We start from the raw sequence: 50327 nt of genomic DNA, 5'->3' as shown, positions 1-50327 counted from the left end.
AAGGATGGACAAGTGTTTTTAGCTAAATGCTCCCTTCCCTTGCCGATTCGCTGGTCTAGGCAGATACCTACGGGTTGCACTCCGTCTACCATCACCGTCAAATTGACCCCTAGCGGTCGCTGGTACGTCTCCTTGTTGGTAGACGACCCGACTATCAAGCCACTCCCCAAGACCGATAAGCAAATCGGATTGGATTTTGGGGTGACGAGCTTGATTGCTACCAGTGATGGGGACAAGATTGCTAACCCCAAACACTTTAAACGACTTTACAAGAAGTTGAAGCGCTACCAAAAGGCGCTGTCCCGGAAGCAGAAGGGGAGTAACAATAGAGAGAAGGCGCGGTTGAAGGTGGCTAAAGTCCACGCCCAGATAACCGATGCTAGGACAGATTTCTTGCACAAGCTGACGACTCAACTGGTACGCGAAAACCAAACGATTGTGGTTGAGGACTTAGCGATTAAAAATCTGGTCAAAAACCACAAGTTGGCTAATGCAATTAGCGATGCCTCTTGGGGGGAATTGACCAGACAGCTTACCTATAAATGCCAGTGGTACGGTCGAGAACTGGTAAAGATTGACCGCTACTTCCCTAGCTCTAAAAGGTGTGGGAACTGTGGGCATATAGCGGACAAGATGGCGTTGAATGTCAGGGAGTGGGAATGTCCTGAATGTGGGACTCAACATGACCGCGACTTAAACGCATCGAAAAATATTTTGGCGGCAGGGCTTGCCGTGTCAGTCTGTGGAGCGACTGTAAGACCCGAACAGAGTAAATCTGTGAAGGCTGGTGCTATGAAGCAGAAACCTGAATCGTGAGGTTTAGGAATTCCCGCGCCTTTAGGTCGGGGAGGATGTCAACGCCCAATTATCGGGAACAAAGCCTTGCCGCATTGTATCTAAAAAGAGATTCTACGCAATCTCGCGCTCGGCTCTGCCCGGGCTAAGAACAAGAAATTCTTGTTCGTCTCACCTTACCCGCGTTACAACTAAATACAGCAGGACAACTTTTCGCCGCACAAGAGGCATCGGGGGTGGGTCTGAAGGAGTCTCGAGTCAGCCCGATATTCTTATAATTGGAGATGAAAGTATGGTTTCAACACTACTAGACCGTATTGGGGAATGGAATCCCCAATTGTTTCGAGAACTCAAAGGACGCTTGAAGCCAAGAAACCTCGGCCTTGCGGCTGGGATTTCTCTCCTCGGTCAGTTGCTTGTCTTTTTGTTCTACCAAGCGCAGTTGCCCGCTTTGTATGAGGAAACCCATCGACTCTGCATTGGCAATCCTCCCCCAGATTGGAAAGGTTATGTAGGCGGAGCGAATCCCCCTAATAATTTCTGCCTTCGGGATGCCGCAAAAGTTATTCTTCCGGACAGTCTCAATTGGCAACTGTGGTGGCTCGATCTCTTTACGGGTTTGAGTATTATTGCGATTTTTGCCCTCCTCGTTGGCGGCGTTTATTTATTAATCGCCGATCTTTCTAATGAAGAACGCCGGGGAACCTTTGGCTTTATTCGCCTCAGCCCGCGATCGACTTTTAGCGTTTTATCCGGTAAAATTCTCGGCGTACCCGCCCTGTTATACGTCTTTGTCGGGCTGATGTTGCCCCTGAACTTCTACGCCGCGATCGCAGCAAAAGTTTCCTTGCCCCTCGTTTTCGGCTTCTATGGTATCCTCGCCGCCGCCTGCATCTTTTTCTATAGCGCCTCTCTTCTCTACGGATTAGTCAGCGCCGGACTCGGCAGCTTTCAAGCGTGGTTGGGCAGCGGTTTGGTTTTAGGCTTCCTCTGGGCGATGACCCTGTTTTTCCTCAGTCAGGGGAATTCGCCCTCTTACACCCCCCTCGATTGGGTTCTGCCCTTTTCGCCCACGAACGCTTTAAACTACGTGGTGAGTACGGCTCCCCATTCTCTCGATAAAATCGGTTACGGCAATGTTAAGAATTTTGCGCAACTGACGTGGTTTGACTGGCGAATCTTCGATCGCGCCGCTACCGCTTATTCCTTCATGTTCGCTAATTTCGCCCTCTGGACGTATTGGGCGTGGCAAGGGCTGCAACGCCGCTACCCTAACCCCAACGCCACAGTATTCAGTAAAAGCAATAGCTATTGGCTTTCCGGCAGTCTCATCGTAGCAACGATGGGATTTGCCCTACAGCAACGCGAATGGGGAGAATACGAACGTCATCTGTTCGATAACTTCGGCGTTCTCTTAATTTTCGTTCTCGTCCTTTGCCTGGGTTTAATGGCAGCTTTAAGTCCCCAACGTCCCACTTTGTACGATTGGGCGCGCTACCGCCACCAAAACCCGCAATACCGACGCAGTTTGCTGAAGGATTTGGTTTGGGGGGAAAAGAGTCCGGCTACAGTCGCGATCGCGCTTAACCTCGCCCTCATGTCTATTCTCTTGTTTTTGGGTATTCTCCTCTTACCCTTCAAAGAATTCCGCCTCCCCGCCCTTTTTGGGGTTCTCCTCACTGCTAGCATGGTGCTAATTTACGCCACAATTGCCCAAAAAGTGCTGATGATGAAAGCACAAAAACGGGGTATTTGGGCAACAGCAGTTGTCGGTAGCGCGATCGTCCTGCCCCTTATCTGTTCGCTCTTCCTGCGTCTCGAGCCAACGCGCAGTTTTTGGTTGTTATCTGCCTTCCCCACCTGGGCCGCCGAACAAGCTACCGCAACAACTATTTTCCTGACGCTGTTAGGTCAGTGGACTGCCATAACTTTAGCTAATCTCCAGATGTCAAAACAACTGCGGCACGCTGGGGAATCGCAAACTAAAGTCTTACTACAAGACAAGACTTCTAACTACGTTCTGAACTAAATATAGATCCAACTCGATTGGTTAGATGGGCGAGGAATGAGCGATAATTCATTTCTCGCCCGTTTTATGAGATGATAAATCGGTGCATTTAATATCATGTAGCGACACTATGTTTTCTTTGCGAAGACTCTTCCGAAAACTCTCCAGAGCGGGAAAAGACGAGCGCTTTCTCGAACTTTTAGAAGGAGTAGAAGTTCTGATTGCAAAGTTTCTATCGCTGGTTATGATTGTTATCACCTTATTGGCGGTGTACGATCTATGCTTATTTCTAGCTCAAACCCTATTCTACGAACTTTTATATGAGCCTCAAGGAATCACAAAAAATAGCTTATTTGAAGCATTTGGCTTACTATTAAATGTTTTGATCGCACTAGAAATTTTAGCAAATATTGCTGTTTATTTGAAAGAACACGCTGTTCAATACGAACTTGTTGTTATTACTTCGCTTATTGCCGTCGCTCGAAAAATTATCATTTTCGATCTTGAAAAAAAGCAAGCAATCGATCTGATTGCGCTTTCTGTCGCAGTTTTAGCCCTATCTACAAGCTACTTTTTAATCCGCTACACTAATCAAAACTCAAAGGGGCATGAATAAATTATAAATGATGAATTATGAAGGCTGAGTGGTGAATGATGAATTCTGCACCTAATAACTCATCCCAATTTCTGTCAATTATCGATTAAGATTGTGGCTCTTCCGTCTGGCTCGTGTAAAATGTTCCCCTATTGCCTCGATGTGTAAACCGGTACATCCTTTAAACAGAGCGCTCTCTCGCCTTTCCAGATTCCAGGGGCAAGCCTTAAGTCGTTTCACAATCCATTATCCATTGTCCATTATTCGTTAAACCCTATATATTTATCTTGATGTTAATGAATCAGAGGGAACACCATGTCCAAAACCTATACCGTTGAAATTAATCATCAAGGTAGCACTCATACCCTCCAAGTTCCAGAAGACCGCAAAATTCTTGATGTTGCCCTCGAACAAGGCATAGAACTACCGAGTTCTTGCACCGCAGGCGTTTGTACAACTTGCGCCGCCCAAGTCCTCGAAGGAGGAAAAGTCGAACAAAGCGATGCAATGGGCGTATCGCCAGAACTACAAGCCGAAGGATACGTGCTATTGTGCGTTGCCTACCCACGCTCTGACCTCAAGATTGTTGCGGGTAAAGAAGAAGAAATTTACCAACGTCAGTTTGGGCAACCCACTTAATCCGCTTCATACAAATAACCCAGTTTTTAGAAAAACTGGGTAGAGAACGATAAGTTTTCAGGTGTTAGTAGGGACGTTGGACGAACGTCCCTACCGCTTTCTATTGAGGATTTGTTGTCGTCAACCCAGAGGTTACTGCGGGCGTTTCCGTTGTCCCTTGAGCCGTTTCTGACTGACTCGCTCCGGAATCTGAAGGAGCCGCATTAGCGTCAACCGCCTCCGAGCCACTGGTATTGCTCGATGAGTTGGTATCGCTCGTGCTAGAAGGCTCAGTGTTGGTTGGGCTGGTGCTGCCTTCAGGAGCGGTCGGGGTGGTGCTGCCTTCAGGAGCGGTCGGCGCGATTGTATTGACACCGGTCGAGGAACCACTGCTAGTGCCGCCGGTCGAGGAACCACTGCTAGTGCCGCCGGTCGAGGAACCACCGCTAGTGCCGCCGGTTGAAGAACCACCACTCGTACCCGTGCCACCGGTTGAAGAACCACCACTCGTACCCGTACCACCGGTTGAAGAACCACCACTCGTACCCGTACCACCGGTTGAGGAACCACCGCTCGTACCCGTGTTGTTCGAGGTGCTGTTATCATCACCCTCGTCCTCGCTCTCGGTGTTATTGGCATTGACCGCCGCCAATTCATTCTCAGACAATTGGCGCAAGCCGACCAAACCCGGGAAGATGCGGCAATTCGGGCCTAACTGAGCGAAACCAGCCTGCTCGCGGCGACCCAGTGCCAAACCGCGACCGCGATTTACCACATAGTAGCGTTGATTGCCTCGGTTTACGACTCGCACGCGATCGCTGCGCTTGCCAGAAGATAAAATCCGATATTGAACTCGCGACACTCGCGAATTTCCCGACAGCGCGAATAAATCCGTATTCGCCGAACCCGCATAAGCTAAGAAGCGGATAGATTCGCTCGAACCGCCGCTGCTGCCACCGCTACCGCTGCCGCCACCGCTGCTGCCGAAGCTGCCACCGAAGCTGCCGCTGAAGGAACCACTACCGGAAAAACTACCCTGAGAGCCGGATTGCTGCTGGGAAGAAGAATTCACAACAACAGCGTTACCAACTGTTATAACCGTGCCGCCCAAATTCAACGTGCTGCCCGGAACTAAACTCGAACTGCAAACGCCGCACGCGCCCGAACTACTCGAACTACCAGAACCCTGAGTCGATTGCGGATTGAAATTGGTGAAACTCGTGTCACGGTTAACTTGAGTTCCCAAACCTGCTGTTGCATAGAAATCAACCGGTCCGGAACTTTGACCGTCTACCTTCAAGCTGCTGCTCTCAAACTTAAACTTTGTATCGCGGCGAGCCGTCCCGCTGAATGCTAAAGAACCGGTATTGTAGAGCGAAAGGATACCGTTGCTTTCTCCCTCAATATTATATTTAAACGAGCTACTGGAAGCCCCAGAACCTTGTTGAACGCTGAGGCGATCGATGCCACCCAGTGCTATATCTACATAACCTACATCGGACTTAAACTCAAACTTCTGGTCGCTGCTACCGCTGCCGACACTTTGAATCTCAACCTTTTTATTCGCTTCGCCCGTAAAACGCAGAGCATTAGAAGAGAGTGTCAGATTGCCCGGAGCATTATCCCCTTCAAACTTAAACTTGATGCGCCGTCCCAAGTCAAAAATGGGCAGCGTCGGCACCGAACTGTCGCCAGAACGGAAAGCCAGCGTCGGCGGCAAATTAATCAACCCATTATCGAGTCCCGCCTTGAAGTTACCGACTTGCAGGTCGCCACGCGACGCTTGGAAGCTCGAACCCGAAGCTAGCGTTGCATTAACTGCCGGGAGGAACACCAAAGGAGCAGCACCGACCGTCTTGGGGGAAATCAAGCTACCTGCGAGATTAACCTGAGAACTGAAGTTGTTGAGCGTGAAGTTGAGCAATGTTTCACGTCCGGTAAAGACAATGGGAAGACCGTTGGAAGTAAAGGCCGTTCCTGCTAGAGTTCCCTGCAAAACCCCCGTATCTCCGGAGTCTGGCTTACCGTTATTATTGGCATCCTTGAAACTTGCTGCACCGGGGGTAAAGACTGAAGTTGTTGTCGTACCTCTGTTGGTCTGAATTTGTAGGGTTTGAATGCCGATATCGAACAGACGTACATTTCCCGCAGCGTCTGTCGTCGGAACGAAAAAGGCAGCCGTCCCTGTTGCTTGACCGCTGGTGACTTGAATTCCGGTCGCCTGAGTTGAGCTACTCGAGCTACCGCTTGAAGTGCTAGTCGAAGTCGTATTGGCAGTTTGAGCGCTAGCAAAGGGAGCGAGAACCGCTACCATGCTTCCGGCTAAACCAAGAACGAGAATAGATTGAGTAGATTTAGCAATCATTATGAGTTACTCCCTTCACGAGTGACAAAATGTCGATCTTACTTACTTTACAGGCAGAGCGCTGGCACTTGATTTTTCTCTCGAAGAATTTTTTTAGTTAACTCTGCCTCTGTACCCAGGGTTCGGAAAAAGAATTTTTTTCCGGAATGAATTTGGCATCATTTGTAGGAAAAAGGTAGAGATCGTGCAAAGTCAACTTTTATCGAGCAGAAAAAACGCCTCTATTGGTTTATTTCTGTTCTCAGACAATTGTGGTTTTGATTAGGTTCCCTAAAGTTCAAAAAAAATTTTTATTTCACCCGTCTTTTTTATACCGCTAAAAACAAGTTTATTTCACCCGTAAATCCACGGTTAATGCGATCTTGCGACGAGGAGCAGCACTCGAGTTTTTCTTTATCATTTCAATACACTTCCGAGTATTGCTTTACAATTTCTATACATTAGACTTCAGTATTTTTAACTTTTGATGTAGCTCAACGGCACTTCCTCAACTTTAGGTAACTTTTCTAAAGCTAAGCGAGTGGCTTGACTCTCGCCCGATAAGCGCTTCAACAGTTGCGGTCTGGGGTCATGGAGCAAATAAATCATTTCATCGCCCGCTTGCCATTCCTCTGCCGCTTTCACCACTTGCAGGGAGTTTTTGCGGCGCACGAGCAGCGGTATCAGTTCGCCTGAGTCGATTAAATCTTTGATATGAGCCGCTTGTAGCTCTAAGCCTTCTTCTTTTAGGGCAGTCTGACCCAGCTTAAACTGTCCGTTACCGAGGTACTCATTCCAAGTTTTGACGGGCAGTTGAGCGATGAAAGCCGGATTGACCTTAGCTTTATTCGTTTTATTCGCGGTGGCGCTGTCTCGGTCGTTTTCAGGGAAAATAGCTAGCACGCGGGGGGGGTGGAATTCTTCAACGGCACGCTGAGCGAGGACTAAGTTAACCTCGGCGTTATTGGTGAGGGCGAGGAAGGTTCCAATTGAGTAAATTCCGGCTTCTTCCAAAACTTTGGGGTCTAACCCGCTACTTTGAACGACGCGCAGATTTTCCGCTCTTGCCTTTTGACAGGCTTCTGCATCAGTATCGATCATAACGACGGATTCGCCTTCTTCTTGGAATAAGCGTCCGATTAAGCGTCCTAGGGGCGTACAGCCGATAATCGCTGCCCCTGTAACTTCAGAAGAGGTAATCTTTAGCCAGTGAGCGACCCAACGCGCGGAAAGTCCTTGGACGAATACGGTCATCATAATCGTCAGGAAGACGAGGGCTTTAATGGCTTCGCCGCCGTTTATCCCTTTTTGGGTAAGAAGAATGGCAAATAGCGAGGCGACGGAGGCGGAGACGATACCTTTAGGTCCAACCCAAGCGAGAAAGAGTTTTTGCCGCCAATTCATGCCGCTATTCCAGGTACAGATGAAGACGCTTAAAGGACGTACCAAAAGCATTAAGCAGGCGACGGTGAGTAGACTGCCCCAACCGAGGGCAATAATACTGGCGATGGAAAGGTCGGCGGCTAGGAGGACGAAGAGGACGGAAACGCAGAGGACAGTGAGTTGTCCTTTGAAGCGCCGCAACATTCGTTCTTCGGGGACGGAGGAGGCGTTGAGCACTAGACCGGAGACGACGGTAGCCATAAGTCCGGATTCGCTGCGGATGGTTTGCGCTAAACCGAAGAGTCCCCAAAGTCCGGCAAGAACGACGAGGCTTTTAAGTTCTTCGGATAAAAAGTTGGCGCGTTTAAGCAGAAATCCGAGCAGCCAGCCGCCGGTTGCCCCAATTGCTGCGCCCAGACCGAGGCGCAGGGTTAAACCGCTGATGATTTCGAGCGGGACGGCATCGCTGTTAAGGATGGTATCGAGGACGACGACGGCTAAGATTGCGCCTACGGGGTCGATGAGTACGCCTTCGCCTTCGAGGAGGGCGGCAACTTGCCGGTCTACTTCGACTTGTTTGAGGAGGGGACTGATGACGGTGGGGCCGGTGACGACGACGAGGGAGGCGTAAAGGAAGGCGATGGGCCAGGGAAATTCGCTAAGCCAGTGGGCTGCCATCCCGCCGCCGAGGAGGGCGATGGTGGGGCCGATGGTGACGAGGTTACGAAGGCTGCCGGAGACGCGCCCGAGGTCGCGTAAGTCGAGGTTGAGACCGCCTTCAAAGAGGACGATCGCGACGGCGAGGGCGACCATAACTTCGAGGCCGACTCCGAGTTGGTGGGGGTGGAGGAGGCTGAGACCGTCGGAACCGAGGAGGATGCCGAAGAGGAGGAGGAAGACGATGCTGGGAACTTTGAGGAGTTCGGCGAGGACTTGCGCGCCGATGCCTGCAAGGGTGGCGAGGACGATTTGCAGGGTCAGTTCAAAGGAGCCTTCCATAAGGGTTTGGCGATCGCGCGATGGTTCGGGTTAATAACTTTGCTAGGCTTGAGTAGGGTAGGCATGGCATGGCTATGCCCCTACAGGAATTAGGATTAAGGCATTAGGCGGTATTTTAACTTATAAGGTTGAAGGAAGTCTCGCGCGGCTCGCAAGCGATGGCTCGGAAGCCTCGTGTTGAGTAGCAATTCAAGCAATTGACTTGACAAAATATTGTCATTGTGTATCCGTGCCTGGATTGAGAAGATCGGGCAGATTTCCTTACAATGGAAGAAGCTTTTTCTGTTTGCGATCGCTTCATGGATATCCCTCGCCTTCATCCCGATACCATCGACGAAATTAAGCAGCGCGTCGATATTGTGGACGTGGTGCAAGAGTATGTCCCTTTGCGGAAGCGCGGTAAGGATTTTGTCGGGCTGTGTCCTTTCCATCAAGAGAAAAGTCCGAGCTTTTCGGTTACGCCGAGCAAGCAGGTGTATTATTGTTTCGGTTGCAATGCGGGCGGCAATGCGATTAACTTTTTGATGGAGATTGGTAAAAGTTCGTTCGCTGACGTGCTGCTGGATTTGGCGCGCCGCTATCAAATCCCGATTCGCACGGTGGAACGCGAGCAACACGAGGAGTTACAGCGACAGTTATCGCTACGCGAACAACTCTACGAGATTTTAGCGATCGCGGCTAATTTTTTCCAGCACGCGCTGCGACAACCCCAGGGCGCAACCGCCCTAACTTACCTCAAAGAAACGCGACAATTGAGCGAGGCGACGATTCAGCAGTTTGGGCTGGGGTACGCTCCGGCGGGATGGGAAACGCTATATCGTTATTTAGTGGAAACAAAACGCTTGTCGGTGGCGCTTGTCGAACAGGCGGGATTGATTAAAAAGCGTTCCAACGGCGAGGGATATATTGATTATTTTCGCGATCGCGTGACGGTTCCCATTAGCGACATACAAGGGAGAATTATCGGGTTTGGCAGTCGCGTTCTGGGGGATGAGTTGCCGAAATATCTCAACTCGCCAGAAACGGAACTGTTCGATAAAGGGAAGATTTTGTATGCCCTCGATAAAGCCAAAGGTGCGATCGCGAAACAGGATAGCGCCATCGTCGTGGAAGGATATTTCGATGCGATTGCGCTGCATGGTTGCGGGATTGAAAACGCTGTTGCTTCCCTGGGAACGGCTTTTAACCAAGAGCGCGTCAAACAACTATTGCGCTACACTGACTCCAAACAAGTTATTTTTAACTTTGATGCTGATGCGGCGGGGATGAAAGCTACTCAACGCGCGATCGCGGAAATCGAATCCCTTATTTATTCCGGACAAATTCAACTGCGCGTGTTGAACCTTCCCGATGGCAAAGATGCCGACGAATTCCTCAACTCGAGTCCCGAAGCACCGGACATTTATCGCCAACAACTCCAGAATGCGCCCTTATGGATCGATTGGCAAATTGTCCAACTCGTCAGCGGGGAAGACTTAACTCAAAGCGATCGCTTCGAGAAAATCGTTCCGAGTATGGTAAAACTCCTGCAACAAATCCCCGATAACGCCCGACGCACCCATTACCTGCACCGTTGTGGCGAAATATTAAGTCAAGGAGACTCTCGCTTAACCGCCCGTTACGAACAGGATTTAAACATTGCCTTACGAAAACTGCGTAAAAAAGGCGACAAAGAGAAACCTCCCACCGCCAACATTCAACAACTCAAAGCCGAACGCGATCTGCTCGAGCGGGCAGAATCCTTACTGCTTTGCATCTATATCCACTGTCCGCAATATCGAGACACCATCGCCCAAACCTTAGACGACAAAGACTTAATCTTCAGCGTGCCGCACTATCGCTTTTTGTGGCGCAAACTGCTGGAAATGCGGGAAGCGGAAGGCAGTCGCGATCTGCTTTCCCAACTGCACGCGATCGGCATTCAGTATCCTCAAGAAATGGCCAAAGTATCGCACCTGTTACAACTCGACGAAACCGCCCGCGAAGACATCGCCCGCGAACCGCTAATCGTAAGTACCGCGATCGCCGGACTCGAGCGCGTCACCTACGAAAAGTACCGTCGCTACTGCATCGAACGCTGGCAGCAACTCGACCCCAGCAAAGATGCCGAAGCAATGCAATCTTACTACCAACAGTTACAAGCTGCCGAAAACACAATCCAAGCTTTAGATCGAGAACGTCATGTTTCCCTGTTCGATCTTTATGGGGCCACTGTTCGCTACAATTGAACTTATCCGAAATAAATGGTCGGACTCTAGATTAACTTTTCGTAATATCTCTAAAGGAATATTCAATCCAATTAGTTCGATTGATAAGTTTCTTTCTTAAGGGCGATCTGAGTTGACATTTATTTCTGATATTGATGTAAGAAGAACACAAGATTTTGGAAAAAACCATGAAAGCTATTCAGAACATCTTTCAATCGTTGAACATTCGCCCAGTACGCGCATTGTTAGCCGCCTTCGCTTGTGCGATGTTATTCTTCGCTAATGTTTTGCCCGCAACGGCTGCGACAAGCGCCCCGCAACAAGGTGAAGCCAAACTACTAGACGTTCAAGGTGAAACGGAAGATACAGCTAAGAGCGCACCGCCGGACTTGAAAGAAGTTCAAAAGAAATCCGAAGAAGGACTGAATGAAGTTCAAGGAGCCGCCGGTAAGGACGAAATGATCTCACCTGAAGACGCAAACGCGACCTCTTTTGAAGACAAAGTAAAAGAAGGCTACAAGAATATTTTTGGTAATTAATCTAGACGAAACTCAACTTTTATTACCTTTTTAAATCGAGCGGGGAAGTCAAGTTGGCAGCCCCTCTTGTTTTTCTTCTTTTTTGTGAAATTGAGTAGGAACGTTCGCTCGAACGTCCTACTTTTTTGCCTCGGAAAAACAGTTCAGAAAAATTATTAAATAATTTCCCCCTCTACCGTGGGAATTGGTGCTTTACTCCTCGCTTCGTAAAAGCGATTCGCGGCGAACCCCAAAGCGTAAAACATCACTGCATTACTAGAAGCACCAACGACTGCCCCCACGCCGGGAATTAGTTCGACTAAGCCCAACCCCGCCTTAAAAGCATCCGATCCCAACGCCAGCGCAAAAATTGCTGCTACCTCGCCTCGCCGTTTGGGTTCCCTCAAATCTAAACCGTAAGCTGCGGCAATTTCATAAACCATTTCGGCTTGCATGACCGTGTTAGCGGCTAATTCTATCCCAAATAGGGTGGCTGCGATCGGCGGAATTATATTCGTCGCAAAACCCACACCCGCTGCAAACATCGCTTTATCGACAATCAGGCGATGGGCGATTTGACTGGGGGTTTCGGTTGGGTATTTCTCTTGAAACTGCTTAACTTTAACCTGCACCTTATCGAGTTCGACTCCGCCGAGTAGCGCCTTCAGCCACTTCGCCCCCAATTTATCAGTCGTAAACTTGACAGCGGGATTATTAGCAGCACCTTCTAGCGTATTGCCTACCGATTGCGTTGTTTGTTCGAGCAATTGTTGCGCCGCCCCGGAAGCAGAATCGATCGCGCCGCCCGCTAAATTTCCCACTCCCTTCGCCACCTGCACCGCGCGATCTAACGCTTCTGCTGCTGCTGCAAAAGGATCGGATTGGTTAGAGTTTGCTCCGTCGCTCATTATCTTTCCTCACAATTGAGTCATTTAAAACCTCGGTATACTGAAGTTTAGACTAAATCGAAAGATTCGCACTCTTTCTTTCTAAATAGTCCGTATTTATGAAAGCTCGGAATTACAGCTTTCGCGAAAAGATGCGGTTCGCGATCCGCTTCGTGGATTCCTTCGGGGGTGAGCTCTACAGAGACTTCATCATTGCTCCTATCGGGCTGGAAAATTTAGCGGCTAAAACCTCTCAGAACCCTATTAGTTTGGTTGCTCTGCTATCTACGGACTGAAACCCTGAAATAGAAAATTTAAATGCAATTTTTAATGCTACCCGGGAGGCATTAGGAGTAAAAATTAAAGCGTATTAACTTCTCATTTTATTCCGATTTTTTTTCATCCGGCATCGTAGAACTTGTTGATTTAGATGCACTATGGAGTGATTTTTGCCGTCCGTCCTTTTCCTCAAAAGATTGCAAAAAGATTGCTCGCGATTCTCGATCGCGTAACTTCGGACAAGATGCAGAATCAATTACGATATATTTAGTAACCTTTATAGATTGAAAAGGAAGCGAGAATGTCAGAAAATCTGGAGAGACAAATCTATCAAAGTTGGAACGAGGTCGTCAAGCGGTATGCAGCAGACAATAAATCCTTAGTTCGTACCTCCTCATCGGTCAAACCGGCTGACTTACAAACAGCTTGGTCTGTCTGCATCCTGTCGCTCCGCGAACGATTTGCAGCCCACTACGGAACCACTCACATTGAAGCGCGCTTTGCCGTACCGGAGGATTATGCGTTGTTTATGCAAGCGATCGGAGGCGGGTGGCATTGGCCCTACGGTTTAGAACGGTGGTTGTTCGATGCCGAAGGCGTTGCCAAGACGACGGTTGCAGACTTCGAGCTACTGGTTTTGGGAGCGCTGGAAGAAGAAGAACCCGTTCTCGATTCGGGATTTTGGTTGGGGATTGGCAGGTATTCAGATAAGCACGAATATTTACTTTGTTGCGATCGCGCTCATCGTTATTATGGGACAGTCTTCGACGGACACGACAGCCATCCTTGGCTCAACGGCGTTGAATTTGGAGGGTGCTACCGTCTGGCAGCTTCTTTTTTAGAATGGTTGGAAATATTAGCAAAACGGGCATAAACTCAGAGTATTAAAGAAAGTGAGAAGTCAGCATAGTTCAAGTGACAGAATATCTTTATGTTGTCCGGGATGATGAAATTCTACATGGAAAACCCATCGTCCGAGGAACTCGTAAAATTATTGGAATTATCAGGAAGTTTAGAACTTGTATCTTTGGCGATCGACATTTTTTGATTGTGGAATTAAACTGGATTGTTGCGCGCTCACCATTGTAATCATTCGGCTCCCTCGTCGCTCAGCCAGCAAACAAGCCCCCATGCGGTAAAATAGCGAATTGACTTGCTATTCCTCAAACCATGCCCGCAGCTACTCCCCTCGCCTTTCCCCTAACCGCCGTCGTCGGACAAGAAGCCATCAAACTCGCACTGCTCTTGGCGGCGACAGATCCGGAATTAGGAGGCGTTGCGATTTATGGGCGCAGAGGAACGGCGAAATCCGTTCTCGCTCGCGGCGTTCACGCTCTCATCCCCCCCATCGAACGGGTGGAAGGTTCTCCCTACAACTACTCCCCCGAAGAATATCTCGCCGCCGGTTTCGCTGAAAACTTAGAAGCAATTCCCACTGAAATTATCCCCGCCCCCTTCGTGCAAGTTCCCCTCGGCGTTACCGAAGACCGCCTTCTGGGTTCGATTGATGTGGAAGAATCGATTAAACGGGGCGAACCCGTCTTTCAACCCGGACTGCTCGCCCAAGCGCATCGCGGCGTGCTATATATCGATGAATTGAACCTCCTCGACGACGAAATCGCCAACCAACTCCTCAGCGTACTCACCGAAGGACGCAACATTGTCGAACGGGAAGGGTTGAGCGTCGAGCATCCTTGCAAACCGATCTTTATTGCAACTTATAATCCTGAAGAAGGGCCATTGCGCGAACATTTGCTCGATCGCATCGCCATTGCCCTTTCTGCCGACGGCGTGTTATCCCTAGATCAGCGCGTGTCTGTCGTTGACCAAGCGATTGAATACGCGCGATCGCCCCAAACCTTCATCGAACAGTACGGCGAAGATCTCGACAATCTCAAAACCGATATTATCCTGGCGCGGGAGTATTTAAAAGAAGTCGAACTGACGCAGGATCAAATGCTGTATTTAGTGCAGGAAGCGGTGCGCGGTGCGGTGCAGGGACATCGCGCTGAATTGTTTGCCGCGCGGGTGGCGAAAGTTGCAGCAGCTTTGGAAGGGCGCGATCGCGTTTCCCCCGATGACCTGCGCCGTGCGGTAGAATTAGTTATCGTGCCGCGTTCTACCCTCATCCCGCCGCCAGAAGACGAAGAAGCGCCGCCCCCGCCGCCTCCACCGCCCCAAGAACAGCAATCGGAACAAGAACCCGACGAACCGGAGGAAGAGGATAAAGAGGACGAAGAACAGGAACAGCAGGAACCGCCCGCAATTCCCGAAGAGTTCGTGTTCGACGCAGAAGGGGTGATTTTAGACCCTAGCGTGCTGTATTTCGCGCAAATGGCGCAACGACAGGGCAAAACGGGCGCGCGCAGCATGATTTTCTCCGACGATCGCGGCCGCTATATTAAACCCATGCTGCCTAAAGGTAAAGTGCGTCGCGTCGCTGTCGATGCAACTTTGCGCGCCGCTGCACCCTACCAAAAAGCACGGCGGGCGCGCCATCCGGGGCGTAAGGTGGTGGTAGAACAGGGCGACTTGCGGGCGAAACGCTTAGCGCGCAAAGCGGGGGCGTTAATCGTGTTTGTGGTGGATGCGTCGGGTTCGATGGCGTTGAACCGGATGCAATCGGCGAAGGGTGCGGTGATGCGCTTGCTGACGGAGGCGTATGAAAATCGAGATCAGGTGGCGTTGATACCGTTTCGGGGCGAACGAGCGGATGTTTTGCTGCCACCGACGCGATCGATTACGCTGGCGAAGGGACGCTTGGAGAAGTTACCCTGCGGCGGCGGTTCGCCCTTAGCGCACGGATTGACGCAAGCGGTTCATGTCGGGATGAATGCAAAGATGTCCGGGGATATCGGGCAGGTGGTTATCGTTGCGATTACCGACGGACGGGGTAATATACCCTTGGCGCGATCGCTCGGCGAACCGATTCCGGAAGGGGAAAAGCCGGATATTAAGGCGGAATTGCTGGAAATTGCCGGACGGATTCGGGTAACGGGCTGTCAGTTATTGGTGATTGACACGGAGAATAAGTTCGTTTCGACGGGGTTTGCTAAGGAGTTGGCGCAGAAGGCAGGCGGGAAGTATTATCATTTGCCGAAGGCGACGGACAGGGCTATTGCTGCGATGACGAAGGACGCGATTTCGGGGATGAGGTAGGGGTAAAAGGGGGGTGCGATCGCTAACGGCTAAGTTGAGCGGCATCAAATGACTTCGGCATCACCACAGTCTCTCTCAACCGTCCGCTCCAGCGCTTTATGATGCCGCGTTGCCGCAAGTCGCTCTGGAGTTTATACCCAATCTGACCTGGCAGAATCACTATAATTCAGACTAAACTTAGTTCATGAACTTAGTCTTTAAAATTATGGAAACTGTCAATATTCATCAGGCAGAGACAGACCTCTCTCGGCTGCTATCCCGTGTGGAGCTTGGAGAAGAAATTATCATTTCAAACCGAGGCATTCCAGTTGCTAAGCTTGTTCCGTTTCGGATATCTTTAGATCGTCGGTCTAGCTTAGGTCAGGATCGGGGAAAATTGGTTGTGCCAGACGATTTTAATGCTCCTCTGCCAGAAGATATTTTAATTGCATTTGAGGGTGGCGTAGAGTGAAGCTTTTATTAGATACTCAATGTTGGTTATGGTGGTTTTCTCAACCCGAAAAATTGAATGGGAACATCATCGAACAAATTGCAGATGAAACTAATGAACTATGGTTGTCAGTTGCCAGTATTTAGGAGATGGGAATTAAGGTTTCAATAGGTAAATTGCCATTACCAGAGCAGATAGATTGATTATGTTTCTACTCGTATGGCTCAACTAGGAGCTAGATCTTTGGAAATAACGACTGCTCATGCTTTGCGGGTAGCAGCACTGCCTTTACATCATCGCGATCCTTTTGACAGAATGTTGATTGCACAAGCTCAGATAGAAGACATGACACTTGTGAGTGCAGATGCAACATTTAACCAATATGAAGTCTCTTTACTCTGGGCAGCTAGTTCCTAGTTTTGAGCGAACTTCAAGATTGGTATAAGAAACCAACTCAAAGCAGTATTTCTAGAGTCACGAACCCAACGTATCGCCGCGTTCAAGAACATCAACAAACTTTATTGGACGCATGGTATGGGTATTTTGGCGATTCGAGCCTCGGAAAGAGTCAAGAACGTCAATTTCACAGAAGATACGATTAGCGTCGAATTGATGGACGGACGAACCATTACCTTTCCGCTCGTTTGGTATCCGAGACTGTTAAATGCTACGCCCGAACAGCGCAACCAATGGGAAATTTGCGGTGGGGGTTACGGTCTTCATGGGGAAGCAATTGATGAAGATATTAGCACCGAAGGAATGTTGCGCGGCGCACCTGCACCTAACAGAAACAGGTAAAGCGTGCGCTAGATAGGCGGGCGGGAAGTATTATCATTTACCGAAGGCGACGGACAGTGTGCTGCGATGACGAAGGATGCGATTTCGGGGATGAGGTAAAAGGTGCGCTCTGTTAAAACTGCTTTAGGGATGTATCTCTCGATAGCATCGACAGCTTAAACTTGATAGACTATTAGCAGTTAATATAGAGGTCTAGCTATTATGCACGGAAACGCATCAATTATTAGTATTTCCCCCGACATTATGGGCGGTACTCCAGTTTTTATAGAGACTAGAGTTCCCATCCAAACCCTAATCGATTATTTAAAAGCAGGAGATTCAATTAATGATTTTTTAGAGGGCTTTCCCACTGTAACGAAGGAACAAGTCATTATTTTATTAGAAGAAGCTAGCCAGCAGCTTATACTTTGGCGGCATAAATGAAACTTTTATTAGATGAATGTATTGACCGCAGGTTAGCAAGAGAGTTAGTTGGTCATGAAGTCAAAACTACTCCTCAGATGGGATGGGCAGGTATAAAGAATGGTAAGCTTCTTACTTTGGCAGCGGCAGAGTTCAATTTTTTTATTACGGTCGAATCGTAACTTGTCCTTCGAGCAGAATTTGATAAAATTCAAAATTGCAGTAATTGTCTTGCAAACCCCGTCTAACCCCAGTGTTAGGTGGCTGGCAATAGCCTACCACGCTACTGTTTGCAGATTTTCCACCTCTTGAAAATGGGCATCGCGTGTCACTAACGTCAAACCATACTGTAATGCTAACGCGGCAATCCACACATCATTTTCAGGCAATGGGCGACCTTTTAGCCTCAACCTATTCTTAACATCACCATATTGACGTGCTGTTTCTGCATCACACTCAATAATTGTGCTGTTTGTGACCAGTTCCTCAATTCGTTCTAAGTTCTCTTGCAACCGCCCTGACTTCCTAGCACCGTAATGTAATTCCCCTAGTGCAATACTAGGAATAAACACTTCATTCGCTCGAGCAAGATTGTGCATAACTGATGTGTCAATGGCAAACAGCGCAATGATGATATTGGTATCTAGTAAATACCTACCACTCATTCAGGTCAATCCTTTCGCAGTCTTGCTCAATCGCTTCTTGCATCATTTGCAGATCCTCACGTGGAATTGCCCCTGCGAATTGTAAGAGTTGTTGACCGGGAACGCCTTGAATTTGACCGCTAAACAAAGTACGTGCAAATTTGAGAACCTGCCGTTGCAATGGCTGCGGCATGGCTCTTAATTGCTCAATCACTTGGTCAATGATAGATGTGCTCATTGTGTCCTCCTTTATCCATTATTTTATAATTGCTGGCAAGGCTCTGCAAAATTTTGATAACAATGATAACAAACTGACAGAATTCTAAATGCCTCTTTTAGCTCAGAGATCGCGATCGCCGACACAAGTCTCGTTGGCGGAGGTGCGAAAACGATAGAGAATTTGAGGGGAAGGAGTACAGGTTGATAAAATTTCGCTATCCTAAAGGAGGAGATTGTAAACGAGGATTAGTCACCGATGCTAAATATTTCTCTCCCCGAACAGATTCAAGCCTTCATTGAAGAACAAACTTCGGTTGCAGGTCTCAATTCAGTCAGTGAATATATTTATCAATTAATTTTGCGAGAAAAAGAGCGAATTGCTCGACAAGAGCAGATTGAATCTTTGCTCCTTGAAGGTCTCGACAGTGGCGAACCTATTGAAGCGAATGACGAATGGTGGGAGCGGAAGCGAATTGAACTGCTCGAACAACTTTAAGGGCTGCTGATATGACCCAAAGAATTGTTCTGAGACCGCGTGCGAGTCAGGATTTGGACGAACATTTTTATTATCTCTCACAGCACAACCGTCAAGCTGCATTACTCTTTTTCGATTCAACTCGTTCAACCTTGGCACAGATTGTGAGAACTCCGGGTATTGGCAGCCTTTATCCTGTTAAAAACTTACGCTTGCAAGGACTGCGAAGATGGGCAGTAAAAGGGTTTAAGAATTATCTGATTTTTTACTTCGCTCGCGAGAAGGAGATTGAAGTGGCACGAATTTTGTATGCTCGTCAAGATATAAAGAGTATTTTTGGGAAAGAAGAGTAAAGGGGGCGATCGCGGCGATGACGAAGGACGCGATTTCTGGGATAAGGTGAGGGAGAATGGAGGGGATGTACGCCGCTATAAAGAACTTATTTAAGGCAGTGCATTCATAATACGCTCGATATAGTTATTCGTCTCCTCAGCCGCTTGACCAGATAAGCCATGATTTAATTTGATATAACTTAAAATAAACTTAACTGCGTCAATATATTCATCAAAATAAATATTAAACGATGAACAATACTGCTTAACTTCATTCACATTCATAAACAAAGAATCAGCGGGGTCGGTGTTTCCACAAACAAGGCAATAAGATAATATTGTTATGTAGGATTTAATATCTAAAATAAAATTTTCGGTTCTAAACAAACTAGCTATATCTGGAAATCTTTGACTGAGGGCTTGAGTTAATTTCTGAGCTAGTATTTCCTGTTTTTCAGTTAGTAATTGTGCAGCTTCCAAACTCGCCTTTGCCTTCTGAACATATGAAGATACTCTTTGAATGTCATTATTCTTTAGCAAATCTTGAACGATACGACGAGATATGCGGAAGTTCGTTTGTTGCAGTCGATCGAGAGCGACTGAAAGCTCGATAAAACCCTGACGTGCAGCATCATCCAAAATTCCAATAGTACCAATAACGGCAATTTTTCGCTCGCGCGCTATCCGTCTTCCTAATCGTTCGTCAATAATTAGTAAGTCTGCGGGTAAGGTTTGGGCAAGCGTGATAGCAGCTTGTTCTCCTGGATCGAGGAGACTCAGAGTTGCATCAACTCCCGATACAGGCTGAACGATGAGCCAAGGAGGAGGATTAGTAATCCATTGCTGAAGTACAGGTGGGGCCAAAGGAGCCAGCATTTCATCTCGAACCACATCGGGAATGATGATTTGCTGAAACAATTGAGGTAATAGGTCAATCCGGTCAATTAACAACAGGTAGTTGATAGGTGAAGTATCAGAAACGACAATCATCAGGTATTACTGGGATGCTTTACGCGGAGTTGGCGGAGAGTTTCGCGATCGCTCTCTAAATCAGCCTTATCGTAATGTAAATCAGCACCGTGTTGCTTCAAAAAAGCATCCACTCCCCAACGAGAGGGTAAACCGAGAATGTGTCCAACCTCAGCACTGGTAATTTTTTCGGTTTGGTAAGCTTGCACTACCAGAGCTTCTAGAACCTCACGATCGAGCCGATCTCGATTGAAATGTTGAATCAATTCATCAGGGAGATTGAGTGTGATTTGCATGGGCTATACTCCTTGTTCAGAGCTTTCACTAAGGCTGAAGAATTCCATCAAAACTGCATCCCGCCTTAAAGCGATCGTAGGGAGTTAGTTTCGTATCTACAGTTTACTCTAGCAGACAGCTTGGAATACAAGTCAGATTCTGAAATAGTGGTTATCGTGGCGCTTACCGACAGGCGGGAAGTATTATTATTTGCCCAAAGCGACGGATAGGGCGATCCGCAAAGCGGATCCTTTCGGGCGCGCAGCGATGACGAAGGACGCGATTTTGGGGATGAGGTGAGGGAGAATGGAGGGGGCGCACTCTCTAGATAAACTTCCGCTTGAGCAGCTATCTATCTTTGTACACTTTGTGCTCAATCTGCCATCTGCTACAGTTACATAAAAACTACTCACTTTTCGAGTTATTAACTGTCAAAATTTTATCTCTAAGGGACTCCATAACATCTGTTCGTTCTTGCTCCAATTCCATGAATTTATGATTAACACTACCCCATGTTTTATTGTTATTTGGAGAATCAGAACTTGAACAGCCAGTGAGCAAAGTAAGACAAAGTATGAAAATTGAAAGAATGCAAACAACAAAGTAATTCATTGACAAAAGATTTCAGTTGCGTTAATCAAGATCGATAATAAATTCAGCTTTACTTATATCAGAAACCAGATCGTCGACTTCAGTCCAACTATTTTGCAAATCACCAATAATGCTCTGGATATCGCTTAAAGAACGAAGGTTATCCATTGCTCCTTTAGCAGTTTTTCGTAGCCTAGCAACGTTTGCAGCTTCTCTGTAAACTCCAGCATTGACTTCTAAAACATGAAGTAATAAATCAACTTTCCTACTATTCAAGCTTAATTTTGCAAAAAGTTGCTCCTGTGCGCTATGGAATTTATCCCATATGATTGTTTGCGCTCTAAGAGAATTAATAATTGACTCATTACCTTTGAGGCTTACTTCTAGATTTTTTTCTTCAATGTCATCTACGGCACTAAGTAATTTTTCTTGAATTAGTTTATTTGAATTTTGGAATCCAGATATTTTCAACTCTAGCTCCTGCTTTGTTCTTAATGTTTCGCCGCTCAAGCCTTGCAAGTCACGAAAATACCCTTGTCTATACTCAATCAATTCTTCATCCCAGCTTGCAATTTTTTCATAGGTTGAAGCAATTTTGTCAAGTCCATCAGCAACGTCTCCAATTACATCATCGATACGAGATGAGTTTTTGACAATATCGCGAAGTTTGTGAAAATCATTTAAGGCATTGACAATCTCTCGATAAGCATCTGCTGCTTTGTGCTGAGATATGTCTTGTGCTGAATGAATAACTTGTTCTTTTATTTCAGTAAACTTCTCTTCTCCTACAAGTTTCTTATATCTGTCACCAGAGGCATTTGCTGGCTCAACATGACTTATGAACATCATAAATACAATGAGCCAAATGCAAATCTGCTTAAGCAAAAACTTTTTCATAGTTGTTCGTTCATCAGAATATTCAAAGTTTATTCAATATTGAATCCTTGCAAAACACTCTAAAACGGCTTACATATTAATAACCAAAGGCAGCATAGCTATTTATTAGAGGTCAATTTTATCCCTAATGTCCCAATTTAGGTAGAGAGGTAAGGTGGACAGTTTGCCCAACGATTCTAACTTATCTTACCTCCCCCCTACACAGATCGCCTAGTCAGAGATCGCTCATGTAAGTTTTTCTCTGCGAGGATAAATTTGGCAATTGTTGGGGATGAGGTGAGGGGGAAAAGGGAAGGGCGCGCTCTTTAACATTCCTGTTGAGTCGCCATAGTCAAACTTTCGCAATCTTGCTCAGATCGCGGTTTATGCAACTCTGGTGCATTGCAGAATTCTGCCGCGTTTACGGTTCGGCTTCGGGTCAGGAGATTGCGATTTGTGTGATGTCCTCGTATGTGGCGTAATATCCAAATTTGCCATACATACTGAACGACCAAAGAGCGATTTGTTGCGGATCGTCAGACATATCGCGCGGGATTGTATGCGGAAGAATAATGCCCATCGCGTGTGTGCCAAGCATGAAATAGACATCTTGCGGAGCGGTTTCGATACCATCGGCAGCGGTTTCAACCTTATTGATGCGAATATCTGTGTCCGTAATTTCGGCAAAGGCTCGATACCCCAATTGACCCGTCCAACTACGCACGAAGAGGAATGCAGAGTCGTAAATGTATATGTCCCATTTGATATCCATTGAATTGGCTTTGTAAATGATACCTTCGAGGGGATCGCCGTTGTGCGGAAAGCACAGATTACATTCCACCGTTGTTGAGTTCTCGATTTGGGCATCAATATATTCGCTGCCGTCGGATTGTCGCTGGGTATTGAATGATTCGGCAAGCTTGATGTCGTTTGTTGCTGCGACGACTTGACCAGTGAAACCACGCACATCCAAAATGCGGATTGGAAAGGGGTTTTCCTCGCCGGGATCGTACCACTTAAACTTAATGTTTTTCATCTGCAATATTCTTCTTACAAGAGCGTCAGAGTATCCGGCTTAGTCTCTTCGATAGGCTTAAGAGTTAATTTTGCGTTGTTTAGTGAGTTGGCTGGCGATGGGATAGAGTGTCTGTCCCAGGTATGTTCGAGGCATTGGCTGGGTCGTACCATATTTCACCGGCCAGTGTTTGCCAGGTAGGTGCATGGTTTTGAACGCCCAGTCGAACAGGATAGTGTGGGCGGAGTAGTTGGTATCAATGGCGGGGCGTTCGGAACTGTGGTGCCAGTGGTGGAATTGAGGGGTGACGATGATGTATTTGAGGAAGCCGAAGGGCAGGTCGAGATTGCAGTGAATAAAGACAGCTTGGAGAGCGGCAACGGTAATGTAAAGGCCCAATGCTTGTTCGCCGATGCCGAGCAAATAGAGCGGCAGCATGACGGTGGCGCGTTCTGAAAAGACTTGGATAAAATGGCCGCGCGATCCGGCAAGCCAATCTAGGTCTTCGACGGAGTGGTGAACCGCATGAATGGGCCAGAGGAGTTTAACTTCGTGGTACAAACGGTGTTCCCAGTAGAGAACGAAGTCAGCGCAGAGAATGGCGAGGAGAAATTGGAAAAAGACTGGGGTTGATTGGATTGAGGCTTGGAGGTTAGGGCTGACTGCCCAGTGGAAGCGGCTGGCGCTATGGTTCGCGTAGATGACGATCGCGGAAATTGCCAGATGATTGAAGCAGAAGTAGGCAAGGTCTAGGCCCCATCCTTTGCGAAGGATGACTTGGTTTTTGTATTTGGGGAATAGTTTTTCTAGGCTCATAAAGATGAAAACGGAACCCAGAAATGCGAGGATGAGCCAGTCGAGTCCAAGGGATAGACGGTGAGCTTCTGTACTTGTTAAGGGAACATTGTAGCCGCCGATCGCAAAGGCGATCGCAGTTAAGAACAAGCCAATCGTACCGAGCGAACGATATTTCTTGAGGACAAATGTCAGAACCCCAAAAAACAAGGAGAAATACATACCGTATTTCAGGAGACCTTGAAGAAAGGCCGCATCGTAAACTTGGCGCAGTTCAGCGGTGGTGAGATAAGCGGGGTAGAGGTAAGCCAAGACGGAAAGCAGGCTCAAGGCACCGAGGAAAACGGAACAGTAACCGCTGATTTTACCTTCGCCGAGACGGAATTGCCGCTCCCGATCCAGTTCAACTTGGCGAGTCTGGTATTCATAATCCTGGGGCATAATGAATTAATTCCACTAAATAGCAAGTTTCAATGAATTGTGAAAAAGCATCGTACTTTATTCAAGGCGGGAAGATTAAATAATTTAAACCCTACAAAAGCTCGAATAAACGTTAAACTATTCCGCAAGTTTTTCCGAGCTAGTCACTATTCTGTTCTGCACCCAGATCGACCCGCTATAGATTGACTAAAACTGCATAAAGACGTGCCGTAACCTGACTTTTTTAACTCAATATCTGTATCTAAGTTAAAGGGGAGAATTGTTAACCCACTCTATGTTAACCTCTCCCACCCCGACCGTCCAATCAGTATTAGCCGACCGATAATTTTCTCTGATGACGAAAAACTCGATTTCGGGGATGCGGTGAGGGGAAAAGGAGAGGGCGCGATGCGATCGCTAACGTCCTCAATCACCTGATGAAAGGAAGTGTAAGACAGACTTCGCCGTAACCGCGTGCCGAATACCTTCCTGCTCGAAACTATCCGTAAGAGTAATATCATGTGGAAAGATGCGCGACTCGCTAGCCACTTCCTAACCATCTATCAACAACTTAAGGGTCTTATTCCAGCAGAAACCATGAATCGTATTTCTATTGTCGGGACGACGGGATCGGGGAAAACGACTTTAGCGCGCGCGATCGCCGATCGCCTGCAAATTCCGCACGTTGAATTAGATGCTTTGCAATGGGAACCGAATTGGGTTGCAGCGTCCGATGAAGTTTTTCGCGATCGCATCGCCCATTCCCTGCAAGGAAATCGCTGGGTTGTCGATGGCAACTATAGCCGAGTTCAAGACCTCGTTTGGGGCAAAGCCGATACGGTTATCTGGTTAGATTATCCTTTGCCGACGATTATGCGGCAATTGTTTAAGCGAACCGTATATCGCAGTTTAACGAATCAAGAACTCTGGAATGGCAATCGAGAAACATGGCGAATGTCTTTTTTCAGTCGAGATTCAATTTTGTTATGGGCATTGCGAACTTATCGGAAAAGGCGCAGAACTTATCCCTTACTGTTCCAAAAATCAGAGTACAAACACCTGCAAATTATTCATTTGCGATCGCCCGCCCAAACGCAAAATTGGTTGCAAAGACTTTCTAGCTAAAGCAAATTCGCCGACTCGTATAATCGCCGCAAAATTGCCATAATTTTATCGCCATATTGTAAATCCGCCGACCAGCGCCCAGAAAGCTGCCCGACTAAGGGCGCAATTCCGCGCGTCACAAATCGGAAGCGGGGATCCACCACTTCCTGCACGAGGGGTTCTAAACTTGCGTAGGCTTTGAGGTGCTGAATCTGCGCTCTCACGCCGATTCTGGCGCTAGGGAAACTCGCGCTTTCCGTACCGCCACCGACTGCACCGAGGTTGCCAAAGTTATTTTGCTCGGCTTTGAGGGTGCTACCGAAGCGTAAATAAGCAGTTTCTAAACACATTTGACAGAAGGCAATATCGTAGTTAACGCCTTCGGCGGTCGCTTCTTCGCGATAGAGTTTGGCAATTTCGGGGAAGGTTGCGAAGGCGTTTTCGTTATTATTTTTGAGAAACATCTGAAGCTGAACTTCCGAGGTTTGCCCGGGACTGATGATGCGATCGATAACGCCGGGAATCACGGAACCAATGGAGCGCAAAACGACCGATCGCGTGGCATTATCCCACCCCACCGAAACGTTATAATCGCGCAAATCAACTGCTTTGACGTAAACGATGCCGCGATATTGCAGGAGACGAATATTGAGGTTTTTTGTTAAATCGATACCCAAGCGATCGACAAGATCGATAGGAATGTAAGCATTCCCATTAACCAGAATTCCTTGCTCGCTGTAATTCTGATTGTTGAGGCGGATATTAATCGCGGGATAAGCGGTTTCAAGCTGCCCCAAACCGGCAATTTCTCGCGCCCAAGCCACTAAACCGTCCGCGATCCCCGCTGCCATATCTTTGCGCCGATTTGTTAGCAGAAAACGATCGTCGGGGTTGGTGATAAAACCCACTTCGAGGAGGAGAGAAGGAACGGCAACTTCGCGACAAAAACTGAGGCGACCGACTCCGGTTGCGGTGTCGGGTTTTGCGCCGCGACTGGGAAGTTGCGGGAGACGGCGCAGAAGATTGAGCAAGAGCGTTTCAGCGTGGCGTTTTCGCTGGTCGTTTCCGGCGATATGAAAGGCGGTTGCACCGCGAGTGTTGGGGTCGGAGTAAGCGTCGGAGTGAATTTCGATCGCGATATCTCCGGCGCGATCGCGGGCGTTAATCCAGTCGAGGGTTTGTTGGATGCTGAGGGTGTCGGGAACGGAGAAGACTTCGTAACCGCGCGATCGCAACTCCGGTACGATTTGGTCGCGCAGCAGAATCATTTGTTGAGCTTCTGTCGTCCCGCCAGCAATAGCACCCGGATCGCGTCTGCCGCCTTCGTAGCCCCCGTGACCGGCTGAAATAAAAATTCTACCCATGCTACTCTTTCCCTTAATCAACCGAGTTCGCGCTCTCAATAACTTATCAGCACTCGAGACGTTTTTCGCAACTTTTAGGATAATTTACGGGCTTGCAGGAGGCGCGATCGCTCTTCGCTCTATTTTTCTACCTGCGACCGAGGGCGTACTTCCCCGGCAATCGCTAAAGATTCTCTAGCGCTAAAATAAAGGCACGACCGATGCGCTGCGACCCAATTGAAGATGACCGTAACTCAAGAACTAACACCTATCCAAGAGATTCAAGAAGATGTTATCTTTCCGAAAGGCGACATCGAGAGTGACGAACCTCCCTTGGAAAGCGATCTTCATCTCCAACAAATTATTTTATTGATTAAATGCTTAGAATGGCTGTGGCAAGACCGGAATGATTTTTACGTTGCCGGAAATCTCAGCATTTACTATAGTCCTAATCAGCGCAAGTCTGAAGATGTTCGAGGGCCGGATTTTTTTGTCGTACTGGGAACCGAACGGAAACCTCGAAAAAGTTGGGTAGTTTGGCAAGAAGACGGTCAGTATCCGAATGTTATTATTGAAATTCTTTCAGCTAAGACGGCTAAAGTCGATCGCGGTCTCAAAAAAACCTTATATCAAAACATTTTTCGCACGCCCGATTATTTGTGGTTCGATCCCTATACGCTAGAGTTGGCTGGGTTTCATTTGCTCGATGGCGAATATCAACCTCTAACTGCTAATCCAAGCGGTCATTTGTGGAGCAAGCAACTCGGTTTAAACTTAGGGATTCTTGACGGGAAGTTGCGCTTTTTTACGGCGGAAGGCGAGATCGTACCGACGGTTGAAGAAGTTGCTTTGCGAGAACGGGAACGTTCCGAGCAAATTTTACAGGAAGCTCGGCAAGCAACTCAGAGAGCAGAAGAGGCAGTAAAGCGTGCCGATCGCTTAGCCGCAAAGTTGCGAGAATTAAATATCGATCCCGATTCCCTCGATTGAAGTATTTCTAATTCCCAGGAGGGTTAATGGGTTTCCCAAAAATGACCGATTTAACCGGACGCTTTACGGCATTTCCCGCTTCGTCGAGTTTGCCGTAAAACGTTTGACCCCGATAGTATAAGGCTGTAGAACTACCGCCGTCTAAGTTTAACGCCGAAACTACCCCCAAACTGCGCAAAAATTCGGACAATTCAGGCAGGGAAAGCCCAGAATCGGTTCGATCGGGTTTTTGGGACGCGATCGCGAACAGCAAACTCCCATCCGCCTTAATCGCAATCGCGCTGCGGGCATTGCGCTGGTTAACCCCAATCGGATCGCGGTTGGGGGTAATAAATGCTTCTGCTTCTGCTGTCAATTCTGGCAAAAGTTGCGGTCCCGCGCCGATCGCGTCCAGCAATAGGCAACCCTCGGGCGGCAGTTCCCGATGGGGCGCGATCGCATAACGAACCGTATCGCCGCACCGATAGCGCCGCCACTCCGTCCGATTGAAAATTTGGGGCAAATATTGCTGCAATTGAGGATTTCCCGTCAAGCGATCGTTTTCCTCCGGATTAGCCGCCATTTGGCCGTCCCGAAAGACATAAGAAGTCGATTTCTGATTGTTGGGATCGAAAAATCCGGCATTAATCGCGACTACTGCCCCAGCTTGGGTTGCAAAGTCCTCAACGCGATCGACTCCCGGCGCAATTCCCGCCCGCACTTCCCAACGCCCCGAAGCGGGAACGCTGACAACGCGCACTAGACTGTGAGGTAAATCGTAGGATTGAAACTCAATTTTGGGTTCGGCAGCAGGCATGGGGGAAGGGGGTAGGGAAGGGGTCATGAATTTGAGCCAGAAGGCGAGAAACAGACCCAGCAAGCCTATTCCCAGCACAAAAACCTTTTTTCGTCGTTGTGCCACGCCTTTAGCCTTAATTGCAAAAATTTCATCATTAGCCCGCTTTGGGTTCGGAGGGGACGAGTTTCTTTCAATCCACTTGAATGAAGAAAAGAGCCAAACTTAAAAAAGTAAGCTCTTTTCTTTACTGTTTTTGACTCGCCGCGCGATTTAGAAGAAACTGGGCTGATGGCGAATCAAGCTCAAATATTCTTCGCGCGTTTTCTGTTCTTCAAAGGCACCAAGCATCGCACTCGTTACCGTCCAAGAACCCGGTTTTTGTACGCCGCGCATCACCATACACATATGGGTTGCTTCCATCACGACTGCTACGCCTTGCGGTTCTAAAACCGTCTGGATGGCTTCAGCGATTTGCCGCGTTAGGCGTTCCTGAACTTGTAGGCGGCGGGAGTACATTTCAACGATGCGAGCGAGTTTGCTCAAACCGACGACTTTTTGATTGGGAATGTAAGCGACGTGGGCGCGACCCATGAAGGGGAGCATATGATGTTCGCAGAGGCTAAAAAAGTTGATATCGCGCACCAGCACCATTTCGTTATGCCCTTCGTCAAAAATTGCGCCGTTGACGAGTTCTTCTAAGGATTGGGTATAACCTTGGGTGAGAAATTGCATGGCTTCTGCGACGCGCTTGGGCGTTTTTAGCAGTCCTTCGCGCTCGGGATCTTCGCCGACTCCTTCAATGATTGTTCTTACCGCTGCCATCATCTCTTCTTTTGCCTCTTCCGATGTGGGTTTCAGTTGAGGTTCTTTGCCGTTGTGCGTGTTGCGATCGGGCAAGCTCGAGAGGATTGAGTCAGAGAGATTTAAACTATTGGCAGAAATTGTGGTCATGATGATTAAGAAGATAACATTTGTGAAGGTGTACAACTCGATCTCGATACCCGGGCTTGCTACTGAGAACCCGCACTAGGCATCAATGTCAGTTCTTCAATGACGGTATTGTCAGGCAGGAGGGCGGCGTAAAGAATCGATTCGGCAACGGTTTCGGGGGTTAGCATGGCGGCGCGATCGAAGTCCGCATTGACGGTGTTAGTATCCCAAATGGGCGTGTTAACTGCCCCGGGATAAATAACAACCGTGCGAATGCCGTTGGCGCGTTCTTCGAGGGCGAGAACCTTGGATAAGGCAACGACAGCGGCTTTGCTAGTACAGTAGACTCCCCAATCGGGAAAAGAGTTTTTGGCAGCGATCGAGGCAACGTTGATAATTAAGCCGCTTTGGCGATCGCGCATTCCGGGTACGATCGCTCGGATGCACTCAAAGACGCTGGTAAGATTGAGGTCGATCGTTCGCTGCCAGTCCGCGAGGGGCGTTTCGAGGAGCGAGCCAGTGTACCCCATTCCGGCGTTATTGACTAAAATGTCAATCTCCCCGAAGTCCGCCGCGATCGCTTCGATTCCTTCTTTGACTGCTTCGACGCGAGCTAAGTCCAAGCAGTAAGCTTTAGCTTCAACTCCTTTAGCGGCAGCCTCTCGGGCGACTGCTTCGAGGCGCTCCCGGGAGCGTCCGACTAAGGCGACATGAATGCCGGAACGGGCGAAGGCGAGGGCAGTCGCTTGCCCGATTCCGCTACTCGCACCCGTGACAATCGCGCGTTTTTGTTGGCTAGAAGTCATGATCGGTTATCTGTATATCTGTTATCGGGGTGCAGTTCGGAAGTTCTCTCCAAATCGACTAGCCGCCCGTCACTCACCAGAAACTACCGCCTCAAATCGATTCCTCGATCGCGGAGTCTTCTTTCTTTTCATACCTTTTTGAGGAGAGGCTTGAAACCTCTGTTTCAATGGCACTCAAAAATTGAACGACAAAACGCTGAGCTTAAATTTCCCATATTGTAAAAATTAGTCAAATGGGAAAGCGCGTATTCTCGCCGAGTCGAGAACTATGTAAACAAATATTACTTTTTTAGTATATCACTCTCAGAATCGGAACGGTCATCTGGAATCTCTAATCGGCAAATAGGGAGCGATTATCTGCAAGCTGTTCTAGAGAGAACGCGATGCCAGCCTTCACTCCCACCGCCCCAATCTAATGAATCGCAAACCGACCGATATGGCGGAACTTTTGATAGCGCAGTTCTCGACGCTGGGCTGGAGTCATCTGTAATAACCGCTCTAAATTAGTGGTGAGGGCTTCTTTTAAGATTGCTGCCGCCCCGAGGGGATCCGCGTGAGCGCCGCTCGAAGGTTCGGGTAAGATTTGGTCGAGAATGCCTAAATCTCTGAGATCCCAGGAGGTAATTTTCAGGGCGGTTGCTGCTTGGGGCGCTTTAGCAGCATCTCGCCAGAGGATCGCCGCGCAAGCCTCGGGAGGGGCGACGCTATAGACGGCGTGTTCAAACATCAGCAGGCTTTCACTCACGCCAATTCCGAGCGCGCCGCCGGAACCGCCTTCGCCGATGACGGCGCAGAGGATGGGGACATCGAAGCTAAACATTTGCCGGAGATTGTAGGCGATCGCTTCCCCTTGACCGAAGCGTTCGGCATCGACTCCCGCCCAAGCTGCGGGCGTATCGATGAGGGTGATAATCGGCAGTCCAAAACGATTGGCGTGTTCCATCAGCCGAATGGCTTTGCGATAGCCGCCGGGGGCTGCCATCCCGAAGTTACGGGCGACGTTATCTTTAGTGTCGCGTCCTTTTTGGTGGCCGAGAATGACGATGGGGATGTCGTTGAGGCGGGCTAAACCGCCAACAATCGCCGGATCGTCCCAACCGATGCGATCGCCGTGCATCTCAAACCAATCATCCGTCATGGCTTGAATGTAGTCGAGGGTGGAAGGACGGCGGGGGTGGCGCGCGAGTTGCAGGCGTTGCGAAGGGGTCAGGCTGCTAAAAATTTCACCGCGCAATTGTTCGGCTTTGGCTTCGAGTTCTCGAATTTGCGCTGAGACATCAACATTATTTTCGCTGGCAAGTTCGCGAATTTGGGCGATGCGCGCTTCGAGTTCGCATAACGGTTTTTCAAAGTCCAGCAGGAAAGGTTTGCGCTCTTGAGTAGGCATAAACGGTATATTAATCGGGTAAGGCGAATCCCGCGCGCGGATCGCGAATGTACAAACCGAGAACGAGAGAGTTCAGGACGGTATCCCATACAGGGACGAGGCGTTCGGTATCGTCAACCCAGTAGTCGAAGGTAATCGAGCATTGCACGCTCGAACCGAGTCCAATGCCAATGCGAGAGTAGGCTTCGCGATGTTCGACAGGATCGATAAACTTGATTTGCGTCCAAACCACGCGCGCGGTTTGACGCTTGAGTTGGATGATTTCTCCCCGTTCGATGGGTTGGCGCGAGTCGTCTTTGACAATCTTTTTGAGGAGGGGAAGCAAGGGAAATTCCGACCAATCGGCGGGCGGGAGAATTTTGTAAGAGACTTCTAAGCAACAGTCATCGTCGGGCGGTTTTCTGTCGCGCCAACAAAAGGATTCGTCTTTCGGCTCGAAGTACCAATTTCCGGGAACGTCGAAGCGGACAGCCCCTCGTCCGGCGACAAAAATTTTAGTTCCGGGCTGGGATTTCCAGTTGTGGTTTTCGTTGAGTTCTAGCGTTTTTTTTATCCAGTGGAGGTTGTGCTTTTTGTGTTTGGGCATAAATTGCTTCCCCCTCACAGTTTTCCGGGATTTAATGCCGAACTCGTTACCTACCGCTCGGAACTCTAAGTGCGATCGCAACCTCAAATTGACTTTTTTTGTCTTTAGAATTAAAGACGCACCGGCTCACGCTCTCGGAGGGAGACATGGCCAGCGCTAGGATTTTAATGACTCGACTGGATGCTAATTCATTTTTTTTTAAATCTCCTCAACATCCCAGCATCAAGACTGTTTTGACGATTTTATTTTAAGGGTTGAGAACTTTGAAATACATCGCAGCGACTAAAAAGTTAATCGCTAAGAAGATAATGAGTCCGTTAACTACGTCGCCTTTGTTTGCCGAGCGAGCGCCACTTTGATTCGCCATTTGATTTCGACTCCTTACGATGAGGATAGTGTATTGATTTATTTTACGATCTCGGAGGCCAATCGCAAGCAGCCCGAACCGCGATCGCAGAACCCAACGCTCGATTAACGCACCTTAAAAGGTCACTGGGGGGCTGCAATAGCCTGAAAGCGCTTCCCAATTCCGCACGTCCTCAAACAGCGCTTGATAGCCGAGGGAGTTGGGATGCAAGCCATCGGCACTGAGTCGCTGTCGCCGCCAACTCTCGCCCCGCGCCATCCAGCGATCGAATATGTCAAGGTAGGGGATGTTTCGTTTTTGACAGGCTTGGCGTTGGACTTCTTTATAACGATGTTGGTCGGTGTTGTTATAGTACAAACAGTCTAGAAAGGGCATCCGGCTTTCCTCAACGGGAACCATCCCGACAAACAGGACTGGGCAGAGTTCGATCGCCAGATCGAGTAAGGTAGATAGTTGCTGCTGAAAATCTTCAAAGTCGGTATAGTTTCGCCCATCCGGTCTTCCTAAGCGAGGAGAGTCATTAACGCCGACGGAAAGCAGAATTAAATCGGGGAGACGGTTGCGTAATTCTCCGCGATGGCGGAATTCAACTTCTAGGCGTTGCGTGACTTGTTGCGCGCGATCGCCTCGAATCCCTAAATTATAAAGGACATGACCGTTGGAGTTTCCTAACATCCACTGCCGCCGCAACTGCTCGACCCAACCCCCGCGATCGGGATCTCCGTATCCATAAACGAGACTATCACCTAGAGCAATTACTCGCAAAGCTCTATCGGCTCCGGGTTGGGACAATTGCGCTTGGGAAGAGGAAAAGTCTAGGGTCTGCATCCTATAACCGCATCTTGGTCGTTACTTTTGTCAAATATTGTACATATTTCTATACGATTTGCCAAAATTTCTCAAGCGCGATTGCAGAACAGGACAATTTACTGTCGTTTAAGACAAATAACTAAGAAAGATTACTAAATTCTATCACTATCGGCAAAGTAGGCTACAACCGGCTTATAATATGGTTTTGCGTAAACTTGGGCGAGGAACAGGCAAATGGCGAAAAAGAAACGAGTTGCTACAAGCAAATCTCAAAACTCTAAACCGAGTCCCAAACGATCCCTCGCGCCGGTGGAAAGCGATGCAGATTCGCCGAAACTAGAGAAAGCGAGTCTCGATCTATCTCCCAATTCTCCCTCCTCGGAGCATGAGGATATCGTATTAGAAAAGACAGCGACGGAACCTTCGTCAGTCGATACTGCATCTTCTACTTTAACAGAGCAGCCGGAAAAAGATAGCTCGTCAGATGCAGCAAAAGATAAACAGATGGCAGAGTTAACTGCTCGATTGCAAGCACAGGAAGAAACGTTACAAGCGCTGCAATCTAAATCGAAAGAAGACGAAGAAAGAATTGTTGCGTTACAAGACCAACTTCAAGAGCGCGAGTTATTGGCAAAAAGCCATAGCGAACGAGTCGAAACACTAGAGCAGCAAGCTAGGGAACAAGAGCAAGCTGTTGCCCAGCTTCAGAAACAATTAGAGGCAGAAAAAGAGCGCGATCGCAGTCAAAGCGAACGGGTTAAAGCTTTGGAGAAAGAGCAAAAGGAACGGGATAAAGAAGTTGCCAAGCTTCATAAAAAATTAGAAGAGCAAAAGGCGAGTGCCGAAAATCAGAGCGCTCGCGTCAAAGCATTAGAAGGTGAGAAGAAAGAACAAGAGAAGGCAGTCGCTCAACTTCAGAAGCAATTAGACGAACAAAAAGCGAATGCGGAAAGCAACAGCGCTCGCGTCAAAGCGTTAGAAGGTGAGAAGCAAGAGCAAGAGAAGGCAGTCGCTCAACTTCAGAAACAATTAGACGAACAAAAAGCGAATGCGGAAAGCAACAGCGCTCGCGTCAAAGCGTTAGAAGGTGAGAAGCAAGAACAAGAGGAAGCAGTCGCTCAACTTCAGAAACAATTAGACGAACAAAAAGCGAATGCGGAAAGCAACAGCGCTCGCGTCAAAGCGTTAGAAGGTGAGAAGCAAGAACAAGAGGAAGCAGTCGCTCAACTTCAGAAACAATTAGAAGAGCAAAAAACTCACGATCGCGATCGAAGCGAGCGGGTGAAAGTTCTGGAGAAAGAGCAAAAAGAACGAGAAGAAGAAGTTGCGAAACTACAAAAACAACTCAGCGATCTCGATCGCCAAAATCATCAAGCAATGGAGGTGCAGCGTCAAAAACGCGATCGCGATCTCGAAGCGTTACAGCAGCAGCTTGATACAGCCCGAGGCGAAATTGAAAGTTATCGCCACCTCGCACAACAGTCCGAGCAACAAGCAAACTCAATTGAGAAGTTGCAAGAACAAGTATCGAGCTTGCAGAGTTTGGCGCACTTAGGAGAACTTCAACTCAATCGGTGGAGTCAGCGCACTTACTCGCGGTAAGGTACAATGCAACCGTTAGCGCCGTGGCGATCGCGGTTGACTGAAACCCTTCATCTCAACCGCAGTCTCCCTAATTCTCGTTACTTCCAACTCGCAACCGTTTCCCCCTCGGGAGAACCCAAGAATCGTACCGTCGTTTTTCGAGGTTTCTTAGAAAACAGTAACGCGATCGCGATCGCAACCGATCTTCGCAGCGAGAAGATCGCTCAAATTCAAACTCGCTCCCGAGGCGAAATTTGCTGGTATTTCCCTCAAACCCGCGAACAATTTCGGCTTTCCGGGGTATTAACGCTTATCGATTCTGACGGCGCGGATGCTCGGTTTCAACAAGAACGGCAGAATATTTGGCGATCGCTTTCCGATGCAGCGCGAGTACAATTTACTTGGCCCTCACCTGCCGAACCTAGAAATAAAAATCCGCTCGCCTTTGACTCGTCTGCCCCAAACGCAGAGCAACCCTTAGATAACTTTTGCTTGCTTCTACTCGATTGCGATCGCGCCGACTACCTCCAGCTATCCGGAAACCCTCACAATCGTTGGTTGTACCAACGCAACCCCGATTCGAGTTGGACAACCTTAGAAGTCAACCCATAAAAACTCAAAATAATTATCGGGACTTTAACATCCTTGCCGCCCTTTTTAAGGTAGATTTTTGTCAAAGTCCCGTTATCAATTATCCATTATCAATTATCAATTAAACAACCGTTCCATCCGGCATTGTCGCCCCCTGCCATTCAACCCACGTTAAATTCGCACTACTCAACTCGGCTCGGATTAAATTCGCCCCACTCAAATTGGCTGCGGTGAAATTCGTGCGAGCGCAGTAAGCTTCCACCATCTCTGCATCCCGCAAATTCGCTTTACTCAAATCCGCACGACTCAAATCGGCGCGATTAAGCCGTGCCAACCGGAGATTAACTTCCGACAGCTTGGCATTATTCAAATGCACATCCGGCATCACCGCACCTTGTAACGTGGCTTCCGTCAAATCCGTATCCGCCAAATTCGCGCGCTCCAACTTTGCATTCGTTAAATTTGCGCCTCGCAGATCTGCCCCTTCCAAATTAGCATCGGAGAGAAAAGCGCCCCGCAAATCGCACCAACGCAAATCCGCCTTCTTGAGATTTGCCTCTCGAAGCTGAACTTCCCGTAGGTTTGCACCGCTGAGATTCACTTTTGGCAATTCTGCCCCCTTGAGATCCGCCCCTTCAAGATCGACACGACATAAAACTGCCCCCGTCAAACTGCTGTAATAAATCCGTCGTTCTTCGCGCAAATTTGCACCGCGCAAGCAAGCCCCAATCAGAGTTGCGCCGCTTAGGTTCGTACCGCGCAAATCGGCATCGATTAGGTTTGCATCTTGGAGATTAGCTAGGGTTAAATCCGCCGCGCGCAAATCGGCTCCTTGCAACGTTGCACCGTGCAAATCGGCGTTATGAAGGTTTGCACTGCTCAATAGGGCTTGATTGAGATTTGCACCGCTTAGTTTAGCTCCGGTTAAAGTGGCTTTTCTCAGGCGAGCGCGACTGAGATAGGCGAATACCAAAAGTGCGTTACTGAGATCGGCGCGTTCGAGATCGATGCCAATTAAATCTGCACCCGTGAGATTCGTCCCACTTAAATTTTCCCCCCGGAACTGAGTTTCTCCCCCTTCATAGCGTTGTCTGAGTTCGCCAGCATCCATAACGATTTTGATAATTTATTAGTTCGTTAACTCGAGGCAGTCAGTGCGAATTGAACTTAGCGATAAAAGGGTTTTAGCGCTTTCGCGATCGCGCTCGCTGCTTGGAAACTTTCATTTGGGTCGTCTAGTGTTTGAGCAATCTCATAGAGTTGAGTTTCTAATTCTGGCAGGGTTTTATACTTTTGATAAGCACTCAAAAGCAACTCGTCCAGTTCGATCGTCCGCAGGCTAGACCAATCTTTCCCTTTGTAGTCAAATTTATGTTCGAGTAAGGAAAAGGTCAATATTTTCGCCCGCAGAGGATTGCTGTATTTGATCACTTCCAAACGGACTGCGAAGGGATCGTAGGTATTCCCTGCTTTGGCCAGTTGAGCGTTAAGCTCGCTGAGGTCTTGGGGAAAGGGAACGGATGCGTCCCAAGCTTCTAGGGGATTGGTTGGTAGAATTGTACCGGAGATTGGGGGCGATGCGATCGGGACTTCTAAGGGAACGGTGGGCGCTAACACCTCTTTCACATCGGCTCGAGCCGATGCGGCTTGGGGCTGCGTTTGTTCTTGAACTCCGGTAGTTTGAGCGGTATGCAGGGTATCGCCGCCGGTTGCATCGTACAATTGCTCGAAGTTATGGACGATAATATTGGCAACGGAGGAGTATTCTGTTTTGCGATTGAGACTATCGACAATTCCTTGTAGGGAAAGAGCGAGTTGGCTGAGAGTGGGATAGAGTTGGTACGTGCGTTCGACTAATTCGCCGATCGTAACTTTCAGAACGGTTTCTGCTTCATTACTCCAGCGGTTATTGCAAAGGCAATAAAGGAGCTTACGGATTCGCAACGATTCCAAATCGGTGTCGAGGCTGCGGGCGATGCTTTGAACGGAGTTGGAGGAGCGATCGATCGCGTCGTACTGCTGCGGCTTAAAGGCAACAATTTGCGTTGCTTCTTCAGTTTCATCGTAGAGTTTGCCGACGAAACTAATAATCGTATTTGCAACTAATAAATATTCGGTTTGTCGGTTGAGACTTTTAACGATTTCATAAAGCGAAATACTCAGTTGATCGACGGTTGAGTTGAGATCGATGACTTCTTGAACGAGATCGCGCAGGGAGATCGCCAGCAAAATCTCGCGATTGTTTTCCCACTGGTTCCGAGTCGCGCAAAAGAGCATCTTTCGGATGCGCAATACGTTTTTGTGCTGTTCTAAATCTCTGACAACTTCGTTGAGTAACGATCTCACCAGTCCGATCTCCCTTTCGCAAGCCACTCGAATTATAGCCGGTTTCATTTTGAATTCGGTATGGGGGGTTAGGTACTTCTCCGGTTTTATTAAACTGCGGGCTGGGGAATCCGGTGCAGTCTAAAATAAAGCTCGGTTTGGAGCCGATGGGATATCGGCAGTCGCAGAAAAGTTTACATTGCCTGTGATAACATCCAGTCTTGGAGCAAGTCACCAATCTTGGGTTGGGGAACCAGCGCGATCGAGTAAGGCTATTCCTGCTTCTACGCTATCGAGAACCGAAAGTTGTTCGCGCAATTCTGCCGCTCCGGGGAACCCTTTGGCATACCAAGCCATGTGTTTGCGCGCTTGCAGCACTCCCCGTTCTCCTTTATAGTCCCATAAGCCCTGTAAGTGTTCTTTCGCGCATTCGAGGCGATCGCGCACTGTCGGTTCTGGGCGTTGTTTCCCGGTTCTCAAAAAATAATCGATTTCCCCCACTAAAAACGGATAACCCAGCGTTCCCCGCGAACACATCACCCCATCCGCTTTCGTTTCCGCCAAGCAGCGCGCCGCCGCTTCCACCGAAAAGATATCGCCGTTGGCAATAACCGGAATCGAGAGCAATTCCTTAACGCGAGCAATCCAATCCCAGCGCGCAATGCCATTGTACCCTTGAGCGCGGGTGCGTCCGTGAATGGTTATCATCTGCGCGCCTGCATCCTCCATTCGGCGGGCGAAATCGAGGATGGTAATTTCGTCATCGCTCCAACCGATGCGCGTTTTCACCGTCACGGGAACCTCTACCGCTTTAGCGACTTCGCGGACAATTGCAACCGCGACTTCCGGTTGTCGCAGCAACGAGGAACCGCCGCCCCGTCGCGTAATTTTGTTGACCGGACAGCCCATATTAATATCTATAGTGGCAGAGCCTTGCGCGATCGCACGGCAAGCCGCCTCCCCCATAAAATCCGGGCGACAGTCGAACAATTGAATGCTAACCGGACTTTCCTTCGGATCTAGTTCCATCACTTGGGGCAACTTTTTTAAATGGTGCAGTTCGCTCGCACTCACCATCTCGGCGTACATCATCGAATCGGGCGCGTAACGCCGTACCAAGCGCCGAAATACCAGATCGGTCACCCCGGAAAGCGGAGCCTGAAAAACGCGGCTATTGAGGGTGATAGAGCCAATTTTTAGGGGCGTAGCAAGGTGAGAAGGAAGGGAAGAATGAACCACAAAAATAGAAAGTTAATAGAACTTAATTTTAAATTTTACTGCGTTTTGAGATTACAATAGGTCAGGCTCTCATTCATCATAGAAAAAAATCTTTAAAAGATTCAAGTCTTAAAGCTAAAAGCTCGCATTCTTCGATCTTTTTACCTCTTCAATCAAAATTGCAACACCTCGTCATTTTGCCATCTACCTCATGGAACAATTTCAACAACAACTGGGAGCTATCATTCCCGATACTCCTCTTGTTTCCTTCACCATTCTAATTCTCGTTTCGCTGTTTGTTCCGCCCATTTTTGAAAAAATCAAGCTACCCGGCTTGGTTGGGTTGCTCGTGGCTGGCGTAATTTTAGGCCCCAATATCCTAGCATTGCTAGAACATGAAGATGACACGATCGAACTGCTCTCCGATGCCGGTAAAATTTATCTCATGTTTGTTGCGGGTTTGGAAATAGACCTCGATGACTTTCGCAAAAAAAGAGATAGATCGCTCACTTTTGGAGTGGCAACTTTTATTGTACCAATGATAGCCGGTATTATTGTCGGTCGAGTATTTGGCTTCAGTTGGAATACTGCGGTACTCATCGGCTCCTTACTCGCCTCCCATACGCTACTCGGATATCCGATTGTAAATCGCTTGGGAGTCGTCCGCAACGAAGCGGTTACGGCAACGATTGGTGCAACCATTTTTACCGACATTTCCGCCCTTTTAGTTTTAGCGATTTGCGTCTCTATTCATCGCGGTAACTTTACACCGGCGAGCCTTGCTATTCAGCTAATTTCTTTAGCTGTGTATGCCGCGATCGTTTTATTTGGAATTGAATGGGCAGGTCGGGAATATTTTCGCCGCACGGGAGATGAAGAAAGCAATCAATTTTTGTTTGTTTTGGCGGCTGTGTTTATTGCCTCAGTAGGCGCACAGATGATTCAAATCGAAAAGATTGTTGGTGCATTTTTAGCAGGACTAGCGATTAATGGAGTAGTCGGGAATGGCCCGGTTAAAGAGAAAGTTGAGTTTGTCGGTAGCGCTCTATTTATTCCTTTCTTCTTTATTGGAATGGGCTTGTTATTAGACATCCCTACTTTTATCAGCACGATTACTTCGACGACAGGCTTAGGGTTAACTTTCGCCATTGTTTTAGGATTAATTGGAAGTAAGTTTATCGCCGCTTTAGTTCCTAAGTTTATTTATCGCTATAGCTGGGACGAAGCCATAACGATGTGGTCGCTTTCTATGCCCCAGGTTGCCGCAACTTTAGCCGCCGCCTTAGTCGCTTATCAAGCGACGAATAAGGAAGGAGAAACGCTGATTTCTAAGGGCGTTTTTAATACTGTCATCGTGATGATGTTGGTGACATCAATTCTCGGCCCTGTGATTACTGCACGATTTGCTAAAAAACTGTCAGTCCCTGAATCTGCGAGCGATTGGGGGGAAATGAATTTACTCCCCGAAGGTGAAGCAGAGGCGACAGCAACCACAATCCAGAGGAGTAAATTAGCGTCCCTTGCCTCTCACGTTGTCGTCCCAATTTATAACCCTAAAACGCAACGAGATTTGATTGAAATGGGAGCTATGCTCGTTCGTCAGGAAGCAGGCGAATTGATTCCACTGTCTGTGGTGCGAGCGCACGTTCATATGGACGAACCGCAGCTAAATGATGCGCTTGTGGAGAGTCAACAAAGACTGAAGAGTTCGCAAGAAATTGCGGAAGAATTTGGGGTTTCCGTGAAACCGATGATGCGCATTGATGATGATGTGACCAATGGAATCAGTCGCGCGGCGCGAGAGTGTAATGCAAGTTTAGTGGTAATGGGATGGAGTCGCACGCGGTTGCGATCGCGCTTATTTGGAACGATAATCGATCGCGTCTTTTGGGCTTCTCATTGTCCGGTTGCCGTGGTGCGCTTGCTTGAGGAACCCAAAAATATTCGTCGCGTCTTAGTACCCATTCAAAATTTAAGCTCCAGTTCGATACGAGTGCTGCGCTTCGCTCAACTGTTTGCGCGAACCAATCAAGCGACGGTAACGCTCTTGCGCGTTCGCAATAACAGTAAGTCCCGCGAGCCGTTGGAGTCGTTTGAAGCGAAACTCAAGCAAGCCTTTGCTTCTGTTGATTCAGAAGTTCACATGGAGGTGAAAAGCATTGCTGGCGATAATGTGGCGCAAAGCATCCTAACAGAAGTTCAGGATTTTGATTTAGTTGTTTTGCATTCGCGCCGCCGTCGGACTGTTGCGGGATTAGCTGTTAGCGATGTCACCACCGAAGTGATTAAAAAGTTGAACGGTTCGATGGTTATTTTTGGGGAACCCCATTCGTGAATAAACTTTAACGATAGAACGATTAATGTTTTAATTCCGAAAGCTGGAGTACGGAAAGAAAAGAAGTCGGTAGGCTTTTTAAGCCTGCCGATTCTAATGCGGTTCTCAAATCGGCGAGTAAAAGTTCTCGTTCTCGAGCCTCCAAGCGAATATAAGGTGAATAAGTTTGCAACAGCGCCAGATAGTCTTCAATCGTATAAGTTCTACGGCATTGCTGCTGTTCTGAACTTAAGTTGTCGAAATAACCCGAGTCTAAAACTGCTTGGCCGAATTTTGCTAAATCTCGATCGCGTTCTTGTCGGTGTTCGTCGTGAAACCGAGCTAAATCGGGGTTTCGGGCGAGATAAACCGAACGCAATTGCTGGTAAATTTCGTCGCGGGGTTGAACTTCCGAATTCCAAAGCAGAATGAGAGAACCGTGCGGTTTGAGTGCGGCAGCAATTTTGGGGTAGCCAACTTCCGGCGAAACCCAATGAAAGGAGGTAGCGGCAACGATCGTATCGTAAGATTGGGGTTGCAGTTCCCAAGCTTCTAAAGTTGTGGTGAGAATTTCGACGTTGGGATAAGTGCGGCAGTTGTAACGGGCGAGTTGACTGGCTTCGGGACTGGGTTCGAGAGCGGTTATCATATAGCCAAGCTCGGCAAATTCTACTGTAGCAGTGCCAGGGCCGCAACCAATTTCGAGGATTGTGGCGTTGGGGGGAAGTTGGGAGGTGGCACGCTGAATGAGATTTTCAGGATAGCGCGGTCGAACGCGATCGTAAAGTTGCGCCACCGTGCCGTATAAATTCTCGCGCTGTTGGGGCGAACAAGTCGCCATAAATTGCTCGTACCAAGTTGGGTTTTGTTCGGGATTATTCATTTTGTCAATCTGGCTAGCTAAACTGCTCGAGTAATTTATAGCGCTACTTGAAACGTGAAGGTAGGTTTCTAAACGCACCAAAGTCCTGACTGGTGGGCGCTGCCCACCCTACTACATTGACAAGCTTGAAACGTGAAGGTAGGTTTCTAAACGCACCAAAGTCCTGTCTGGTGGGCGCTGCCCACCTTACCCGATATCCTAACTGAATTGCGTAGCGCTGTAGCATTGTTGCGGCGGAAGTGTGGGAACCTCAACGAGCGAATTTGCGTCTGCAACCTTTTAAAGCCTTTCTGTTTTATTTCGCAGTCCGCGCGATTGATTTATTGCTAGGAACGTAGAGGAACTTTCACTATGAATTCGCACCACTTCACCCCCAATTTTAAGACTTTGACGAAAACGGGAATTGGTTTAACGTTCGGCGTTATTTTCGGACTCGGCAATGGAGTTAGTTTAGCGCAAACGTTGCCCCAGTCGTCCTTTGAGATCGCTCAAACTAACCAGAAAAGACCGGATGTTGTCATTGATAATGGGAACAACGGCGCAACGAATTCCGATCCGCGCTTCACTTGCGAATTCGTTAACGGGCAGTATACGGTAATGTACAACCCCGACAATCAAGCGGGACAGGGTTATCCTTGGGCGACTCCGACGGAGATGGGCGGGGGTTGGACTCCGCAAGCGCGCTGCGAGACGATTAGCAAGCGGTTGGAGTCGTACCGTCCCGATGGGTTGGTGGAGTTACAAACGGGGATGGAGAACAACTATAACGTGGTGTGTGCGACGACGGAGGCTAATCCGAGTTGTCGGATTGTCTTCACCGTACCGCCGGGACAGGATCCGATTGCAACGCGCGATCGCGTTTTCCAAAATCTTACCGTTGCCGATAGCGGACAAACCACTCAGGGCGTAACGACTTATACCGCAGGCGAGGCAGGAAGCGCTATTTTAGGGCAACTCGGTCAGGTTTTGGGCGGTAATAGCTCGATTTTGGGCAATATCGGGCAGTTAGGGCAGTTAGGGCAGTTGGGACAATTAGGGCAACTGGGACAATTAGGGCAGTTAGGACGCAGCAGTAACAGTGCGATTCCGTTGCGTCCGTTCCTCGCCCCCTCCGATGGCGGTACGGGCGAACGCTTGGGAATGGGCGGTTTTTCGCAACCTTCGGGCGCGCGATTGAATCCGGATCGTTTCCGTTAAGTGTCTCCTGAGTTTAGATAGCCAACAGCAGGGACGTTCAATTGAACGTCCCTGCCTTTAAAATGGACTGAGCGTGAACTCCCATAACCTAATGATGACCGATCCCGTTTTAGACGTTCGCAACCTTCAAGTTCAGTTTGAAACCGACGAGAGAACCATTGTTGCCGTAGACGGGATTAGCTTTCAACTCCAACGCGGAGAAACCCTCGGAATTGTGGGCGAATCGGGTTCGGGTAAATCGGTCACTTCCCTCGCGATTATGGGCTTACTGCCCCCGACGGCTAAAATTCCTCGCGGTGAAATCGAGTTTCGGGCGGCGGAAGGGGGCGAACGGGTTAACCTGGTGGTGCTAAGCGAAGAACGGCGCAGGCAGTTTCGCGGCGGCGAAATCGCGATGATTTTCCAGGAACCGATGAGTGCGCTAAATCCGGTGTTCGATATCGGTTTTCAGTTAACTGAAGCGATTCGCCTGCATCAAGCGGTGTCGGATTCCGAAGCAAAACGGCGCGCGATCGCGTCTTTGCAAGAAGTGAAGCTACTACCCAGCGACGAGCAATTACGCGCTAATTATCTGACAGAATACGGTCAGAGTGGCTCTAGAGATCGCGACATCCAACGCTACATCAACGACCAAAAAACCGCCATCCTCAAGCGCTATCCCCACCAACTCTCCGGCGGACAACTGCAACGAGTCACCATTGCAATGGCGATTTCTTGTAACCCCACCCTCCTCATCGCTGACGAACCCACCACCGCCCTCGATGTCACCGTTCAAGCCACTATTTTAGATTTATTGCGCGAACTTTGCGCCGCCCGCAATCTTTCCGCCATCTTCATCACCCACGACTTGGGCGTAATCGCAGAAATTGCCGATCGCGTCGCCGTCATGTACCGAGGTAAAATCGTCGAACAAGGTTCCCTGCAAGAGATTTTCCTCAATCCCCAACATCCCTACACCAAAGGTTTGCTCGCTTGTCGTCCTCGCCTCGATCGCACCGAAACCGTTCTTCCCACCGTATCAGATTTTATGGAAGTCGAAACGGATGCAAACGGCGAATGGACGATTCGCGAAAAAGCGCCGCGCGAAACCCTCCCGATTAACACCGTTAAATTGCCCGTCCGTTCCCCCGACAGTCCCCCACTCCTGCGCGTCGAAAACTTGCGCGTCGGATTCCCCATGCGCGGCGTATTCGGACAGATGCAGCGCTATTTTATGGCAGTGAATAACGTTTCCTTTGAGGTGTATCCCGGCGAAACGTTAGGATTGGTGGGCGAGTCTGGGTGCGGAAAATCGACACTCGCGCGCACGCTGTTACGCTTAACGCCCGCGTTGCAAGGGCGCATTGAGTTTGAAGGCGAAGAGATTACCCATTTAAGCGGGAAACGCTTGCGTCGGTTGCGGCGCGAGATGCAAATTGTCTTCCAGAATCCCTATAATTCTTTAGATCCGCGCATGAGTATCGGGAAAACGGTGATGGAACCGTTGGAGGTGCATCAGGTGGGGAAAAGTGGCAAAGAACGGCGCGATCGCGTAGCATACCTTTTAGAGCGCGTCGGACTTAATCCTACATGGACGAATCGCTACCCCCACGAATTTTCCGGCGGACAGCGGCAGCGCGTTTGTATCGCTCGCGCCCTCGCACTCAACCCTAAGTTTATCATCTGCGATGAATCGGTTTCTGCTTTAGATGTTTCGGTGCAAGCGCAGGTGTTGAATTTGTTGAAGGAGTTGCAATCGGAATTCGGTTTAACTTATATCTTTATTTCCCACGATTTGAGCGTCGTTAAGTTTATGAGCGATCGCTTAATTGTCATGAATAAGGGGAAAATCGAAGAAATGGGCGATCCCGATCGCATTTATCGCGAACCGCAGCAAGAATACACCCGTCAGTTAATCGCTTCAATTCCTGCCGGAAATGCAATTGCGAGGGGTTAATTATTGTTTCAGCCCTCTTCTAACGCTCTAATCGATATTAATTCGGGGTTCCTTTCGCTAGGGTTAATAATTCCGGTACGGTGACAAAGCGATATCCTTGAGCTTTTAAACGCTCGATAATGGTGGGTAAAGTAGCGATCGTTTTCCAACGATACCAAGGAGCATCGTGGAGGAGAACAATCCCGCCAGAATGAGCGCGGTTTATAACATTAGCAGCGATAGTATTTACTCCCGGATAGCCCACAGAATCTTCGGAGTTAATCGACCATAAAACCGTTAAATAGTTGTGGTTTCTGGCATACTCGACCAAACCATTATTCATATTTCCCAAGGGAGGACGAAATAAAAGCGGTCGGTTTCGGGTAAATTGCGCTATCTCATCTGCGGTCTTTTCAATTTCTTGCGCTGCACTTTCCGGACTCATAACCTTATAAGCATGAGTTAAAGTATGGTTGCCGATCGCGTGACCGAGTTCGACAATGCGACGAGTAACATAAGGATATTTTTTGACATTTTCGCCAATCAGAAAGAAAGTCGCTTTAACTTGATACCGCCCTAAAATATCGAGGACTTGAAGCGTTGTTTTGCCGTCTGGCCCGTCGTCAAACGTTAAAGCAATGATTTTGTCGGAAGTTTTCGGCGTAACCTTTTCAATAACTTTACCTTGATATTTATTTAAATTATCTTGTTGGGTTTCCTGCATCCTGATTTCTATCGTTCTTTCGAGAGAATTCAGAATAACGGGAGACAAAAATTGATTTTCGGGCGCTAATACTGTTGCCTCGGCTATCGTATTTTTTTTGAACCCGACAATGCTCAAAAAAATAGTTAAAAATAGCACCAAAAAAACAATTTTACTTTTATATTTCTTAGTCAGATAGATCGATAGTTGCACTTTTTTTATCGCAGAAAAACACCAAATGAGCGAACCGAATCCGCCCCCCCTCGAACGCGATATGCCCAATTGTCCGCTGTCAACTATTCCTTTTGACGGCTCCTCGCCCTAAAGATGCGAGGATTCTTGGATCGTAGGGAGTCTAATGACTTTACCCTCACCAAAATTCACGGCGATGCGCCCCACCGCTGTATGAGAAAATTCTTTCTGCTCCCTTGGAGCCAAAACTTTCCCAGGAAATTACGCCCATTGCGAGACAGGTTCCTCCGCTCTTGGCGCGAGTCTCTGACTGTGTGGCGGATGCCTTTATCCTACCATCAAAAGCCGCCCTAGAAGCGATGCACTGAGCCTGCCGAAGTGGGCGTAGCTCTGTATCCCATTATTTTCGGTCAATTATTCCCCGAGTTCGTCTAGCAGGAGAGAACGAGCGAAAAATTGGGCTTGCGCGGACAAAGGATGGGTTTGATACCAAGTGTACGCTGTTTGCGCGATCGCGCGTCCGGTTTCTGCTGTTATCTGCGCCATTGTTCCGTCAAACGCCCAGTAATGTTGACCGGCAACTAACCCTTCGACAGCGACGGGGTGAGAGTGCGGCAAGACAGAAAGGAGTCCGTGGGCGCTGTAAGCTGCAAAAACCGTAGATTTTCCGAAGTATTCCGGGGGAGGGGCGCTCAAAAAGCCGATCGTCGCGTTTCCGAGGAGGGCGCTTGCTTCGGGGGCGCTGAGTACGCCCATTGCCAAGATTTTGAGTTCGCCGCTTGAAGGGGGAAGCGCTTCAGTCGGAACGCCGATATCGTAAAGGGTATCGAGGTTGAAGGTGCGGCAGGTTTCCAGGACTTGGGGCAGGTAGTTTTGGTAAAGGCGCGATCGCGTGTTGCGATGTCCGAAGACAACAGCGCTGCGTTCTCGTCGTTCCCAAGGGATAAGTACAGCGGGTTCCCCGATATTGGAGGGGACGGGTAAAACGGGAATCTCTCGCTCTCCGGCGGCGAGTTGGCGCAAGAGTCGGGCATAATTTTCCCGATTGGTGAAGGCGCGATCGCTGCATTTTAACAAACGCGCTGCAACCTGTTTTTGCAACCCAGACAGCCAAAACGAACTCGTCCAGGGGGGCGTGCGGCGATAGGGATAGACTTCGTGGAACATAACGGATAAAGCGCGCTTCCCCTCAGAAGTGCATCCTCGTTTCCACTCCTCCAACCCAGTAGCCAACCACCTCGGACAACCGCGTTGCGCGTAGCCGTAGCCAGAATAGTGCAGTAAAATCGAACCCTCCTTCGGCAGGATTTGTTGTAGGGCGCGATCGCTGCGTTCCCTGAGACAAACCGCTGAAAACCCTTCAATTTCCGAGCGTCCCGCCCAAGTTGGGTTAGCAACAATGAACTGCGTTGCGATCGCCCAATCTCGATGTAACTGTCGGGCGAGGTTCAGCGCGTAATCCCCCAAACCATCAACAGCAGGGGGAAGAATCGGGACAATTTGAGTTAAAGTTTGCATGGTTAGCTGCGGAGATATTTCAAGCCTGAGTTCCGAGGGAGATCGCGACCCCATAATTACGAACTACATCTCGACAAGCGTTCGACTGAGCTTGCCGAAGTCTCAATGACCGCGAATTATCAATTACGAATTATGTTGACGCGGGCTGCACGTTTTAAGCGATGTCGAGCTTGGGGCTGAGTCTGTGCTGATGTTATCAGCTAGTTGGGGCGCTCTACGCTGCGAGGAGAATTGTTTAGCCCGATCGCACCGGAAATCGCCTAGAATAGCGGATATCGAGATAGATGAGCAGCATTTTTTTTGAGGGCGAGGAGAGGAATTGAGCGATGCAAACCATTGAAAATCGCCCTGCGGAACCCAACGTTCGGTTTCGACAGTTACAAGATCGATTGCGCGATAGCACCGCCAGCGACGATCGCCTCGATCTCGACGATCGCGATATCCTGGTGATCCCCTCCTTAAGCCTCGATCGCGAGCAATTGCGAAAAGTATCGGGTTTCATCCACTACGAAGAACGCTTGCTCTTTTCCCTGATTCGCTTGCGCAACCCCCACACGCGGCTGATTTACGTCACTGCTTTACCCCTCTCGCCCCTGATTATCGACTACTACTTGCAACTTTTGCCGGGGATTCCTTTTTCCCACGCGCGCGATCGCTTGTTACTTTTTTCAACTTACGATGCGTCCGTTAAACCCCTTACCCAAAAGATTCTCGAACGCCCGCGCTTAGTGGAACGCTTGCGAAAAGCCCTCCGTCCCGGCAAATCCCACATGGTATGCTTTAACGCCAGCCCCCTCGAGCAAGAACTCTCCCTCGCCCTCGATATCCCTCTCCTGGCCGCTTGTCCCGATTTACTCTACTGGGGATCGAAAAGCGGCAGTCGGGAATTGTTCGCAGAAGTCGAAATTCCCCATCCCGTCGGCAGTTTAAGCGTTTGGACTGTCGATGAGTTAGTTAAGGAAGCCGTGGCGTTGCGATCGCGCCAGCCGGATTTGCGACGCATGGCGATTAAACTCAATGAAGGCTTTTCTGGCGAAGGAAATGCCGTTCTCGATTTAAAAGATTTGAGCGCCGATGCGAGCCTTGAAGCGATTGAAACCGCCGTGCGCGCCAACCTCCAGCACCTCAGCTTGCAAGCCGCCGATGAAACCTGGGAAAGCTTTTCCCGCCGCATTCCCGAACTGGGGGCAATCGTCGAAGCCTTTGTCGAAGGGGAAGAAAAGCGATCGCCCAGCGTTCAAGGCTACATTAGCCCGGACGGGCGCGTAAAAATTCTTTCGACCCACGACCAAATTTTAGGCGGCCCGGACGGGCAAATTTATCTCGGCTGCCGCTTTCCTGCCGATAATGCTTATCGCTTGCGCTTGCAAGATATGGGCCTCGAAATTGGCAAAGCGCTTGCCGCGAAAGGGGCAATGGAACGCTACGGCGTGGATTTTATCGCCGTTCGCTCGCCGGAAAAAGACGGTCAGTGGGACTTGCAAGCGATCGAGATTAATTTGCGCAAAGGCGGAACGACACACCCCTTTATGGCGCTTAAATTGCTGACGAATGGCAACTACGATGCAGCCAACGGACTGTTATACAGTCAGCAAGGTCAGGCGAAATATTACATCGCAACGGACAATTTACAAAAACCTCAATACCGAGGTTTATTACCCAGCGATTTGATGGATATCATTACTTGTCATCACCTCCATTTCGATAGCAGTACGATGACGGGAACGGTGTTTCATTTAATTGGCGCGCTTTCGGAATTTGGTAAGTTAGGGCTGACCAGTATTGGGAATACGATTGAGGAAGCCGTCAGTTTGTATCAACGCGCTGAATCCGTTTTGGATGCAGAAACTCAAACGGGGATCGATCCTTCTGAGTCTTCATCATCTCCAACTTTACCAATTACTTGGCTGGGAAGTGAGTGAGCTTCGATCTCTCAATTTTAGAGCGCTAAAAACCCCCCAAGACAATTTCTTGGGGGGTTACTCGACGCTCTGACAGAGTTTACTTAAAATCGGGAGCGCTTTAACAACGATTGATTAGGAATTGAAAGCTTTATTCGAGCTACCGATCCTTAACTTGTTGCAGATTCCCAGTGCGTCGCAGAAGCGTTACAGCAGTTATTAGAAGCGGTTGTTTCTGCGACCGCCACCGCCGCCGCCGAAGGAGCCTCCGCCGCCTCTGTTGTCTTCGCGGGGTCTGGCTTTGTTGACTTTGAGTTCGCGACCCATCCACTCAGCTTGGTCGAGGGTCTCTATCGCTTTGTCTTCTTCAGCTTCTGTATCCATTTCTACAAATGCAAAACCGCGCATCCGACCGGTTTCGCGATCGGTAGGCAGATGAACGCGCTTAACGGTTCCGTATTCTGCAAAAATCTCCTTTAAATCATCAGGCGTAACCTCGTAGGGGAGGTTGCCGACGTAAATTGACATAGAGGAATTGCCTCCTGAATTGAACAACTGTAGTGAGTTAAAGTGTCGGAGAGCAACTCGTCAATATTGAGATCGAAAAAACCAGGCAATACTGAAATCAAAAATTGTTACCGATCGTTTAAGGCTCGAATTTTATTTTAGCACTTTTTTAGGCAAAACGCACTCCTCTCAAGGCTAGAATTGAAGAAGAGTCAAAGGATGCTGACTTATAGCGGCTGAGAAATGCCTATTTTACGAAATCTCAAGTATTTTAACGATTTATTAATTTCTGATGGCACAGTATTTAGGAATGTTCTTTCAAGGTTTGCCGTCGGGCGGCTCTT

The 50327-nt window shown here is 48.7% G+C and carries 48 protein-coding genes; 23 read left to right on the top strand and 25 right to left on the bottom strand.

The window, feature by feature from the left end; translation table 11 throughout:
* The 4 genes from H6G50_RS17635 to H6G50_RS17620 form a co-directional block, all read left to right on the top strand.
* On the top strand, positions 1–816 hold an 816-nt coding region (locus tag H6G50_RS17635), incomplete at its 5' end, for an RNA-guided endonuclease TnpB family protein (RefSeq protein WP_190719072.1).
* Positions 817–1087: 271 nt separating this feature from the next.
* The gene (locus tag H6G50_RS17630) at positions 1088–2824 is read left to right on the top strand and encodes a hypothetical protein (RefSeq protein WP_190719067.1); all 1737 of its coding nucleotides are present in this window, start codon (positions 1088–1090) and stop codon (positions 2822–2824) included.
* Positions 2825–2933: 109 nt separating this feature from the next.
* Positions 2934–3419, top strand: coding sequence for a phosphate-starvation-inducible PsiE family protein (locus tag H6G50_RS17625; protein WP_190719065.1), 486 nt, complete (start codon positions 2934–2936; stop codon positions 3417–3419).
* Between the two features lie 294 nt (positions 3420–3713).
* Positions 3714–4037 (top strand): 2Fe-2S iron-sulfur cluster-binding protein, encoded by a 324-nt coding sequence (locus H6G50_RS17620; RefSeq protein ID WP_190719062.1) that lies wholly within the window; start codon positions 3714–3716, stop codon positions 4035–4037.
* A 100-nt stretch (positions 4038–4137) separates the two neighbouring features.
* On the opposite strand, the gene H6G50_RS17615 is transcribed toward H6G50_RS17620, so the two are convergent.
* Together H6G50_RS17615 and H6G50_RS17610 are read right to left on the bottom strand one after the other, a co-directional pair.
* Positions 4138–6381 carry a hypothetical protein gene (locus H6G50_RS17615; RefSeq protein WP_190719059.1) on the bottom strand — a complete coding sequence of 748 codons (2244 nt, stop codon included), beginning with the start codon at positions 6379–6381 and terminating at the stop codon, positions 4138–4140.
* Between the two features lie 456 nt (positions 6382–6837).
* On the bottom strand, positions 6838–8742 hold the full coding sequence (locus tag H6G50_RS17610; RefSeq protein ID WP_190719056.1) for a cation:proton antiporter: 1905 nt from the start codon (positions 8740–8742) through the stop codon (positions 6838–6840).
* 266 nt (positions 8743–9008) lie between these two features.
* Here H6G50_RS17610 and dnaG point away from each other — a divergent pair, with 266 nt between their 5' ends.
* Together dnaG and H6G50_RS17600 are read left to right on the top strand one after the other, a co-directional pair.
* On the top strand, positions 9009–10970 hold the full coding sequence (gene dnaG / locus H6G50_RS17605; protein WP_347239957.1) for a DNA primase: 1962 nt from the start codon (positions 9009–9011) through the stop codon (positions 10968–10970).
* A gap of 167 nt (positions 10971–11137) precedes the next feature.
* Positions 11138–11488, top strand: a complete 351-nt coding sequence (locus H6G50_RS17600) for a hypothetical protein (RefSeq protein ID WP_190719053.1) — start codon at positions 11138–11140, stop codon at positions 11486–11488.
* A gap of 155 nt (positions 11489–11643) precedes the next feature.
* On the opposite strand, the gene H6G50_RS17595 is transcribed toward H6G50_RS17600, so the two are convergent.
* Complete coding sequence (locus tag H6G50_RS17595) at positions 11644–12375, bottom strand: hypothetical protein (protein ID WP_190719050.1); 732 nt, start codon at positions 12373–12375, stop codon at positions 11644–11646.
* A gap of 559 nt (positions 12376–12934) precedes the next feature.
* Here H6G50_RS17595 and H6G50_RS17590 point away from each other — a divergent pair.
* The 7 genes from H6G50_RS17590 to H6G50_RS24235 all read left to right on the top strand — a co-directional run bounded on the left by H6G50_RS17590 (position 12935) and on the right by H6G50_RS24235 (position 17604).
* Entirely contained in the window at positions 12935–13507 is a 573-nt protein-coding gene (locus tag H6G50_RS17590) for an SMI1/KNR4 family protein (protein WP_190719047.1), read from the top strand.
* 296 nt (positions 13508–13803) lie between these two features.
* Complete coding sequence (bchD, locus tag H6G50_RS17585) at positions 13804–15792, top strand: magnesium chelatase ATPase subunit D (RefSeq protein ID WP_190719044.1); 1989 nt, start codon at positions 13804–13806, stop codon at positions 15790–15792.
* A gap of 184 nt (positions 15793–15976) precedes the next feature.
* The gene (locus tag H6G50_RS17580) at positions 15977–16243 is read left to right on the top strand and encodes a type II toxin-antitoxin system Phd/YefM family antitoxin (protein WP_347239956.1); all 267 of its coding nucleotides are present in this window, start codon (positions 15977–15979) and stop codon (positions 16241–16243) included.
* A gap of 222 nt (positions 16244–16465) precedes the next feature.
* The gene (locus tag H6G50_RS24240) at positions 16466–16639 is read left to right on the top strand and encodes a type II toxin-antitoxin system VapC family toxin (RefSeq protein WP_242032872.1); all 174 of its coding nucleotides are present in this window, start codon (positions 16466–16468) and stop codon (positions 16637–16639) included.
* A 117-nt stretch (positions 16640–16756) separates the two neighbouring features.
* The gene (locus tag H6G50_RS17570) at positions 16757–17020 is read left to right on the top strand and encodes a DUF2442 domain-containing protein (protein WP_190719042.1); all 264 of its coding nucleotides are present in this window, start codon (positions 16757–16759) and stop codon (positions 17018–17020) included.
* A gap of 201 nt (positions 17021–17221) precedes the next feature.
* Complete coding sequence (locus H6G50_RS17565; protein WP_190719039.1) at positions 17222–17443, top strand: DUF433 domain-containing protein; 222 nt, start codon at positions 17222–17224, stop codon at positions 17441–17443.
* Complete coding sequence (locus H6G50_RS24235) at positions 17440–17604, top strand: DUF5615 family PIN-like protein (RefSeq protein ID WP_242032871.1); 165 nt, start codon at positions 17440–17442, stop codon at positions 17602–17604. The genes H6G50_RS17565 and H6G50_RS24235 overlap by 4 nt, the downstream gene beginning before the upstream one ends.
* A 93-nt stretch (positions 17605–17697) precedes the next feature.
* Here H6G50_RS24235 and H6G50_RS17555 read toward each other — a convergent pair whose 3' ends face one another.
* On the bottom strand, positions 17698–18087 hold the full coding sequence (locus H6G50_RS17555) for a type II toxin-antitoxin system VapC family toxin (protein ID WP_190719036.1): 390 nt from the start codon (positions 18085–18087) through the stop codon (positions 17698–17700).
* Entirely contained in the window at positions 18077–18304 is a 228-nt protein-coding gene (locus H6G50_RS17550) for a hypothetical protein (protein WP_190719033.1), read from the bottom strand. Before H6G50_RS17550 ends, H6G50_RS17555 begins: the two co-directional genes overlap by 11 nt.
* Before the next feature lie 237 nt (positions 18305–18541).
* Here H6G50_RS17550 and H6G50_RS17545 point away from each other — a divergent pair, with 237 nt between their 5' ends.
* Together H6G50_RS17545 and H6G50_RS17540 are read left to right on the top strand one after the other, a co-directional pair.
* Positions 18542–18781: a type II toxin-antitoxin system ParD family antitoxin gene (locus tag H6G50_RS17545; protein WP_190719030.1), complete on the top strand. Its 240-nt coding sequence runs from the start codon at positions 18542–18544 to the stop codon at positions 18779–18781.
* A gap of 11 nt (positions 18782–18792) precedes the next feature.
* Positions 18793–19113: a type II toxin-antitoxin system RelE/ParE family toxin gene (locus tag H6G50_RS17540; protein ID WP_190719027.1), complete on the top strand. Its 321-nt coding sequence runs from the start codon at positions 18793–18795 to the stop codon at positions 19111–19113.
* 90 nt (positions 19114–19203) lie between these two features.
* Here H6G50_RS17540 and H6G50_RS17535 read toward each other — a convergent pair whose 3' ends face one another.
* From H6G50_RS17535 to H6G50_RS17515, 5 genes are all read right to left on the bottom strand, one after another.
* Positions 19204–20082, bottom strand: coding sequence for a DUF3368 domain-containing protein (locus H6G50_RS17535; RefSeq protein WP_190719023.1), 879 nt, complete (start codon positions 20080–20082; stop codon positions 19204–19206).
* A complete protein-coding gene (locus H6G50_RS17530; protein WP_190719020.1) occupies positions 20082–20357 on the bottom strand; it encodes a UPF0175 family protein in 276 nt (91 codons plus the stop codon). The genes H6G50_RS17535 and H6G50_RS17530 overlap by 1 nt, the downstream gene beginning before the upstream one ends.
* Positions 20358–20970: 613 nt before the next feature.
* Positions 20971–21825, bottom strand: coding sequence for a hypothetical protein (locus H6G50_RS17525; protein ID WP_190719017.1), 855 nt, complete (start codon positions 21823–21825; stop codon positions 20971–20973).
* Between the two features lie 418 nt (positions 21826–22243).
* Positions 22244–22840: a hypothetical protein gene (locus tag H6G50_RS17520; protein WP_190719014.1), complete on the bottom strand. Its 597-nt coding sequence runs from the start codon at positions 22838–22840 to the stop codon at positions 22244–22246.
* Positions 22841–22897: 57 nt separating this feature from the next.
* Complete coding sequence (locus H6G50_RS17515) at positions 22898–24055, bottom strand: sterol desaturase family protein (RefSeq protein ID WP_190719011.1); 1158 nt, start codon at positions 24053–24055, stop codon at positions 22898–22900.
* Positions 24056–24508: 453 nt separating this feature from the next.
* Here H6G50_RS17515 and H6G50_RS17510 point away from each other — a divergent pair, with 453 nt between their 5' ends.
* Positions 24509–25159 carry an AAA family ATPase gene (locus tag H6G50_RS17510; protein ID WP_347239955.1) on the top strand — a complete coding sequence of 217 codons (651 nt, stop codon included), beginning with the start codon at positions 24509–24511 and terminating at the stop codon, positions 25157–25159.
* On the opposite strand, the gene H6G50_RS17505 is transcribed toward H6G50_RS17510, so the two are convergent.
* A complete protein-coding gene (locus H6G50_RS17505) occupies positions 25156–26502 on the bottom strand; it encodes an N-acetylmuramoyl-L-alanine amidase (RefSeq protein WP_190719009.1) in 1347 nt (448 codons plus the stop codon). The genes H6G50_RS17510 and H6G50_RS17505 overlap by 4 nt on opposite strands.
* Positions 26503–26724: 222 nt before the next feature.
* Here H6G50_RS17505 and H6G50_RS17500 point away from each other — a divergent pair, with 222 nt between their 5' ends.
* Positions 26725–27471 (top strand): Uma2 family endonuclease, encoded by a 747-nt coding sequence (locus tag H6G50_RS17500; protein WP_190719006.1) that lies wholly within the window; start codon positions 26725–26727, stop codon positions 27469–27471.
* A gap of 7 nt (positions 27472–27478) precedes the next feature.
* Here the strand turns inward: H6G50_RS17500 and H6G50_RS17495 are convergent, their stop codons facing one another.
* The 7 genes from H6G50_RS17495 to H6G50_RS17465 all read right to left on the bottom strand — a co-directional run bounded on the left by H6G50_RS17495 (position 27479) and on the right by H6G50_RS17465 (position 33153).
* On the bottom strand, positions 27479–28372 hold the full coding sequence (locus tag H6G50_RS17495; protein ID WP_190719004.1) for a phosphodiester glycosidase family protein: 894 nt from the start codon (positions 28370–28372) through the stop codon (positions 27479–27481).
* Between the two features lie 147 nt (positions 28373–28519).
* Positions 28520–29200 (bottom strand): GTP cyclohydrolase I FolE, encoded by a 681-nt coding sequence (gene folE, locus H6G50_RS17490; RefSeq protein WP_190719001.1) that lies wholly within the window; start codon positions 29198–29200, stop codon positions 28520–28522.
* 59 nt (positions 29201–29259) lie between these two features.
* A complete protein-coding gene (locus H6G50_RS17485; RefSeq protein ID WP_190718998.1) occupies positions 29260–29985 on the bottom strand; it encodes an SDR family oxidoreductase in 726 nt (241 codons plus the stop codon).
* Between the two features lie 412 nt (positions 29986–30397).
* Entirely contained in the window at positions 30398–31372 is a 975-nt protein-coding gene (gene accA, locus H6G50_RS17480; RefSeq protein ID WP_190718995.1) for an acetyl-CoA carboxylase carboxyl transferase subunit alpha, read from the bottom strand.
* A 10-nt stretch (positions 31373–31382) separates the two neighbouring features.
* Positions 31383–31958 carry a hypothetical protein gene (locus tag H6G50_RS17475; RefSeq protein ID WP_190718992.1) on the bottom strand — a complete coding sequence of 192 codons (576 nt, stop codon included), beginning with the start codon at positions 31956–31958 and terminating at the stop codon, positions 31383–31385.
* A 247-nt stretch (positions 31959–32205) separates the two neighbouring features.
* A complete protein-coding gene (gene psaX, locus H6G50_RS17470; protein ID WP_190718989.1) occupies positions 32206–32325 on the bottom strand; it encodes a photosystem I protein PsaX in 120 nt (39 codons plus the stop codon).
* Between the two features lie 114 nt (positions 32326–32439).
* A complete protein-coding gene (locus H6G50_RS17465; RefSeq protein WP_190718986.1) occupies positions 32440–33153 on the bottom strand; it encodes a GDSL-type esterase/lipase family protein in 714 nt (237 codons plus the stop codon).
* A gap of 216 nt (positions 33154–33369) precedes the next feature.
* Here H6G50_RS17465 and H6G50_RS17460 point away from each other — a divergent pair, with 216 nt between their 5' ends.
* Entirely contained in the window at positions 33370–34737 is a 1368-nt protein-coding gene (locus tag H6G50_RS17460) for a hypothetical protein (RefSeq protein WP_190718984.1), read from the top strand.
* A 6-nt stretch (positions 34738–34743) separates the two neighbouring features.
* Entirely contained in the window at positions 34744–35331 is a 588-nt protein-coding gene (locus H6G50_RS17455) for an Npun_F5749 family FMN-dependent PPOX-type flavoprotein (RefSeq protein ID WP_190718981.1), read from the top strand.
* 100 nt (positions 35332–35431) lie between these two features.
* On the opposite strand, the gene H6G50_RS17450 is transcribed toward H6G50_RS17455, so the two are convergent.
* The 3 genes from H6G50_RS17450 to dusB all read right to left on the bottom strand — a co-directional run bounded on the left by H6G50_RS17450 (position 35432) and on the right by dusB (position 38874).
* Positions 35432–36421 carry a pentapeptide repeat-containing protein gene (locus H6G50_RS17450; protein ID WP_190718978.1) on the bottom strand — a complete coding sequence of 330 codons (990 nt, stop codon included), beginning with the start codon at positions 36419–36421 and terminating at the stop codon, positions 35432–35434.
* A 56-nt stretch (positions 36422–36477) separates the two neighbouring features.
* The gene (locus tag H6G50_RS17445; protein WP_206756575.1) at positions 36478–37656 is read right to left on the bottom strand and encodes a hypothetical protein; all 1179 of its coding nucleotides are present in this window, start codon (positions 37654–37656) and stop codon (positions 36478–36480) included.
* 210 nt (positions 37657–37866) lie between these two features.
* On the bottom strand, positions 37867–38874 hold the full coding sequence (gene dusB, locus H6G50_RS17440; RefSeq protein WP_190718972.1) for a tRNA dihydrouridine synthase DusB: 1008 nt from the start codon (positions 38872–38874) through the stop codon (positions 37867–37869).
* Between the two features lie 190 nt (positions 38875–39064).
* Here dusB and H6G50_RS17435 point away from each other — a divergent pair, with 190 nt between their 5' ends.
* On the top strand, positions 39065–41188 hold the full coding sequence (locus H6G50_RS17435; RefSeq protein WP_190718969.1) for a cation:proton antiporter: 2124 nt from the start codon (positions 39065–39067) through the stop codon (positions 41186–41188).
* A gap of 22 nt (positions 41189–41210) precedes the next feature.
* Here the strand turns inward: H6G50_RS17435 and H6G50_RS17430 are convergent, their stop codons facing one another.
* Positions 41211–42050 (bottom strand): class I SAM-dependent methyltransferase, encoded by an 840-nt coding sequence (locus H6G50_RS17430; protein WP_190718966.1) that lies wholly within the window; start codon positions 42048–42050, stop codon positions 41211–41213.
* 351 nt (positions 42051–42401) lie between these two features.
* Here H6G50_RS17430 and H6G50_RS17425 point away from each other — a divergent pair, with 351 nt between their 5' ends.
* Both H6G50_RS17425 and H6G50_RS17420 read left to right on the top strand, forming a co-directional pair.
* Positions 42402–43247, top strand: a complete 846-nt coding sequence (locus H6G50_RS17425) for a COP23 domain-containing protein (RefSeq protein ID WP_190718964.1) — start codon at positions 42402–42404, stop codon at positions 43245–43247.
* 94 nt (positions 43248–43341) lie between these two features.
* Positions 43342–45183 carry an ABC transporter ATP-binding protein gene (locus H6G50_RS17420; protein WP_190719086.1) on the top strand — a complete coding sequence of 614 codons (1842 nt, stop codon included), beginning with the start codon at positions 43342–43344 and terminating at the stop codon, positions 45181–45183.
* Positions 45184–45220: 37 nt separating this feature from the next.
* Here the strand turns inward: H6G50_RS17420 and H6G50_RS17415 are convergent, their stop codons facing one another.
* Together H6G50_RS17415 and H6G50_RS17410 are read right to left on the bottom strand one after the other, a co-directional pair.
* Positions 45221–45886: a polysaccharide deacetylase family protein gene (locus tag H6G50_RS17415; protein WP_190718961.1), complete on the bottom strand. Its 666-nt coding sequence runs from the start codon at positions 45884–45886 to the stop codon at positions 45221–45223.
* Between the two features lie 585 nt (positions 45887–46471).
* Positions 46472–47575 (bottom strand): glycosyltransferase family 1 protein, encoded by a 1104-nt coding sequence (locus H6G50_RS17410; RefSeq protein WP_190718958.1) that lies wholly within the window; start codon positions 47573–47575, stop codon positions 46472–46474.
* A 326-nt stretch (positions 47576–47901) separates the two neighbouring features.
* On the opposite strand from H6G50_RS17410, the gene H6G50_RS17405 reads away from it, so the two are divergent.
* Positions 47902–49497, top strand: coding sequence for a peptide ligase PGM1-related protein (locus tag H6G50_RS17405; RefSeq protein WP_190718955.1), 1596 nt, complete (start codon positions 47902–47904; stop codon positions 49495–49497).
* A gap of 198 nt (positions 49498–49695) precedes the next feature.
* Here H6G50_RS17405 and H6G50_RS17400 read toward each other — a convergent pair whose 3' ends face one another.
* Positions 49696–50004 (bottom strand): RNA-binding protein, encoded by a 309-nt coding sequence (locus H6G50_RS17400; protein ID WP_190718953.1) that lies wholly within the window; start codon positions 50002–50004, stop codon positions 49696–49698.
* Positions 50005–50327 lie beyond the last annotated feature (323 nt).

The sequence above is a fragment of the Oscillatoria sp. FACHB-1406 genome, assembly GCF_014698145.1.
GTDB lineage: Bacteria > Cyanobacteriota > Cyanobacteriia > Cyanobacteriales > Spirulinaceae > FACHB-1406.
This window is presented reverse-complemented; position numbering and strand designations above follow the sequence as displayed.

Excerpts from the sequence above, each read along its gene's own strand:
- H6G50_RS17630 (WP_190719067.1), top strand. The coding sequence starts at position 1,088 with ATGGTTTCAACACTACTAGACCGTATTGGGGAATGGAATCCCCAATTG.
- folE (WP_190719001.1), bottom strand. The coding sequence starts at position 29,200 with ATGACCACAATTTCTGCCAATAGTTTAAATCTCTCTGACTCAATCCTC.
- H6G50_RS17625 (WP_190719065.1), top strand. The coding sequence starts at position 2,934 with ATGTTTTCTTTGCGAAGACTCTTCCGAAAACTCTCCAGAGCGGGAAAA.
- H6G50_RS17595 (WP_190719050.1), bottom strand. The coding sequence starts at position 12,375 with ATGAGCGACGGAGCAAACTCTAACCAATCCGATCCTTTTGCAGCAGCA.
- H6G50_RS17565 (WP_190719039.1), top strand. The coding sequence starts at position 17,222 with ATGCACGGAAACGCATCAATTATTAGTATTTCCCCCGACATTATGGGC.
- H6G50_RS17460 (WP_190718984.1), top strand. The coding sequence starts at position 33,370 with ATGGCGAAAAAGAAACGAGTTGCTACAAGCAAATCTCAAAACTCTAAA.
- H6G50_RS17555 (WP_190719036.1), bottom strand. The coding sequence starts at position 18,087 with ATGAGTGGTAGGTATTTACTAGATACCAATATCATCATTGCGCTGTTT.
- H6G50_RS24235 (WP_242032871.1), top strand. The coding sequence starts at position 17,440 with ATGAAACTTTTATTAGATGAATGTATTGACCGCAGGTTAGCAAGAGAG.
- H6G50_RS17410 (WP_190718958.1), bottom strand. The coding sequence starts at position 47,575 with ATGCAAACTTTAACTCAAATTGTCCCGATTCTTCCCCCTGCTGTTGAT.
- H6G50_RS17535 (WP_190719023.1), bottom strand. The coding sequence starts at position 20,082 with ATGATTGTCGTTTCTGATACTTCACCTATCAACTACCTGTTGTTAATT.
- H6G50_RS17475 (WP_190718992.1), bottom strand. The coding sequence starts at position 31,958 with ATGCCCAAACACAAAAAGCACAACCTCCACTGGATAAAAAAAACGCTA.
- H6G50_RS17620 (WP_190719062.1), top strand. The coding sequence starts at position 3,714 with ATGTCCAAAACCTATACCGTTGAAATTAATCATCAAGGTAGCACTCAT.
- H6G50_RS17545 (WP_190719030.1), top strand. The coding sequence starts at position 18,542 with ATGCTAAATATTTCTCTCCCCGAACAGATTCAAGCCTTCATTGAAGAA.
- H6G50_RS17450 (WP_190718978.1), bottom strand. The coding sequence starts at position 36,421 with ATGGATGCTGGCGAACTCAGACAACGCTATGAAGGGGGAGAAACTCAG.
- H6G50_RS17500 (WP_190719006.1), top strand. The coding sequence starts at position 26,725 with ATGACCGTAACTCAAGAACTAACACCTATCCAAGAGATTCAAGAAGAT.
- H6G50_RS17530 (WP_190719020.1), bottom strand. The coding sequence starts at position 20,357 with ATGCAAATCACACTCAATCTCCCTGATGAATTGATTCAACATTTCAAT.
- H6G50_RS17580 (WP_347239956.1), top strand. The coding sequence starts at position 15,977 with ATGAACTTAGTCTTTAAAATTATGGAAACTGTCAATATTCATCAGGCA.
- H6G50_RS17435 (WP_190718969.1), top strand. The coding sequence starts at position 39,065 with ATGGAACAATTTCAACAACAACTGGGAGCTATCATTCCCGATACTCCT.
- H6G50_RS17515 (WP_190719011.1), bottom strand. The coding sequence starts at position 24,055 with ATGCCCCAGGATTATGAATACCAGACTCGCCAAGTTGAACTGGATCGG.
- H6G50_RS17485 (WP_190718998.1), bottom strand. The coding sequence starts at position 29,985 with ATGACTTCTAGCCAACAAAAACGCGCGATTGTCACGGGTGCGAGTAGC.
- H6G50_RS17550 (WP_190719033.1), bottom strand. The coding sequence starts at position 18,304 with ATGAGCACATCTATCATTGACCAAGTGATTGAGCAATTAAGAGCCATG.
- dnaG (WP_347239957.1), top strand. The coding sequence starts at position 9,009 with ATGGAAGAAGCTTTTTCTGTTTGCGATCGCTTCATGGATATCCCTCGC.
- H6G50_RS17590 (WP_190719047.1), top strand. The coding sequence starts at position 12,935 with ATGTCAGAAAATCTGGAGAGACAAATCTATCAAAGTTGGAACGAGGTC.
- H6G50_RS17420 (WP_190719086.1), top strand. The coding sequence starts at position 43,342 with ATGACCGATCCCGTTTTAGACGTTCGCAACCTTCAAGTTCAGTTTGAA.
- H6G50_RS17465 (WP_190718986.1), bottom strand. The coding sequence starts at position 33,153 with ATGCAGACCCTAGACTTTTCCTCTTCCCAAGCGCAATTGTCCCAACCC.
- H6G50_RS17505 (WP_190719009.1), bottom strand. The coding sequence starts at position 26,502 with ATGGGTAGAATTTTTATTTCAGCCGGTCACGGGGGCTACGAAGGCGGC.
- H6G50_RS17430 (WP_190718966.1), bottom strand. The coding sequence starts at position 42,050 with ATGAATAATCCCGAACAAAACCCAACTTGGTACGAGCAATTTATGGCG.
- bchD (WP_190719044.1), top strand. The coding sequence starts at position 13,804 with ATGCCCGCAGCTACTCCCCTCGCCTTTCCCCTAACCGCCGTCGTCGGA.
- H6G50_RS17540 (WP_190719027.1), top strand. The coding sequence starts at position 18,793 with ATGACCCAAAGAATTGTTCTGAGACCGCGTGCGAGTCAGGATTTGGAC.
- H6G50_RS17455 (WP_190718981.1), top strand. The coding sequence starts at position 34,744 with ATGCAACCGTTAGCGCCGTGGCGATCGCGGTTGACTGAAACCCTTCAT.
- H6G50_RS17525 (WP_190719017.1), bottom strand. The coding sequence starts at position 21,825 with ATGAAAAAGTTTTTGCTTAAGCAGATTTGCATTTGGCTCATTGTATTT.
- psaX (WP_190718989.1), bottom strand. The coding sequence starts at position 32,325 with ATGGCGAATCAAAGTGGCGCTCGCTCGGCAAACAAAGGCGACGTAGTT.
- accA (WP_190718995.1), bottom strand. The coding sequence starts at position 31,372 with ATGCCTACTCAAGAGCGCAAACCTTTCCTGCTGGACTTTGAAAAACCG.
- H6G50_RS17415 (WP_190718961.1), bottom strand. The coding sequence starts at position 45,886 with ATGCAGGAAACCCAACAAGATAATTTAAATAAATATCAAGGTAAAGTT.
- H6G50_RS17425 (WP_190718964.1), top strand. The coding sequence starts at position 42,402 with ATGAATTCGCACCACTTCACCCCCAATTTTAAGACTTTGACGAAAACG.
- H6G50_RS17615 (WP_190719059.1), bottom strand. The coding sequence starts at position 6,381 with ATGATTGCTAAATCTACTCAATCTATTCTCGTTCTTGGTTTAGCCGGA.
- H6G50_RS17405 (WP_190718955.1), top strand. The coding sequence starts at position 47,902 with ATGCAAACCATTGAAAATCGCCCTGCGGAACCCAACGTTCGGTTTCGA.
- H6G50_RS17400 (WP_190718953.1), bottom strand. The coding sequence starts at position 50,004 with ATGTCAATTTACGTCGGCAACCTCCCCTACGAGGTTACGCCTGATGAT.
- H6G50_RS17520 (WP_190719014.1), bottom strand. The coding sequence starts at position 22,840 with ATGAAAAACATTAAGTTTAAGTGGTACGATCCCGGCGAGGAAAACCCC.
- H6G50_RS17600 (WP_190719053.1), top strand. The coding sequence starts at position 11,138 with ATGAAAGCTATTCAGAACATCTTTCAATCGTTGAACATTCGCCCAGTA.
- H6G50_RS17610 (WP_190719056.1), bottom strand. The coding sequence starts at position 8,742 with ATGGAAGGCTCCTTTGAACTGACCCTGCAAATCGTCCTCGCCACCCTT.
- H6G50_RS17570 (WP_190719042.1), top strand. The coding sequence starts at position 16,757 with ATGGGTATTTTGGCGATTCGAGCCTCGGAAAGAGTCAAGAACGTCAAT.